Raw genomic sequence first — 41,281 nt, forward strand, 5'->3', positions numbered from 1 at the left:
TCGCCGTCCCGGCCCACCGGCCGGATGTCGTCCGCTTCGCCGTCCCGGCCCACCGAACCGGCGTCACCGCCGGACCGCCCCGGCCCATCGGCCCGCGACACTACTTCGCCGCGTCGGCCGCCTTCACCAGGGCGTCCTTGGTGACCGCACCCGCGTACACGGTGCCGTCGTCGGTGAAGAGGACGTTGATCAGCCGGGTCTTGAAGACCGTACCCGAGCCGAACTCGCCCTTGACCTGGTCGCCGAGGGAGTTCAGGAAGCCGTCGACCCGGGCGTCGCCGGACGAGTCGCCGCCACCGGTGGGCATACCGGCCTCGGACCCGCCGTCGAACACGGCGATGGTGCTCCAGCCCTTGCCGATGGTCTTCAGCCCGTCGAGCCCGCTCGCGAACTCCGCCTCGGAGCCCTTGCCGTCCTTGGCCTCACGGCCCTTGAACCCACCGTCCTTGAACTCACCGTTCTTGCCGGGCCCCTCGAACACGGAGTCGCCGGACCCGGACGCGTGGCCGCCCGACTTCTCGACCTCGTCGGCCTCGGTGACCTTCGCGCCCTTCGGCGGGGTGAAGTCGAACGTCGACGCGCTCGGCTTGCCGAAGTCGACCTTCGTGAAGCCCGCGTCCACGACGGCCGCGCCGCCGCTCGCCGGGGTGAGCGTGAACTTCAGCGGCAGGCCCGTCTTCGCGTCGACGGCGATGGAGATCGCCCCGACCGTGGAACCGGACTGCTTGGGCTTGACGACCAGCTTGTACGCGTCGCGCCCGGCGACCTGCGCGGTCCCGTCGACGGCCACGGACGTGGTGTCGTCGACGGCCTTCAGGGCCTCCTCGGCGAGCTGCTGGGGCGTGGCGGGCACGTCCTCGGCGGTGTCCGGGGCGCCCTTGTCACCCTTGCCGCCCTTGGCGTCCTTGTCCGCGCCTTCCTTCCCCTCGCCCTCCGGGCCGGCGCCGGTCGCGTGGTACACCTCGTTCGAGGCGCTGTCGTACGCCCACAGGTCGTCGCCGTTGTGGATGACGCTGTACTCGGCGGCCTCGTCCAGCAGCGACAGCTTCTGCTTGTCGGGGCCGTCGGCGGCGATCCGCAACGTGTGGGTGCCGGAGGCGAGTTCGAGAAGCTTGGAGGAGGGGTCCGCGGAGGAGCCGCCGTCGCCGCCGGGCGCGGCCTGCGCCCCCAGGCTGTCCGCCAGGCCGCCCAGGTCGGGCAGGCCGAGATCCGTGGTGATCTTCACCGTCCCGGACACCTGCTGCACGTCCGAAGCGGCGATCTTCTCGATGAGTTCCTGCGCGCTGATCTTCGGCAGATCGGGGTCACCGGAGCCGGCGAAGGCCGGGACGAGCCCGATGGTCGCGGCCGCCACGCCCAGCACGGTGACCGGGACGACGTACCGCGCGGCCTTGCGTCGCCGTGCCGAGCGCGCCTCCTCGGCCGCGAGCGCGGCCGTGTCGCCGGACCGGGCGCTGTCGTCGGTTTCGTACGGTGCCATGTGTGCCTTACCTCCGTCGTCGGCGGCGGCGTCTACTCTCAGCCGCCATTCTCACCCGAATCGGTGAGGAGTGGTGATACCCATCTGACCAAATCGGCCGGAGGGAATCGTCAGACTCGGGACTCAACTCCACGTACTGCTACGGGATGACATGGCGACCCGTCAGGGATGACATGACGGGGCGGCACCTCCCCACAGCCCATGGAGGCGACGCCGACGGGCGGGATCGCGCCCCCTAGGGGACGCCGACGCTCACTCCTGGAGGGCGGCGGGGTCCGGGGCTCGCGTCAGAGGGCCGGCCTCAGAGGGCTGACCTAAGGGGGCCGGCCTAAGCGGGGCTCGACTCAGGGGGCACCCGGCGCCGGGTGATCAACCGGCGCGGTGCACCACGGCGTCGCACAGCTCCACCAGCGCCGCCTTCGCGTCGCACTCGGGGAGGGGGGCCAGCACGGCGCGGGCCTCCTCCGCGTACCGGATGGTGTCGCGGCGGGCCTGCTCCAGGGCGGGGTGGACGCGGAGCCGGGCCAGGGCCTCGGCGTGGCGGGCGTCGTCGGTGAGGTCGGAGTCGAGCAGCTCGCACAGGGCGATGTCGTCCGCCAGCCCCAGCCGGCCCGCCCGCTCGCGCAGCCGCAGCACCGGCATGGTCGGCACGCCCTCGCGGAGGTCCGTGCCGGGGGTCTTGCCCGACTCGTGCGAGTCGGAGGCGATGTCGAGGACGTCGTCGGCGAGTTGGAAGGCGACACCGAGCCGCTCCCCGTACTGGGTCAGCACGTCGACCACGGTCTCGTCGGCCCCGGCCATCAGTGCGCCGAGCCGTCCGGCGACCGCGACCAGCGACCCGGTCTTGCCGCCCAGCACGTCGAGGTAGTGCTCGATGGGGTCGCGTCCGTCGCGCGGCCCGGCGGTCTCCAGGATCTGTCCGGTGACCAGCCGTTCGAAGGCCTCGGCCTGGATGCGGACGGCGTCGGGGCCGAGGTCGGCGAGGACGTGGGAGGCGCGGGCGAAGAGGAAGTCGCCGGTGAGGACGGCGAGCGAGTTGTCCCAGCGGGCGTTGGCACTCGGCACGCCCCGGCGCACCTCGGCCTCGTCCATCACGTCGTCGTGGTACAGCGTGGCCAGATGGGTCAGCTCGACCACGACCGCCGAGGGCACGACACCCGGCGCGTACGGGTCCCCGAACTGCGCCGCGAGCATCACCAGCAGCGGACGGAACCGCTTCCCGCCCGCGCGCAGCAGATGCTGGGCGGCCTCCTGGATGAAGGGGACCTCGCTCTTGGTCGCCTCCAGCAGACCCTCTTCGACGGCCGCCATTCCGGCCTGGACATCGGCTTCGAGAGCCTGGTCCCGCGCGCTCAGCCCAAATGGCTCGACGACGGTCACGAGGGTTCTCCTGTCTGCTGACGTCTACTGACGGTCACACGGTCACACGGTCGGTCTGGGTCGCTCTCACGGTCGATGACACAGTTTGTCGATCTGTCGCTGCCATCACCCGAGTCAGCGTATCCGGTCACCTTTCGATCACCACGAGCGCCCACGGGTCGACGCGCGTACGGCACCCGCGCGAGACCCGCCCCGGGTCCCCGCTCCGCCGCCGGAGAAGCCGGAGACCCCCGGAGGTCCCCGGTACACCACCGAAGGCGTCCCTAAACCCCCGGTCCGAGTTGACCGATTTGCCGTAAAGCGAGCACTTCACCCGACTCCTCCCGTGAGTTGAGTCACCCGCCCAGCCTGGGGCAACCTTCCGGCGCCGGGCGGACTTTCCCTTTGCGGTAGGCAAGTTGACCCAGGAACACGCATCGGCAATTGCCGCCGAATCACACCAAAGTCAAGGTCAACTAGACCTACCGGCCAAACCGGGACTTGTTCCGATCGTGTGCTCTCGCATACGTTCACACCCCGTCCGGACGGACCGCCGAATCCTGCCGCCGCCCGGACCCCCACCCATTGACCACTCATCCACGCACGGCAGGAGCGGGGGACCCAGGTAAGCGCCGGTCCGGCATTTCCCCCATCGGACCGGCTCGGGGTGAAGCCACGCGCAGTACGCCCGGCGGACGCGGCACGCACAGCGACCGCCCGGGCGACGCACGTGGCCGGGCATCTCCAGCCCGAACCCGACAGCTCACCTCGCAGGCGACGGAGAGGAACTTGCCATGCCCGCACGAGGCAAACACCGCCGTCCCAGAAGCAACGCGTTCACCCGTGGCGTGCTCGCCGCCGGAACGGGCGGGGCCGCCCTGGCCCTCCCGCTCACGGTCGCCACGACCGCGAGCGCCGCCACCCCGGCCCAGGCCGCCGGCTCCGTCCAGTCGGCCGCGCAGTCCGCGCCGGCGGCCGCGCAGACCAAGTCCACGACCTACACCGTGGTCTCCGGCGACACGCTCTCCTCCATCGCCCGGGAGCACCGCACCAAGGGCGGCTGGCAACGGCTCTACAAGGACAACCGCGCGGCCGTCGGCGACAACCCGGCCCTGATCCGTCCGGGCCTGAAGCTGAAGGTGAACGGGACGAAGGCGGCCACGGCGAAGAAGTCGTCGACGGCCTCGCAGACCTCCACGGCCACGCAGGCGTCGGTCAAGACGTACGCGAACAACCTCGACGGCTGGATCCGCGAGTCGCTGGACATCATGGCGCAAAAGGGAATCCCCGGGACATACAACGGGATCCACCGCAACATCATGCGTGAGTCCTCGGGCAACCCGCTGGCGATCAACAACTGGGACTCCAACGCGGCAGCGGGCACCCCGTCGAAGGGCCTCCTCCAGGTCATCGACCCGACCTTCGCCGCGTACCACGTGTCCGGCACCCCGTACGACCCGTACGACCCGGTCGCGAACATCACGGCGGCCTGCAACTACGCCGCCGACCGGTACGGCTCGATCGACAACGTGTTCGGCGCCTACTGAGCCCCACCCACTCCGCACTCGTTCCCCTGGGCCGGCGGGCCCAGGGGAACGTTTGTTCAGTGGAACAGCCGGTCCAGCACGACCGCGATCCCGTCGTCCTCGTTGGAGAGGGTCACCTCGTCGGCCACGGCCTTGAGTTCGGGGTGGGCGTTGGCCATGGCGACGCCGTGCGCGGCCCAGTCGAACATCGGGATGTCGTTGGGCATGTCACCGAAGGCGATGGTCTCGTCCGGGGACAGACCGAGATGGTCGGCGGCCAGCGCGAGACCCGTCGCCTTGGTGATGCCGCATGGCTGGAGTTCGACGGTGCCGGGCCCCGACATGGTGACCGTCGCCAGCGAACCGACCGCCATCCGCGCCGCCGAGGCCAACTCGTCGTCCGACAGATAGGGATGGCGCAGCAGCACCTTGCTGATCGGCTCGCACCACAGGTCGTCCCGGCGCGGCACCCGCACCGCGGGCAGCGTGGGGTGCGGCATGAGGTAGCCGGGCTCGATCAGGGTGAGGCCGTCGACGCCGTCCTGGTCGACCGCCGCGTACACCTGACCGACCTCCGCCTCGATCTTGCCGAGCGCGGTCTCGGCGAGTTCCCTGTCCAGGGTGACCGACCAGAGCAGCCGGTCCGCGCCGGGGTCGTACAACTGCGCGCCCTGTCCGCACACCGCGAGCCCCCTGCTGCCGAGGTCGTCGAAGAGGGGGCGCACTCTCGGTGCCGGCCGTCCCGTCACCACGAGGTGCTGGGCCCCGGCCTCCGTGGCCCGCGCCAGCGCGGCGAGGGACCGGTCGGAGAGCGTGTCGTCACTGCGCAGGAGCGTTCCGTCCAGGTCAGTGGCGATGAGTGAATATGCGGTGGGAGCGGCCATGATCAGAGAATACGGATGCCGCGCCCCATCGGTTCGACTCGAACCGGACGACGTCCGGCGTCCCGACCGCCCCACGGCACCCGTACGTCAACACCCTTTGCCCGAACGCGGGTTCAGCGGGACGAGGGGGCCTGCGCCCCTTGAGCCGACCGCAGGCCGGGAAAGGGGCGCGGGGAACGGCGCGATCAGCCACGACCGACCCGCACCCCGTCACGAAGGACCCGCACCCCGCCACGCACCGCCCCACCCGAGCTCACGCCGGACCCGTCTCACCCATGGGCCGCGGCAAGATGCCGAGCCAACCGAGGCGAGGCGAACTCCGTCCCGCACACGAACCGCATCACCGGCCCGTACGACGCCGCCGCAGGCAACCCCGTGAAGTACAGCCCCGGGATCGACGACCGGAACCCCGCCCCCAGCACCGGCGTCCCCCGGCTCACCGCCAGCTCCGTACGGAGCTCATGGCCGAGGAACCCCATCGACGCGAGGTCCACCCGGTACCCGGTCGCGGCCATGACGTGATCGGCGCCCAACTCCGCCGTACGGCCGTCGTGCTCGCGCACCACCAGCAGGGGGCGTCCGTCGATGACGCCGGCCCGCACCACCCGGTCCACCTCCCGCACCTCCACGCGCCCGTCGAACCGGTCCCGCAGCCACCACGCGCCCAGTGGCCCGAGCACCCGGCGGACCAGGTAGTGCCGGGTGGCCTCGGGCAGATACCGGTACGGCTGCGGGTGGTAACTGAGCGCCCACAGCGACCAGGCCCGCCCGAACGGCGACTCGGGGCGCATCCTCGGCTGCTTCCACGGGGGCGCGCCGAACGCCACGGCCCCCCGCCCGCGCGCGACGACCCGCACCCGCGCCCCCGCCTCGGCCGCCAGCACCGCCGCCTCCAGGGCGGACTGCCCCGCGCCCACGACGATCAGTTCCCGGTCCTTGAACCGGCTCAGGCCGGCGTGCTGGGAGCTGTGCGAGACGGGCCCCATGGGGGTGGGGCCGTCCGCGGCCGCGCCCGCCAGCTCGGCCGGCAGGTGCGCCAGCCCGAACAGCCCGCTCGCCACGACGACGGCCCGAGCCGCGAACAACTCCCCCGAGTCCAGCTTCAGTTCGAAGCCGCCGCTCTTGATCCGGTCGACCGAGACCACCCGGACCCGTTCCAGGTCGGGCACGAGCCGCTGCTGGAACCACTCGCCGTAGGAGATGAAGGTCCCGACGGGGATGATGTCCTCGTCCGTCACCAGCCGTCGGATCCCCGCCGCGTCGCAGTAGTCGGCGAGCGTGTGGCCCTGCTGCGGGGCGTCGATGCTCGACGCCGCCGGTGTCGACTTCAGCAGCATTCCGGCGGGCATGTTGTCCCGCCAGCTCACCATGGGTTCACCGAAGACTCGGACCGCAATGCCGTGCGCCCGCAGGTGCGCGGCGGTGGACAGACCGAACGGCCCGGCACCGATGACTGCTACCGGTTGAATCACGAAGTCCCTCCCCAGGACGCTTCATGCCTACTTCGTGTGGTCACGTGTGCCGGTGCCCTGCGGGCAGGGCTCAGGGGCGCACGTGTGCGTTGCCGAGGCGGTTGGCCCGCCACAGCTGGTAGAGATGCTTCGCGCCCGGTCGCACGAAGCGCGCGAGCATCGTGAGGAACGGCAGCGGGTCGTCACCCGCGAGCCAGGCCAGCTCCGTACCGCTCGCGCGCGGCGGCGCGTGCGGTGTGGTGTAGCCGCTGCGCCGGTAGGCGAGCAGGGCCGGCAGATCGATGTTCTCCACGATGTACCGCCGCCCGGCGAGCTGTTCCCCCTCCGGCACCGGACGCCCGGTCAGATCGAGGTGCATGGCGCGTACGACGTCGATCCCGGCCTCGTTCTCGAACAGCCGGAACTGCGCGCCCATCCGTGGATTGAAGTCCAGCAGCTTGTAACGCCCGTCCCGCCGGTCGAACCGCAGATCGAGGTCGATGATCCCCGTGAACCCGATCTGCTTGATGAAACGGGCGGCGATGTCGGCGAGTTCGGGGTTGTCGACGACGTACGCGTTCGCCGTCATCCCCGCGTGCGGCGGCCACGACCGCACCTTCACCCCGGTGAACATCGCGAGGGGGGTGGAGTCCGCGTCGAAGTAGGCGTGCACGATCCAGTCCTCGGCGTCCTCCCGGGGCAGGTACTCCTGGAGGATCACCCCGGGCCGGTCGCCCCAGCCGCGGGCCAGCCGCAGCAGGCACTGCCGGTCGGCGATGCGGGTCGTCCCGTTCACCGCGGGCTGCCTGCGCCGCTCGAACGCCTCCCGGTTCTTGGCCACCACGGGGAAGCGGGCCCGTTCGGCGAACCGTTCCACGTCCTCGTACGACTGCGGGAACGAGCTGACGGGGCTCGCGATGCCGTGCTCCACGCAGAGTTCGTGCAGCCCCTGCTTGCTGGCGAGGCGGCGCGGGAGCTTCCCGTCGACGCGGGGGAAGAGGAAGCGGGTCGCCAACTCCTCCTGGTGCTCGGCGATGAGGACCGCGGCCTCCTCGTCGGTGGGGATGAGCACGGCGGGCCGCCCTATCCGCCGGCCGATGCGCAGCAGTCCCTCCACCAGCCACGCGGGCTCCTCCGTCCCGGTGGTCGGCCACACGAACGCGCGCCGCAGATAGCGCGAGGCGGCGGCCGGTGTGTAACGGTCCTCCGTGATCGCGTACATCGGCACGCCGAGCCGGCCCAGGCTGCGGATGGCTCCGACGCCGCCGTGGTGCAGCGGATAGTCGCCGAGCTTCACGACGAGCCCCGGAACGCCTCGGTCCGCCTGAATCGGCGCACCCCAAGCACCCATGGCCACGGGTCCCCCCACGTGTCCCCCCTACCGGACCCGGACCCACCCCGTCCGTGCCCCCCAGAGGACGCTAAGCCGGAACCTTTCCTTCCGACCCTCCCCTATCAGGACATTGCGAACTCTTTAGACACTCCCCGATCTTCGCACCGCCCCGTAACGTGAGCCGCGACCAGAGGTACGACGGAACGCACGAGAGCGAGGCAGCACCCGATGCCCCCCTTCGATGTCACCGACGATGTCCCCGAAGGTCACCCCTTCGGCCCGCACAACCTCCCCTACGGCGTCTTCTCCCTCGACGCGTCCGACGCCCCCTCTGCCGGTGCCCGGACCGCCGGCGCCCGTACGGTCGGTGTCCGTCTCGGCGACCACGTCCTCGACGCCGCGGCGGCGGCGCACGCCCTCGGTTCCCCGTACGCCGCGCTGCTGGCGCACCCCACGCTGAACCCCCTGCTGGCGGCGGGGCGCACGGCCTGGTCGGACCTGCGGCGGGCGTTGACGGCGTGGCTCACGGTGCCCTCGCACCGGGAGACGATCGCGCCGCACTTCCACGCACTGTCCTCGGTGACGCTGCACCTGCCGTTCGAGGTGGCCGACTACGTCGACTTCTACGCCTCCGAGAACCACGCCCGGAACGTCGGCAGCATCTTCCGCCCCGACGCGCCGGATCCGCTGACGCCCAACTGGAAGCATCTGCCGATCGGTTACCACGGCCGGTCCGGCACGGTCGTCGTGTCCGGCGAGGACGTGGTGCGGCCGGCCGGGCAGCGCAAGGCGCCGGCCGATCCGGAGCCGGTGTTCGGGCCGTCCGTACGGCTGGACATCGAGGCGGAGGTCGGGTTCGTGGTCGGGGTGCCCTCCGAGCGGGGGCGGCCGGTGGGGCTCGGGGACTTCCGCGACCACGTCTTCGGGGTGTGTCTCCTCAACGACTGGTCGGCGCGCGACCTCCAGGCCTGGGAGTACGTTCCGCTCGGGCCGTTCCTCGGGAAGTCGTTCGCGACGTCGGTCTCGGCCTGGGTCACACCGCTGGAGGCGCTGGAGGAGGCGCGGGTGTCGCCGCCGGAGCGTACGCATCCGCTGCTGCCCTACCTGGACGACTCCGCCCCGGACATCGATCCCGGGGGGTACGACCTGCGGATCAGCGTCGCGGTCAACGGGCATGTCGTCTCGGAGCCGCCCTTCGCCACGATGTACTGGACGGCCGCGCAGCAGTTGGCCCATATGACGGTGAACGGCGCGTCGCTGCGTACGGGCGATCTCTACGGCTCCGGCACGGTCAGCGGGGCCGCCCCCGACCAGCGGGGCTCGCTGCTGGAACTCACCTGGAACGGGCGCGACCCGCTCGACCTCCCCACCGGCAGGCGCACGTTCCTGGAGGACGGCGACGAGGTGACCCTCACGGCATGGGCTCCCGGACCGAGCGGCACGAAGGTGGGGCTGGGCGAGGTCAGGGGGCGGGTGGTGGGGGGCCGGGCGTAGGTCCCCGCGCGTCGGTACCGGCCGCGCCCGGGTCAGATCACACGGAACAGGTCGGCGACCCGTGGGGCACCGACGGCCACACCGAAGACACGGAACCCAGCACGTGTGGCCTCGTGCCAGGAACGCATCCACTCCGGGGTGACACCGCGGGGGTGGTTGATCCGCTCGTTGAGACAACCCAGCGTCTCGCAGCGTCACCACCAGGGTGCGGACCACGTCGGCCCGTTCGTAGAAGCGTTCCGACAGCTCCCCCGTGATCGTCCGCAGCTTCTCCGCCGTGTCCTGCGCGTCCGCTACGCCCAGTCGTCCGGCTCGGGTTCCGGCTCGTCGTCCGGCCAGTCGAAGGCGCCTGCGTCAGCCGAGTCGTCGCCTGCCGGGCCCTTCGCCCCGTCGGAGACGGCGGCCGAAGGTCCGTCCACGGCCCCGCCCGTCGACGCCAGCACCCCCAGCACCCCCTCCCCGTACGTCGCGAGCTTCTTCTCGCCGATCCCGCTGATCGTGCCGAGTTCGGCGACGGAGGCGGGGGCCATGGCCGCGATCTCGCGGAGGGTGGCGTCGTGGAAGATGACGTAGGCGGGGACGCCCTGTTCGCGGGCCTGTTCGGCGCGCCAGGCGCGCAGGGCCTCGAAGACGGGGAGCAGGTCGTCGGGGAGTTCGACGGCCGCCTTCGCCTTGCGTTCGCCCCGGCCGGAGCCCGACGACCCGGAGCCGCCGGACGTCGACCGCGTGGTCGCCGGCTTCTTCGGTTCCTTGCGCAGCGGCACGTCCCGCTCCCGCCGCAGCACCGCCCCGCTCTCCTCGGTGAGCACCAGCGTGCCGTACTCGCCCTCGACCGCGAGGAGCCCTTGGGCGAGCAACTGCCGCACGACGCCCCGCCATTCGCCCTCGGCCAGTTCCTCGCCGATGCCGAAGACGGAGAGCTGGTCGTGGTCGAACTGGATGACCTTCGCGGTCCGCCGCCCCAGCAGGATGTCGACGATCTGCACGGCGCCGAACTTCTGCCCCCGCTCGCGCTGGAGCCGCACCACCGTGGAGAGCACCTTCTGCGCGGCCACGGTGCCGTCCCAGGTCTCCGGTGGGACGAGGCAGGTGTCGCAGTTGCCGCAGCCCTCGGCCTGGGGCTCCTGGCCGAAGTACTGGAGCAGTTGGCCGCGCCGGCACTGGGCCGTCTCGCAGAGCGCCAGCATGGCGTCGAGGTGGGCGGCGGCCCTGCGGCGGAACGCCTCGTCGCCCTCGCTGCCCTGGATCATCTTCCGCTGTTGTATGACGTCGTTCAGGCCGTACGCCATCCAGGCCGTGGACGGCAGTCCGTCGCGGCCGGCGCGGCCGGTCTCCTGGTAGTAGCCCTCGACGGACTTCGGCAGGTCGAGGTGGGCGACGAAGCGTACGTCGGGCTTGTCGATGCCCATGCCGAAGGCGATCGTGGCGACGACGACGAGCCCCTCCTCACGCAGGAACCGTGACTGGTGCGCCGCGCGCGTGCCCGCGTCGAGGCCCGCGTGGTACGGCACCGCCTCGACGCCGTTCTTGCTGAGGAACTCGGCGGTCCGCTCGACGGAGTTGCGCGAGAGGCAGTAGACGATGCCGGCGTCGCCCGCGTGCTCCTGGCGCAGGAAGGACAGCAGCTGCTTCTTCGGGTCGGCCTTGGGCACGATGCGGTACTGGATGTTGGGCCGGTCGAAGCTGGCCTCGAAGTGCCTGGCCCCGGGCATGTCCAGCCGCTCGGTGATCTCGCGGTGCGTGGCACGGGTGGCGGTGGCGGTGAGGGCGATGCGCGGCACGTCCGGCCAACGCCGGCCCAGCAGGGAGAGGGAGAGGTAGTCGGGCCGGAAGTCGTGGCCCCATTGGGAGACGCAGTGCGCCTCGTCGATCGCGAAGACCGAGATCTTGCCGCGCCCCAGCAGATCCAGGGTGGCGTCGAGCCGCAGGCGCTCCGGTGCGAGGTAGAGCAGGTCCAGCTCGCCCGCGAGGAACTCCGCCTCGACCACGCGCCGCTCGTCGAAGTCCTGCGTGGAGTTCATGAACCCGGCGCGCACGCCCAGGGCCCGCAGGGCGTCCACCTGGTCCTGCATCAGCGCGATCAGCGGGGAGACCACGATGCCCGTACCGGGCCTGACCAGGGACGGGATCTGGTAGCACAGGGACTTGCCCCCGCCGGTCGGCATGAGCACGACGGCGTCGCCGCCCGCGACCACATGCTCGATGACGGCTTCCTGCTCGCCCCGGAAGGCGTCGTATCCGAAGACACGGTGGAGCACGGCCAGCGCCTCGCCGTCCCCGCGCGGCCCGGCCGCCGCGCCCTCGTCCGCCCTCACACCCGTCACGTCCGTCACGTCCGTCCCGATCATCGTCCGTCCCCCGCGCCCTTGCGTCCTGTGCCGCCCGTGCTTCCTCCAGCCCTTGCCACGATAGGCGCCCGCACCGACAGCCTCAGAGTTATCCACAGGCTCCACCCGCAGGGGGCGGCCCCGGGGCCCGAAAACCCCGACGGGACCCGGCCTCTTCCGAAGCCGGGTCCCGCCACGTTCGCACACATTTCGAACAATTGAGCGGATCCCTATCGCACGAAGACGCCCGCCTGCCCCGCCAGATCCAGGAAGTACTGCGGCGCGACACCGAGCACCAGGGTGACGACGACCCCGACCGCGATCGCGGTCATGGTCAGCGGTGACGGCACGGCGACCGTCGGCCCCTCGGGGCGCGGCTCGCTGAAGAACATGAGCACGATGACGCGGATGTAGAAGAACGCGGCGATGGCCGAGGAGATCACACCGACCACGACGATCGCGCCCGCGCCGCCTTCCGCCGCCGCCTTGAACACGGCGAACTTCCCCGCGAACCCGGAGGTCAGCGGGATGCCCGCGAAGGCCAGCAGGAAGACCGCGAAGACGGCCGCCACCAGGGGGGACCTGCGGCCGAGCCCGGCCCACTTGGACAGGTGCGTGGCCTCGCCCCCCGCGTCGCGCACCAGCGTCACCACGGCGAACGCGCCGATGGTCACGAAGGAGTAGGCGCCCAGGTAGAACAGCACGGACGAGACACCGTCGGGTGAGGCCGCGATGACACCGGCGAGGATGAAACCGGCGTGGGCGATCGAGGAGTAGGCGAGCAGCCGCTTGATGTCGGTCTGGGTGATGGCGACGATCGCGCCGGCCAGCATGGTGACGATGGCGACGGCCCACATGACCGGCCGCCAGTCCCAGCGCAGGCCGGGCAGGACGACGTACAGGAGCCGGAGCAGCGCGCCGAAGGCCGCCACCTTGGTCGCGGCGGCCATGAAGCCCGTGACGGGCGTGGGCGCCCCCTGGTAGACGTCCGGGGTCCACATGTGGAACGGCACCGCGCCGACCTTGAAGAGCAGGCCCATGACGAGCATGGCGGCGCCGATGAGCAGCAGCGCGTCGTTGCCCATGGTCTCGGCGAGGGCGGGGTTGATGTCGCTGATGGTGCCGTCGACGACCTGGGCGATCGTCGCGTACTTCACCGAGCCCGCGTAGCCGTACAGCAGTGCGATGCCGAAGAGGGTGAAGGCGGAGGCGAAGGCGCCGAGGAGGAAGTACTTGACCGCCGCCTCCTGTGACATGAGCCGCTTGCGGCGGGCCACGGCGCACAGCAGGTAGAGCGGGAGGGAGAAGACCTCCAGCGCGATGAAGAGGGTCAGCAGGTCGTTGGCCGCCGGGAAGATCAGCATGCCGCCGATCGCGAAGAGCAGCAGCGGGAAGACCTCGGTGGTGGTGAACCCCGCCCTGACGGCGGCCTTCTCGCTGTCGCTGCCGGGCACGGAGGCGGCCTGGGCGGCGAAGGAGTCGACCTTGTTGCCGTGCGCCTCGGGGTCGAGGCGGCGTTCGGCGAAGGTGAAGACGCCGAGGATGCCGGCGAGGAGGATCGTCCCCTGGAGGAACAGGGCCGGTCCGTCCACGGCGATGGCGCCCATGGCCGCGATGCCGGCCTTGGTGGTGCCGTATCCGCCCGCCGCGAGCGCGACGACCGCGGCGAAGGAGGCCGCGAGGGCGACGACGGAGACGAACACCTGGACGTGGTAGCGGAACTTGCGCGGGACGAAGGCCTCGACCAGCACTCCGACGATCGCCGCGCCGATGACGATCAGAGTGGGCGACAATTGCCCGTATTCGATCTTCGGCGCCTCGATCTTGGTGATCGGGTCGGCCGCGGTTGTCCACAGGCTGTGGACGGCTGATGCGCTCACTTGGCCGCCTCCACCTCGGGCTGGGGGTCCTTCTTCTGGACGTCGGACATGGTGTGCTCGACCGCCGGGTTGACGATGTCGGTGACCGGCTTCGGGTAGACGCCGAGGAAGATCAACAGCACGACCAGCGGGGCGACCACCACGAGCTCCCGCACCCTCAGGTCGGGCATCCCCTCGACCTCGGCCTTCACCGGGCCCGTCATCGTCCGCTGGTAGAGCACCAGGGTGTAGAGGGCGGCGAGGACGATGCCGACGGTGGCGATGATCCCGACCACCGGATAGCGCGCGAACGTGCCGACCAGGACCAGGAACTCACTGACGAACGGGGCGAGTCCGGGCAGCGACAGCGTCGCGAGGCCACCGATCAGGAAGGTGCCGGCGAGGACCGGCGCGACCTTCTGCACCCCGCCGTAGTCGGCGATGAGCCGGGATCCGCGCCGGGAGATCAGGAATCCGGCGACCAGCATCAGGGCGGCGGTCGAGATGCCGTGGTTGACCATGTAGAGCGTCGCACCGGACTGGCCCTGACTGGTCATCGCGAAGATGCCCAGGATGATGAAGCCGAAGTGCGAGATCGACGCGTACGCCACCAGCCGTTTGATGTCGCGCTGGCCGACGGCGAGCAGCGCCCCGTAGATGATGCTGATCAACGCCAGGACGAGGATCGCGGGCGTCGCCCACTTGCTGGCCTCGGGGAACAGTCCGAGGCAGAAGCGGAGCATCGCGAAGGTGCCGACCTTGTCGACGACGGCCGTGATGAGGACGGCGACCGGGGCGGTGGATTCCTGCATGGCGTTGGGCAGCCAGGTGTGCAGCGGCCACAGCGGGGCCTTCACGGCGAAGGCGAAGAAGAAGCCGAGGAACAGCCACCGCTCGGTGGTCGTCGCCATCTCCAGGGAGCCGTTGGCACGGGCCTCGGCGATCTCCGGGAGCGAGAAGTTCCCGGCGACCACGTACAGGCCGATGACCGCGGCCAGCATGATCAGACCGCCGACGAGGTTGTAGAGGAGGAACTTCACGGCGGCGTACGAGCGTTGCGTGGACGCCGCCTCCTCGCCGTGCTCGTGGGCCCGGTCCCCGAAGCCGCCGATGAGGAAGTACATCGGGATGAGCATGGCTTCGAAGAAGATGTAGAAGAGGAAGACGTCGGTGGCCTCGAAGGAGATGATCACCATCGCCTCGACGGCCAGGATGAGGGCGAAGAAGCCCTGCGTCGGCCGCCAGCGCTTGTTCCCGGTCTCCAGCGGGTCGGCGTCGTGCCAGCCCGCGAGGATGATGAACGGGATCAGCAGGGCGGTGAGCCCGATCAGCGCCACCGCGATGCCGTCGACGCCCAGTTCGTACCGCACGCCGAAGTCCGCGATCCAGGCGTGGGACTCGGTGAGCTGGTAGCGGTCGCCACCGGGGTCGAAGCGGAACGCGATGATCGCGGCGAGCACGAGCGTGCCCAGCGAGACGACCAGCGCCAGCAGTTTCGCGGCGTTGCGCCGCTGGGCGGGGACGGCGGCCGTGGCGATGGCCCCGAGGGCCGGGAGCGCCGCCGTCGCTGTCAGCAGAGGAAAGGACATCGGTATCAGACCGCCCTCATCAGCAGGGTCGCGGCGATGAGGATCGCAGCGCCGCCGAACATCGAGACCGCGTACGAGCGGGCATAGCCGTTCTGGATCCGGCGCAGCCGCCCGGACAGGCCGCCCATCGAGGCCGCCGTGCCGTTGACGACGCCGTCGACCAGGGTGTGGTCGACGTAGACGAGGGAGCGCGTCAGGTGCTCTCCGCCGCGTACGAGGACGACGTGGTTGAAGTCGTCCTGGAGCAGGTCGCGCCGGGCGGCCCGGGTGAGCAGCGATCCGCGCGGGGCGACGACGGGGACGGGCTTGCGCCCGTACTGCAGCCAGGCGAGGCCGACACCGACGACCATCACGGCGACGGTGGCCGAGGTGACCGCCGCGGCGCCGATCGGCGGGTGGCCGTGCGCGTGGTCGGTGACGGGCTCCAGCCAGTGGATGAAGCGGTCGCCGATGCTGAAGAACGCGCCGCCGAAGACCGACCCGACGGCCAGCACGATCATGGGGATCGTCATGACCCTGGGCGACTCGTGGGGGTGCGGTTCCGCGTGCGCGCCGTGGTGCTCGGCGGCGGGCTCCACGTCCGGCTCGGCCGGGGAGGCCGTGGGCTGGTTGCGCCAGCGCTCCTCGCCGAAGAACGTCATCAGCATCACGCGCGTCATGTAGAACGCGGTGATGGCCGCGCCCAGCAGGGCCACGCCGCCGAGGATCCAGCCCTCGGTGCCGCCCTTGGCGAAGGCCGCCTCGATGATCTTGTCCTTGGAGAAGAAGCCGGACAGGCCCGGGAAGCCGATGATGGCGAGGTAGCCGAGGCCGAAGGTGACGAAGGTGACCGGCATGTACTTCCGCAGGCCGCCGTACTTGCGCATGTCGACCTCGTCGTTCATGCCGTGCATGACCGAGCCGGCGCCGAGGAACAGCCCGGCCTTGAAGAAGCCGTGCGTCACCAGGTGCATGATCGCGAAGACGTAGCCGATGGGGCCGAGGCCCGCGGCCAGCACCATGTACCCGATCTGCGACATCGTCGAGCCGGCGAGGGCCTTCTTGATGTCGTCCTTCGCGCAACCGACGATCGCACCGAAGAGGAGCGTGACCGCGCCGACGACGGTGGTGACGAGCTGCGCGTCCGGGGCGCCGTTGAAAATGGCGGCGGAGCGGACGATCAGGTAGACACCGGCGGTGACCATGGTCGCGGCGTGGATCAGGGCGGAGACCGGGGTCGGGCCCTCCATCGCGTCCCCGAGCCAGGACTGCAGCGGCACCTGGGCGGACTTGCCGCAGGCCGCGAGCAGCAGCATCAGGGCGATCGCGGTGAGCGTGCCCTCGCTCGTCTCGCCGACGGCGCCCAGGACCGGCCCGAAGGCGAAGGTCCCGAAGGTGGTGAACATCAGCATGATGGCGATGGACAGGCCCACGTCGCCGACGCGGTTGACCAGGAAGGCCTTCTTCGCGGCGGTGGCGGCGCTGGGCTTGTGCTGCCAGAAGCCGATCAGCAGGTACGAGGCGAGACCGACGCCCTCCCAGCCGACGTACAGCAACAGGTAGTTGTCGGCGAGGACCAGCAGCAGCATCGCCGCGAGGAACAGGTTCAGATAGCCGAAGAAGCGGCGTCGGCGCTCGTCGTGCTCCATGTACCCGATGGAGTACACGTGGATGAGCGAGCCGACTCCGGTGATCAGCAGGACGAACGTCATCGACAACTGGTCGAGCTGGAAGGCGACGTCGGCCTGGAAGCCCTCGACGGGAATCCAGCTGAACAGGTGCTGGCCGATCTCGCGGTGTTCGGCGTCCTTGCCGAGCATGTCGACGAAGAGGACGGCGCCGATGACGAAGGAGGCGGCGGCGAGGGCCGTGCCGATCCAGTGGCCGACGGCGTCCAGGCGACGGCCGCCGCATAGCAGGACGGCCGCTCCGAGCAGGGGCGCCGCGACCAGCAGCGCAATCAGGTTCTCCACGATTCTTCCGACCCCTTACAGCTTCATCAGGCTGGCGTCGTCGACCGAGGCCGAGTGGCGGGACCGGAACAGCGACACGATGATCGCGAGTCCGACCACGACCTCCGCGGCGGCGACGACCATCGTGAAGAAGGCGATGATCTGGCCGTCGAGATTGCCGTGCATCCGGGAGAAGGCGACCAGGGCGAGGTTGCAGGCGTTGAGCATCAGCTCGACACACATGAACACCACGATCGCGTTCCGCCGGATCAGGACGCCGGTGGCGCCGATCGTGAACAGGAGGGCGGCGAGATACAGGTAGTTGACGGGATTCACTTCGATGCCTCCCCGCGCTTGGGGCCGTTCCCGCTGTTGGTGCGCTCCAGGCGGTCCTCGGCGCGCTGCTCCAGGGCCTTGAGGTCGTTCAGCGCCTCGGTCGACACGTCACGGATCTGGCCCCGGTCCCGCAGCGTCTTGCTGACGGTCAGCTCGGACGGCGTGCCGTCGGGCAGCAGGCCCGCGATGTCGACCGCGTTGTGCCGGGCGTAGACGCCGGGGGCCGGCAGCGGCGGCAGGTGCTTGCCCTCGCGTACGCGCTGTTCGGCCAGCTCGCGCTGGGTCTTGGCGCGCTCGGTGCGCTCCCGGTGGGTGAGGACCATGGCGCCTACGGCGGCCGTGATGAGCAGGGCGCCGGTGAGTTCGAAGGCGAACACGTAGTCGGTGAAGATCAGGGCCGCGAGGCCCTCCACGTTGCCGCCCGCGTTCGCCGTGCCCAGGCCGTTGAACTCCGTCAGCGCGGCGTTGCCGATGCCTGCGGTCAGCAGGATGCCGAAGCCGAGGCCGCACAGGAGGGCCAGCCAGCGCTGGCCCTTGATGGTCTCCTTCAGGGAGTCCGCCGCGGTGACGCCGACGAGCATCACCACGAACAGGAACAGCATCATGATCGCGCCGGTGTAGACGACGATCTGCACGACGCCCAGGAAGTAGGCGCCGTTGGCCAGGTAGAACACGGCCAGGATGATCATGGTGCCGGCGAGGCAGAGCGCGCTGTGCACGGCCTTCTTCATGAAGACGGTGCACAGGGCGCCGATGACGGCGATCGTGCCGAGCACCCAGAACTGGAAGGCCTCACCGGTGGACGTGGTGTAGGCGGCGAGTTGCTGCGTCATGGGCGGATCACCTTCTCCGACGCCGGTTCGTCCGCACCGGAGGTGGAGGCGGCCTCCTGGGGCTTCTCGCCCTTGGAGGTGGCGACCTGACGCTCCGTACCGGGCGCTGCCTCGGTGACCAGACCCCGGTAGTAGTCCTGCTCGTCGGCGCCGGGGAAGATCGAGTGGGGCGAGTCGACCATGCCCTCCTCCAGACCGGCGAGCAGCTGCTCCTTGGTGTAGATGAGGTTGGCGCGGCTGGAGTCGGCCAGCTCGAACTCGTTGGTCATGGTGAGCGCGCGCGTGGGGCAGGCCTCGATGCACAGGCCGCACAGGATGCAGCGGGCGTAGTTGATCTGGTAGACGCGGCCGTACCGCTCGCCCGGGGAGTAGCGCTCCTCGTCCGTGTTGTCGGCGCCCTCGACGTAGATGGCGTCGGCGGGGCAGGCCCAGGCGCACAGTTCGCAGCCGACGCACTTCTCCAGGCCGTCCGGATGGCGGTTGAGCTGGTGCCGGCCGTGGAACCGCGGGGCCGTGGTCTTCTCCTGCTCCGGGTACTGCTCGGTCAGCCGCTTCTTGAACATGGCCTTGAAGGTCACGCCGAAGCCGGCGACGGGGTTCTGGAACCCCTGCTTGTTCTCTTTCGGCTCCTCAGCCATCGGACGCCTCCCTCCCATTCGAAGATCCGTCACTGTCAGTATCGGACCCGCCACTGACAATCAGCTCCCGCTCCCGGCGCGGGCGCCTGCGCGGCACCGGCGGGAGGGTCTGTCCGGGCAGGGGCGGCACGGGGAATCCGCCGGCCATCGGGTCGAAGCCGGCCGGTTCGGCGGGCTGGTCCTGCGCCTCGCGCCGGTCGCGGAACATGTCGGCGACGACGGACAGCAGGAAGAGGACGATGACGGCGCCGAGGACGTACAGCGCGATCTCGGCGAAGTCGTAGTTCTCGTTCCTGAGGGTCCGCACGGTCGCGACGAGCATCAGCCAGACCACGGAGACGGGCAGGAGGACCTTCCAGCCGAGCTTCATCAGCTGGTCGTAGCGGACGCGTGGGAGGGTGCCGCGCAGCCAGATGAAGAAGAACAGCAGCAGCTGCACCTTCACCACGAACCAGAGCATCGGCCACCAGCCGTGGTTGGCGCCCTCCCAGAAGGTGCTGATGGGGTAGGGAGCCCGCCAGCCGCCGAGGAACAGCGTCACCGACACGGCGGAGACGGTCACCATGTTGACGTACTCGGCGAGCATGAACATCGCGAACTTGATCGACGAGTACTCGGTGTTGAAGCCGCCGACGAGGTCGCCCTCGGACTCCGGCATGTCGAACGGGGCGCGGTTGGTCTCGCCGACCATGGTCACGATGTAGATGACGAACGAGACCGGCAGCAGCACGATGTACCAGCGGTCCTGCTGCGCCTCGACGATCGCGGACGTCGACATCGACCCGGAGTAGAGGAAGACGGAGGCGAACGCGGCGCCCATGGCGATCTCGTAGGAGATCATCTGCGCACAGGAGCGCAGGCCGCCCAGGAGCGGATAGGTGGAGCCGGAGCTCCACCCCGCGAGGACGATGCCGTAGATGCCGACCGAGGCGACGGCGAGGATGTAGAGCATCGCGATCGGCAGGTCGGTGAGCTGCATCGTGGTGCGCTGGCCGAAGATCGAGATCTCGTTGCCGGCGGGCCCGAAGGGGATCACCGCGATCGCCATGAAGGCCGGGATGGCCGCGACGATCGGCGCGAGGACGTAGACGACCTTGTCCGCGCGTTTGACGATGACGTCTTCCTTGAGCATCAGCTTGATGCCGTCGGCGAGCGACTGGAGCATGCCCCAGGGGCCGTGCCGGTTGGGGCCGATGCGCAGCTGCATCCAGGCGACGACCTTGCGCTCCCACACGATGGAGAACAGCACGGTGATCATCAGGAAGGCGAAGCAGAACACCGCCTTGACGACGACCAGCCACCAGGGGTCGCGGCCGAACATCGAGAGGTCCTCAGCGGCGATGAAGTACGCGCTCATGCCTCCACCTCCTCGGGGGCCTCGGCTGCGAGCGTCGCGGGGCCGATACGGACGAGTGCGCCGGGCAGCGCCCCCGTGTCGGAGGCGACGCCCGAACCGGTGGAGTTCAGCGGCAGCCAGACGACGCGGTCGGGCATCTCGCTGATCAGCAACGGCAGTTCGACGACCCCGGCGGGGCCGCTGACCGCGAGGGCGTCGCCGTTCTTGACGCCGACCTCGGCGGCCGTGGCGGCGGACACGCGCGCGTGGGCGGCGTGCCGGGTCCCGGCGAGCGCCTCGTCGCCGTCCTGGAGACGGCCCTGGTCGAGCAGCAACCGGTGTCCGGCGAGGACGGCCTCCCCGGCGGCCGCGCGCGGCGCTCCGGCCGCGACCTCCACCGGCTCGTTGGCCCTCGCCCCGTCCCACGCCCCGAGGCGGTCCAGCTCCGCGCGCGTGGTGCGCAGGTCCGGCAGCCCCAGGTGGACGTCCATGGCGTCGGCCAGCATCTGCAGGACGCGGCCGTCGGTGGGGGCCACCGGGCGGGTCATCTGGTCGGGCTTCAGCGCGGCCTCGAACATCCGCACGCGGCCTTCCCAGTTGACGAAGGTGCCCGCCTTCTCGGCGACGGCGGCGACCGGGAGGACGACGTCCGCCCGGTCGGTGACCTCGCTGGGCCGCAGTTCCAGCGACACCAGGAAGCCCACCGCGGACAGTGCCTCACGCGCGCGTGCCGGGTCGGGCAGATCGCCGACTTCCACACCCGCCACCACCAGGGCCCCGAGCTCTCCGGTGGCGGCGGCCTCGACGATCTGCCCGGTGTCCCGGCCGTAGCGCGCGGGGAGTTCGCCGACGCCCCAGGCGGCGGCGACCTCCGCGCGTGCGCGCGGGTCGGTGGCCGGGCGTCCGCCCGGCAGCACGGACGGCAGCGCGCCCGCCTCGACGGCGGCGCGCTCGCCTGCCCTGCGCGGGATCCACACCAGCTTCGCGCCGGTCAGCGACGCGGCCCGGACGGCGGCGGTGAGCCCACCCGCGACAGCGGCGAGGCGCTCACCCACGACGATCACGGCGCCCTCGGTGCGCAGCGCCTCGGCGGCCCTGGTGCCGTCGTCGTCGAGGCCGAAGCCACTCGCGAGGGCGTCCAGCCACTCGGTCTCGGTGCCGGGCGCGGCGGGCAGCAGAGTGCCGCCGGCCTTCGTGAGGCCCCGGGTGGCGTGCGTCGCCAGCGAGAACACCCGCTGCTTGTGCTTGCGCCAGGCCTTGCGCAGCCTCAGGAAGACGCCGGGCGCCTCCTCCTCGGCCTCGAACCCGACCAGCAGGACGGCGGGCGCCTTCTCCAGCGAGGTGTAGGTGACGCCCGTACCGTCGAGGTCGCGGCCGCGTCCGGCGACGCGGGCGGCCAGGAAGTCGGCCTCCTCGCCGCTGTGCACGCGCGCGCGGAAGTCGATGTCGTTGGTGTCGAGGGCCACCCGCGCGAACTTGCTGTACGCGTAGGCGTCCTCGACGGTGAGCCGGCCGCCGGTCAGGACGGCGGCCCGGCCACGCGCCGCGAGGAGCCCCCGGGCGGCGACCTCCAGGGCCTCCGGCCAGGAAGCGGGCTCCAGGACGCCCTCGGCGTTGCGGACGAGCGGAGTGGTCAGCCGGTCCGGGCGCTGCGCGTAGCGGAACGCGAAGCGGCCCTTGTCGCAGATCCACTCCTCGTTGACCTCGGGGTCGTCGGCCGCGAGGCGTCGCATGACCTTGCCGCGCCGGTGGTCGGTGCGGGTGGCGCAGCCGCCGGAGCAGTGCTCGCAGACGGACGGCGAGGAGACCAGGTCGAAGGGGCGGGAGCGGAATCGGTACGCCGCCGAGGTCAGCGCGCCGACGGGGCAGATCTGGATGGTGTTGCCGGAGAAGTACGACTCGAAGGGGTCGCCCTCGCCGGTGCCGACCTGCTGCAGGGCGCCCCGCTCGATCAGTTCGATCATCGGGTCGCCGGCGACCTGGTTGGAGAACCGGGTGCAGCGGGCGCACAGCACGCACCGCTCGCGGTCGAGGAGCACCTGCGTGGAGATCGCCACGGGCTTCTCGTACGTCCGCTTCCTGCCCTCGAAGCGGGACTCGGAGTGGCCGTGCGACATGGCCTGGTTCTGCAGCGGGCACTCGCCGCCCTTGTCGCAGACGGGGCAGTCCAGCGGGTGGTTGATGAGCAGGAGCTCCATCACACCCTTCTGGGCCTTCTCCGCGACCGGGGAGGTGAGGTGCGTCTTGACGACCATCCCGTCCGTACAGGTGATCGTGCAGGACGCCATGGGCTTGCGCTGGCCCTCGACCTCGACGATGCACTGGCGGCACGCGCCGGCGGGGTCGAGGAGGGGGTGGTCGCAGAAGCGGGGGATCTCGACGCCGAGCTGTTCGGCGGCCCGGATGACCAGGGTGCCCTTGGGCACGCTGATCTCGATGCCGTCGATGGTCAGCGAGACGAGATCTTCCGGCGGGACCGCCGCCTCCCCGCCCCCGGAGGGAGCGCTGGTGGTCACGGTCATGCGTTCACCTCCGCGTGCTTGTCCTTGTCGGCCCAGGCGGTCGATTTGGCCGGGTCGAACGGGCAGCCCCGGCCCGTGATGTGGTCCTCGTACTCCGCGCGGAAGTACTTGAGGGAGGAGAAGATCGGCGAGGCGGCGCCGTCGCCGAGGGCGCAGAAGGACTTGCCGTTGATGTTGTCGGCGATGTCGTTCAGCTTGTCGAGGTCGCTCATGACGCCCTTGCCGGCCTCGATGTCGCGCAGCAACTGGACCAGCCAGTAGGTGCCTTCGCGGCACGGGGTGCACTTGCCGCAGGACTCGTGGGCGTAGAACTCGGTCCAGCGGGTGACGGCCCGGACGACGCAGGTCGTCTCGTCGAAGCACTGGAGGGCTTTGGTGCCGAGCATGGAACCGGCGGCGCCCACTCCCTCGTAGTCGAGAGGGACGTCGAGGTGCTCGTCGGTGAACATCGGGGTCGAGGAGCCGCCCGGCGTCCAGAACTTGAGGCGATGGCCGGGCCGCATGCCGCCGCTCATCTCCAGCAGCTGGCGCAGGGTGATGCCGAGCGGGGCCTCGTACTGGCCGGGGGAGGCGACATGGCCGCTGAGGGAGTAGAGCGTGAAGCCGGGGGACTTCTCGCTTCCCATCGACCGGAACCATTCCTTGCCCTTGTGCAGGATGGCGGGAACCGAGGCGATCGACTCGACGTTGTTCACCACAGTGGGACAGGCGTAGAGGCCTTCCACAGCGGGGAAAGGGGGACGCAGTCGGGGTTGACCACGGCGGCCTTCGAGCGAGTCGAGCAGTGCGGTCTCCTCACCACAGATGTACGCGCCGGCGCCGGCGTGCACGGTGATGTCGAGGTCGAGTCCGCTGCCCAGGATGTTCTCGCCGAGGAAGCCCCCCTCGTAGGCCTCGCGGACGGCCTCGTGCAGCCGCCGCAGGACGGGGACGACCTCACCACGCAGGTAGATGAAGGCATGCGAGGACCGAATGGCGTAGCACGCGATGATCATGCCCTCGATGAGGCTGTGCGGGTTCGCGAAGAGGAGCGGAATGTCCTTGCACGTTCCGGGCTCCGACTCGTCGGCGTTGACAACGAGATAGTGCGGTTTTCCATCACCCTGGGGAATGAACTGCCATTTCATTCCGGTCGGGAATCCCGCGCCGCCACGGCCGCGCAGCCCCGACTCCTTGACGTACGCGATGACGTCGTCCGGTGACATGGCCAGCGCCTTGCGCAGTCCCTCGTACCCGTCGTGCCTGCGGTAGACGTCGAGCGACCACGGCCTGTCCTCGTCCCAGAAGGCCGACAGCACGGGTGCGAGCAGTTTCTCCGGGCTGCTGCCCTTGATCTCGGGTGCCAACGTCATCACTCCCCCTCCTCGGCGGTGGGCCCGGCCGGGTGGGCAGGGTCGGAGGCCGATGTCTCCTGCGGCGCGTCGTGCGAGCTGAGGTGCTCCCCGGGTGACGGCTCGTGCACCCTGTCCTGCGGCTCGTCGTGCGGGCCGCCGTCCCGTGGGTGGACCACGCGCGCGGGTCCGGCCTCTCCCCTGGCCAGGCGGAGGCCGACCAGCGAGGCGGGTCCCGCGCCGCCGCTCGCCTCGACGGCGCCGGGCCGCTCGTCGGGGAAGCCGGCGAGGATCCGCGCGGTGTCCTTGAAGGTGCACAGCGGCGCCCCGCGCGTGGGCCGGACCTCGGTTCCCTCGCGCAGGTCGTCGACGAGTCGCTTGGCGCTGTCGACGGTCTGGTTGTCGAAGAACTCCCAGTTGACCATCACGACCGGCGCGAAGTCGCAGGCCGCGTTGCACTCGATGTGTTCCAGGGTGACCTTGCCGTCGCCGGTGGTCTCGCCGTTGCCGACGCCGAGGTGGTCCTGGAGCGCCTCGAAGATCGCGTCGCCGCCCATCACCGCGCACAGGGTGTTGGTGCAGACGCCCACCTGGTAGTCGCCGGAGGGCTTGCGGCGGTACATGGAGTAGAAGGTGGCGACCGCGGTGACCTCGGCCGTGGTCAGGCCGAGCACCTCGGCGCAGAACCGCATGCCGGTGCGGGTGACATGGCCCTCCTCCGACTGCACGAGATGCAGCAACGGCAGGAGGGCGGACCGGGAGTCCGGGTAGCGGGCGACGACCTGGGCCGCGTCCCGCTCCAGCCGGGCTCGAACGTCGTCCGGGTAGTCGGGCGCGGGCAGTTGCGGCATGCCCAGGCTGACGCCCTCGGGGGTGGTGGTCACCGGTCGACGCCTCCCATCACGGGGTCGATGGACGCGACGGCGACGATGACGTCGGCGACCTGGCCGCCCTCGCACATCGCCGCCATGGCCTGCAGGTTGGTGAAGGACGGGTCGCGGAAGTGGACCCGGAAGGGGCGGGTGCCTCCGTCGGACACGGCGTGCACCCCGAGTTCGCCCTTGGGCGACTCGACCGCCGCGTACGTCTGTCCCGGCGGGACGCGGAATCCCTCGGTCACCAGCTTGAAGTGGTGGATCAGGGCCTCCATGGAGGTGCCCATGATCTTCTTGATGTGGTCCAGGGAATTGCCGAGTCCGTCCGGTCCCAGGGCGAGCTGGGCGGGCCAGGCGATCTTCTTGTCGCCGACCATGACCGGGCCCGGCTGCAGCCGGTCCAGGCACTGCTCGACGATCCGCAGGGACTGGCGCATCTCTTCGAGGCGGATCAGGAAGCGGCCGTAGGAGTCGCAGGTGTCGGCGGTCGGGACGTCGAAGTCGTACGTCTCGTAGCCGCAGTACGGCTGGGCCTTGCGCAGGTCGTGCGGGAGGCCGGCGGAGCGGAGGATCGGGCCGGTGGCGCCGAGGGCCATGCAGCCGGACAGGTCCAGGTAGCCGACGTCCTGCATACGGGCCTTGAAGATGGGGTTCCCGGTGGCGAGCTTGTCGTACTCGGGAAGGTTCTTCTGCATCTTCTTCACGAACTCGCGGATCTGGTCCACCGCGCCGGGCGGCAGGTCCTGGGCGAGTCCGCCGGGCCGGATGTACGCGTGGTTCATGCGCAGGCCGGTGATCAGCTCGTAGATGTCGAGAATCAGTTCACGATCACGGAAGCCGTAGATCATGATCGTGGTCGCGCCCAGCTCCATGCCGCCGGTGGCGATGCACACCAGGTGGGAGGAGAGCCGGTTCAGCTCCATCAGGAGCACCCGGATGATCGTGGCGCGGTCCGGGATCTCGTCCTCGATGCCGAGGAGCTTCTCCACGGCGAGGCAGTACGCCGTCTCGTTGAAGAACGGCGTCAGGTAGTCCATGCGCGTCACGAACGTGGTGCCCTGGGTCCACGTCCGGTATTCGAGGTTCTTCTCGATGCCGGTGTGGAGGTAGCCGATGCCGCAGCGGGCCTCGGTGACGGTCTCGCCGTCGATCTCCAGGATCAGCCGGAGCACACCGTGGGTGGACGGGTGCTGGGGCCCCATGTTGACGATGATGCGCTCGTCGTCGGAACGGGCGGCGGTCTCGGCGACCTCGTCCCAGTCGCCGCCGGTGACCGTGTAGACGGTGCCCTCGGTGGTCTCGCGCGCCGAAGCGGCGGATGCGTGTGACGTGCTCATGAGTACGACCTCCGCTGGTCCGGAGCCGGGATCTGGGCGCCCTTGTACTCGACGGGGATGCCGCCGAGGGGATAGTCCTTGCGCTGCGGGAAGCCCTGCCAGTCGTCCGGCATCATGATCCGCGTCAGCGCGGGGTGGCCGTCGAAGACGATGCCGAAGAAGTCGTACGTCTCGCGCTCGTGCCAGTCGTTGGTCGGATAGACGGGGACGAGCGACGGGATGTGCGGGTCGGCGTCGGGGGCGGAGACCTCCAGGCGGATCAGCCGGTTGTGGGTGATCGAGCGCAGGTGGTAGACGGCGTGCAGCTCGCGGCCCTTGTCGCCGGGGTAGTGGACGCCGGAGACACCGGTGCACAGCTCGAAGCGGAGGGCCGGGTCGTCGCGGAGGGTGCGGGCGACGGTCGGCAGGTGTTCGCGCTCGATGTGGAAGGTGAGCTCGCCGCGGTCGACGACGGTCCTGTCGATGACGTTCTCGGGGACGAGGCCCTGTTCCTCCAGGGCGCCCTCCAGTTCGTCGGCGACCTCGTCGAACCAGCCGCCGTAGGGGCGGACGGCCTCTCCGGGGAGCCGGATGGAGCGGACCAGACCGCCGTAGCCGGAGGTGTCGCCGCCGTTGTTCGCGCCGAACATGCCGCGCTGGACGCGGATCTCCTCGCCGCCGTCGCCGCGCTGGCCGGGGAGGTTGGAGGCCGCGAGGTCCTTCTCGGGGTTCACCCCGTTCGAGCCGTTCGCACCGTTCTTGCCGTTCGCGTCGCTCATCGCAGCAGCCCCTTCATCTCGATGGTGGGGAGTGCCTTGAGCGCGGCTTCCTCGGCCTCGCGGGCCGCTTCCTCCGCGTTCACGCCGAGCTTGGACGTCTGGATCTTCTGGTGGAGCTTGAGGATCGCGTCCATCAGCATCTCGGGCCGTGGCGGGCAGCCCGGGAGGTAGATGTCGACCGGGACGATGTGGTCGACGCCCTGGACGATCGCGTAGTTGTTGAACATGCCGCCGGACGACGCGCAGACCCCCATGGAGATCACCCACTTGGGATTCGGCATCTGGTCGTAGACCTGCCGCAGCACCGGCGCCATCTTCTGGCTGACCCGGCCGGCCACGATCATCAGGTCCGCCTGACGCGGCGAGCCGCGGAAGACCTCCATGCCGAAGCGCGCCAGGTCGTAGCGCCCCGCGCCGGTGGTCATCATCTCGATGGCACAACACGCGAGGCCGAAGGTGGCGGGGAAGACGGATGCCTTGCGTACCCAGCCCGCGGCCTGCTCGACGGTGGTCAGCAGGAAACCGCTCGGCAGTTTTTCTTCGAGTCCCATGGCTTAAAGGCCCCTCAGTCCCATTCCAGGCCGCCGCGGCGCCAGACGTACGCGTAGGCGACGAAGACGGTGAGCACGAAGAGCAGCATCTCCACGAGCCCGAAAACACCCAGGGCGTCGAAGGTGACGGCCCACGGGTAGAGGAAGACGATCTCGATGTCGAAGACGATGAAGAGCATCGCCGTCAGGTAGTACTTGATGGGGAATCGCCCGCCGCCGGCCGGCGTGGGGGTGGGCTCGATCCCGCACTCGTAGGCCTCGAGCTTGGCCCGGTTGTAGCGCTTCGGGCCGATCAGCGTGGCCATGATCACGGAGAAGATCGCAAAGCCTGCCCCGAGGGCTCCCAGTACGAGGATGGGCGCATAGGCGTTCACCGCTCCTCGCTCCTCTCAGTCGGCACTGACTGCTGGCGGATTGCGTGGGCCCTGCTCTCCCGCCCCACCTGTCACACGAACCCCGCCTGTCTCGACGAAGATCGCGAACATGTGAAGCAGGTCACAAGCCCAACTGCCCCGCATCCTATGCCTGCCGGTCTGTGATCTGCGACACGGGTGCGGCACCGAGTTTGTGATCTCCACCACCTGACGAAGGATCATGAAGTCGGATGAGCGTCGATCTTCATACACGAAGCGTCAGACTGATCACCAGAAGTGACATATTCATTCGTTACCGCTGGTCACGCAGGGCGTCTCCATATCAAGAGAGTTCCTCTGCATGCAAATTGGTGCTGGACGAGGCCGCTTGATAGAGCACCGCGTTCACACCTCGCGAGGAGGTTCGATGACCGATGTGGACGCGTGCACGCATTCACGAGCGCCGGGAGGCGTCCTTCCGCGCGGGACGCCGTGGGGGCGGGTGACCGTTCCGTGACCTGCGCCACATCGGACCGAGATCAAATCCACCGACCTTGGCCACTCGCTGCGATCGATGGTAAGCGCAGGGCAATTCGGGCGTAATCACGAAAGCGCATGATCAAAGGCCTGTTCGACCGTGTCCGCTATGCCCGTTACGGCGTCAATAAAGAGTGACGCTCGGGGAATTTACGGCTTCCGTTGAACAACTGTGGCGCAGCACACGTTTCTTGAAGGTATGGAGGAGTCGCTGGTACCGCTTGTACCCATGTCCCACACCGCTCACATACGCAGCCACCGGAAACCCCGCCGCAACGCGTCCTCGATCGCGATGCGCGCCGGAGTCGCCGGTGGCGTTCTCAGCACCGTGGCAGTGGCCGGCGCGTCCACGTCTGCCTTCGCGGCGGAGCCGGTGACGCAGACGCTCGAACTGTCCACCCTCACGGCCGACCTGGCCACGCAGGCCGCGCAGTCCGCGGACGCCACGCAGGCGATGGCGGCCGACTACCAGCTGCAGGCCGAGCGTGACGCGGCCGCCGAAGAGGCGGCGAAGCAGGCCGAAAAGGACCTCGCCAAGGCGAAGAAGGAAGAGGCCCGGAAGAAGGCCGCCGAGGAGGCCGAGCGCAAGGCCGCCGCCGAGCGCGCCTCGCGTGACACCGAGCGGACCACCCTCACGACCAACTCGTCGACGGCGACGACGACCACGACGGCGCCCGCCACGGGCAGCGTCGGCACGGTCATCGGCTTCCTGAAGGCGCAGCTCGGCGACGCCTACGTCATGGGTGCCACGGGCCCGAACGCGTGGGACTGCTCCTCGCTCGTGCAGGCCGCGTTCAAGCAGGTCGGCGTGGACCTCCCCCGGGTCTCGCAGGACCAGTCGATGCAGGGCACCGAGGTCTCGCTGTCGAACCTCCAGGTCGGCGACATCCTGTACTGGGGCGCCAAGGGTTCGGCGTACCACGTGGGTGTCTACATCGGGAACGGCCAGTACCTCGACGCGGCGAACCCCTCCAAGGGTGTCGTGATCCAGGACCTCTCCGGCTACCCGGCGACGGGCGCGGTGCGCGTGCTCTGACCCACGCGGTCGCCCAGGGCGTTTTCGAAGGGCCGCTCTCCCCTGAGGGGACAGCGGCCCTCGGGCTGCCCGCAGAAAGGCCACAGGTGCCCCACAGGGCTCCTGTCGTCACACTCCCAAGGTGTTACGCGATCCGGGATGGCAGCGAGCCCCTCAGGGGCGTACAGCGGCTCCGGTCAGGGGCGTACAGCGGCTCCGGCTTCGGAGAGCGTGGCGGCCTCGGCGCGCACGAGGGCACGCACCGGCCGTGGCGAGCTCCACGGCCGGCCATGTGCACAACGCACACAGATCGCCCACATCGCGCGGATCACCCGACCTCGCGCGGGTCGCCCGACCTCGCGCGCGGGTCAGGCGCCGGTCACGCCTTCGGGGCCACCTTGCTCAGGCCGTTGATGATGCGGTCCATCGCGTCGCCACCGGTGGGGTCGGTGAGGTTGGCCAGCATCTTCAGGGTGAACTTCATCAGGAGCGGGTGGGTCAGGCCCCGCTGCGTGGCGAGCTTCATGATCTTCGGGTTGCCGATGAGCTTCACGAAGGCGCGGCCCATCGTGTAGTAGCCGCCGAAGGTGTCCTTGAGGACCTGCGGATAACGCTGGAGGGCGAGTTCACGCTGCCCGGGCGTGGCGCGGGCGTGGGCCTGGACGATGACGTCGGCGGCGATCTGGCCGGATTCCATCGCGTAGGCGATGCCCTCGCCGTTGAAGGGGTTCACCATGCCGCCGGCGTCGCCGACCAGCAGCAGGCCCTTGGTGTAGTGGGGTTGGCGGTTGAAGGCCATCGGGAGGGCGGCGCCGCGGATGGGACCGGTCATGTTCTCGGGGGTGTAGCCCCACTCTTCCGGCATGGACGCGCACCAGGCCTTCAGGACGTCGCGCCAGTCCAGTTCCTTGAAGGCGGCGGAGGTGTTGAGGACGCCCAGTCCGACGTTGGACGTGCCGTCGCCCATGCCGAAGATCCAGCCGTAGCCGGGGAGCAGGCGGTCCTCGCCGGGGCCGCGCTTGTCCCACAGCTCCAGCCAGGACTCCAGGTAGTCGTCGTCGTGGCGCGGGGAGGTGAAGTACGTGCGGACCGCGACGCCCATCGGGCGGTCCTCGCGGCGGTGCAGGCCCATCGCGAGGGAGAGCCGGGTGGAGTTGCCGTCGGCCGCCACCACCAGCGGGGCGTGGAAGGTGACTTCACGCTTCTCGTCGCCGAGCTTGGCGTGCACCCCGGTGATGCGGCCCGTGCGGTCGTCGATGATCGGCGCGCCCACGTTGCAGCGCTCGTACAGCCGGGCGCCCGCCTTCTGGGCCTGGCGGGCGAGCTGCTCGTCGAAGTCGTCGCGCTTGCGGACGAGTCCGTAGTTCGGATAGGCGGCGAGATCCGGCCAGTCGAGCTGGAGGCGGACGCCCCCGCCGATGATCCGGAGCCCCTTGTTGCGGAGCCAGCCGGCCTCCTCGGAGATGTCGATGCCCATCGCCACGAGCTGCTTGGTGGCGCGCGGGGTGAGGCCGTCGCCGCAGACCTTCTCCCTGGGGAAGCTGGTCTTCTCCAGGAGCAGCACGTCGAGTCCGGCCTTCGCCAGGTAGTACGCGGTGGTGGAACCGGCTGGCCCGGCCCCGACGACGATCACATCGGCGGTGTGTTCGGTAAGGGGCTGGGGCTCGGTCACGACGGGTTCTCCCCAAGAAGTAGAAGGATCGGAGCAAAGCCTGCTGGATGTCCGGGAAACCGGACGGCCAGAAAACATGTGCCGACAGGCGTCGGACATGGGCAGTCTATTCAGCGGTACCGATCACCGGCTGAAGGGCTGCCCCTGTGAACCGAGCTCTGCCCGACGTACGGCTGCGTGTCCCCACCGACGAGGACGCCTTCGCCTGGCACCGGATCTTCGACGATCCCGACGTCATGGAGTTCCACGGCGGCCGGTCCGCCGAGCTGTCCGTCTACGAGGAGCTCACCGCGCGGCAGCGCCGCCACGACGCCGAGCACGGGTTCTGCCTGTGGACCCTGCTCGACGAGGAGGGCCGGGCCATCGGCTTCACCGGTGCCCAGCCGTGGCCCCGCGAGTGGGGCCCGACCGGCGAGATCGAGATCGGCTGGCGGCTCGCCCGCGACCACTGGGGCAAGGGGTACGTGACCGCCGCCGCGACGCAGACCCTGGAGCGGGTGCGGGCGGCCGGCGTCGGCCGTGTCGTCGCCATGGTCGACGCCCGCAACGAGCGGTCCATCGCCGTCACACGGCGGCTGGGCATGGAGCTGGCGGAGACGTTCACGACGCCCGTCTCGCAACAGGTGGGGCACTGTTACCGACTGACGCTCTGACGCTCCGGCTGTTCGGGATTTCGGCAACTCGTCACCCAGCGTAGCGATATGGCGCGGATTGCCACGCAGTGCTTCCGGGTGGGGCACTCGGCGGTTACCCTGCCGGTACCGCTGGGGGTGAACGTCTGTGCGCATAACACCCAAGTCATCCGAAGTGCGTGTGCCACGGTTCGTCGGTCTGATGGCCGTGGACGCGCGCGAGGCGGCCGAGGCGGGCGGGGTGCTCCTCGTCGCGCCCGACCGGCCCGACTTCGCCCGCACCGTCGTGGACTACGTCGTACGGCAGTACCCGGCGCCGGGGGTGGAGGTGCCGCGCGGGGCCGCCGTGACCGTGTGGTTCGAGTTGGGGGACGACGGCGGGGGCGTGCGGGAACCACGGCGCGGCGGGCCGCCGCCCGGGTTGCGCAGGGCGTTGGACGAGCCGGGGGACCCGTTCGCGGTTCTTCGCTAGGTCCGGTCGTCGCCTTCCCGTCGGTGCCGGAGGGCGGCCCTTCGCGTGTCCTGTCTCCTGTGCCCTGTCTCCTATTTCTGCCAGAGCAGGATCGCCGCCGTCCCTCCCCCGCCGATCACGAAGGCCCCCACGACGGTGAGGGTCCAGATCAGCGTGCGGCTACGGGACTTGGGCGGCTCGGCGGGCGGTAGATGGTGGTGGCCGAGCTCCACGAGCGGAGGCTCGTAGGGGGCCGGTGCCGGGGCGGCGGCCTGCCGCGGGAGCCCGTGGGCCGCTGTCGGGCCGCTGCTCGGCATCGCCGGGACCGGCGGTGCGATCACCGCCGTACGCGCTCCCGTCATCTGCACCAGATAGGGCGCGAGGAAGGCCGCGGCGAAGATCCACAGGAGACCGAAGAGCAGCACCTCGGGGAGGTCGAGGCCCACGTCCACCTGGCCCGCGGCCGAGAACCCGGCGCCGATGTCGGCCGTGGCCGATCCTGATGCCTCCAGGCCGAGGCCGCTGACACCGGCGAGGAGGAGGAAGAGCACGAAGAAGACGCCCGCGGCGAGGAGTTGCTCGCCACGGCCCGAGGAACGGCGGGCGGCGAGGACCCCGAAGGCCAGCGCGCAGACGGCGCCGAGCGTCAACGCGCCCACCACCGCCCAGGAGTTGACGGCGTCGCCCAGTTCGGAGAGTCCGAACGACTCACGCTCGTAGCCGCCGTACGGGCCTGACTCCACGAGGCCGTAGTCGCCGGAGGAGTCGTACGACGTGTCGTCCCCGTACCGGGTACGGCCCGCCTCGCCCTGGACGGACACGCCCCAGGAGAGGCCGAGGAGGGCGACGGCGAGGTTGGGCAGGACGAACAGCACGAGGAGGAGCGGGTTCAGGTCCTCCTCCCACTCGGCGTGCCACTCGTCGTTCGCCGCGAGGACGACGAAGGTGACGAGCGAGCAGAGGGCGAGGACGATCGCCATGGCCCGGACGGCCGTTCCCGTCGCCCGGAACAGGATCCGGGGCCCGGGACGGACGGCGAGCCAGGCGGCCAGGTCGTCGCGTTGCAGCAGGCCGGCCGAGACGGCGGCGGTGAGCAGCAGCGCGCCCAGCGCCGCACGCCAGGGGGAGGTCGAGACCTCCACGCGCGCGATGTCGGGCTGCGCGCACAGCCCCAGCACCAGGACGGCGGCCGTCACCAGCAATGTGACCCGCACTGCGGCTTCGAGCCCGGTGGTACGGCCGCCGACGGGCCCCGCCCCGGGCGTTCCGGCAGCGGCACCGGTGTACGCGGCGCGGGTGGCCAGGCGGGTGCGGAGTTGCCGTACGCCGAGGAAGAGCGCCCCGACGAACAGGACGGTCACCGTGAGCGGGACCAGGGTCAGGGTGAGGGCGCCCTCGGCGGACTCGTAGCCGCCGGAGAAGTCGCCGCCACCGCTCTCGGTGATCTTGAAGCCGCCGCCGAGGCCCTGGAGGAGCGCGGCGAGGGCGAGGCCCAGGCGGTCGCCGAAGCCGACGAAGTCGTCCTCGTCCGCGGTGCCCTGGTCGTACGAGGGGACGGCCAGGGCGAGGGCGGCGGCGAGGAGCAGCCCGACCGGCCAGAGCGCGGCCGCGGCGGAGCCGCCCCAGTCACCCCGCAGAGCGCGGCCGAGGAAGGCGCCGACGGGCGAGGGGCGGGCGGGGACGGGAGCGTACGGGGGAGGTGGCGGCGGCCCGACGGGGGGCGCGCCCGGCGGGGCCGGTGGTGGAGGTGCCGAAGGCGCCGAGACCATCGAGGAGGGCGGGGGTGGCGAGACCGTCGGGGGGACCGGGGGCATCCCGGGTGGCGCGGTCGGGGGGCCCGGCACGCGTTCGCGTCCGCACGTCATGCAGAAGCGCGCCTCGTCAGGGCCTGGTGTCCCGCAGTGCGGGCAGTAGGACGTCATGGAACCCCCGTCGTCAGATGTCACCGGTGCGTACCGATGTCTCAACGGACGGTAGTTTCTATTGACCGGTTCCCGTCAACAGGATTCCCCGGCGGACATCCCTCGTGCGGGTGAACTCCGCTCCCTGGGGCCGGACTTCACCCTCGCGCGGCCCCTACGCCTGCGCCTTGAACCCCCGGTGCAGCGCCACGATCCCGCCCGACAGATTCCGCCACGCGACCTTGTCCCAGCCGGCCTTCCGGAGGCGCTCGGCGAGCCCCGACTGGTCGGGCCAGGCGCGGATGGACTCGGCGAGGTAGACGTACGCGTCGGGGTTGGACGACACCGCACGGGCGACCGGCGGCAGCGCCCGCATCAGGTACTCGGTGTAGGCGGTGCGCAGCGGCGCCCACGTGGGGTGGGAGAACTCGCAGATCACGACACGGCCGCCGGGCCTCGTCACCCGGTACAGCTCGCGCAGCGCGGTGTCGGTGTCCTGCACGTTGCGCAGGCCGAAGGAGATGGTGACCGCGTCGAAGGTGTCGTCCTTGAACGGCAGCCTGGTGGCGTCTCCGGCGGTGAACGGCAGCCAGGGGGTGCGTTCCTTGCCGACCCGGAGCATGCCGAGGGAGAAGTCGCACGGCACGACGTACGCACCGGTCTGCGCGAAGGGCAGGGAGGAGGTGCCCGTGCCGGCGGCCAGGTCCAGGATCTTCTGCGCGGGGCGGGCGTCGACCGCGCGTGCCACCTCCTTGCGCCAGCGCCGGTCCTGTCCGAGGGACAGCACGTCGTTGGTCAGGTCGTACCGTTTCGCCACTCGGTCGAACATCGAGGCGACTTCGTGCGGCTGCTTGTCCAAGGATGCGCGGGTCACGGGCCCATTGTGGCAGTACGGGCCGGACGCCGGTGCGGCGCCCGGCCCGTGGCGCGTCACGGCAGCAGCTTCGGCTTCCTCTTCGCGGCCACGTCCTCGACCCAGCCGCAGAGCAGGACGAACACACCGAGCAGGAGCCGGCCGACGCCGAACGGGACGGCGAGGATCAGCGGGGCGAGTGACGAATGGGTCGACTGCGGTGGGGTCGCCCAGGAGGACAGGGCGTTAGGCAAGGCGTTTTCCGGATGAGGAAAGGCTTTCCCTCTTGGATCAGGAGCGGCGGTGCCCTCAGCGGCGGCGGTGGACCAGGCGCCCCGCGCACACCGTGGCGACGCAGACGTCGGCCTCGTCGAAGACCGCCAGGTCCGCTCGGCCCGATTCGCTGATCGCCGTGGGGCGTGGACGTGGCAGCACCGCCACATGGTTGCGCTCGGCGGCCGTACGGAGTTCCGGGGTGGTGGCGTGCTGTTCCAGAACCGCGACCGCGCCCGCCTTCAGCACCGCGTGGACACGTTCGCGGGGTGACGGGGCGTCCGGGAGCGGGCCCTCGTGCAGCCGGCCGGGCCCGAGGACGCCGGGCCACTGCCGCACCCGGGCGCCCGGGAACCGCCGGCGCACTTCCTCCGACGGCCCCACGGCATGGACCCGGGTGCCGTCCACCACGACGGCGCCGTCCTTGATCGGCTCCGGGTCGTCCCAGGTGCGCCGCACCTCGTCGGCGGCGTGGATCGTCAGCACATGGGCCCTAGTTGGCGTTCAGCAGCTTCAGCTCGGGGTGGGCCGTGCCGCCCTCGATGGCCGTGGACGAGATGTGGGACATGACACGCTCGTCGACGGGGTCGTCGGCCGGGTCGTCGTGGACGACGATGTGCTCGTAGGTGGTGGTCCGCTGGGCGGGGACGCGGCCGGCCTTCCTGATCAGGTCGATGATCTCCATGCGGTTGGAGCGGTGCTTGGCCCCCGCGCTGGAGACGACGTTCTCCTCCAGCATGATCGAGCCGAGGTCGTCCGCGCCGTAGTGCAGGGAGAGCTGGCCGACCTCCTTGCCGGTGGTGAGCCAGGAGCCCTGGATGTGGGCGATGTTGTCCATGAAGAGCCGGGCGATGGCGATCATCCGCAGGTACTCGAAGAGCGTGGCCTGCGTACGGCCCTTGAGGTGGTTGTTCTCGGGCTGGTAGGTGTACGGGATGAAGGCCCGGAAGCCGCCCGTCCGGTCCTGTACGTCCCGGATCATCCGCAGGTGCTCGATGCGCTCGGCGTTGGTCTCGCCGGTCCCCATGAGCATCGTGGACGTGGACTCCACGCCCAGGTTGTGCGCGGCCTCCATGATCTCCAGCCAGCGCTCGCCGGACTCCTTGAGCGGCGCGATGGCCTTGCGGGGCCGGGCCGGGAGCAGTTCGGCGCCGGCCCCGGCGAAGGAGTCGAGACCGGCGGCGTGGATGCGCTGGATGGCCTCCTCGACGCTCACCTTGGAGATCCGGGCCATGTGCTCCACCTCGGACGCGCCGAGGGAGTGGATGACCAGCTGCGGGAAGGCCTTCTTGATCGCGGCGAAGTGCGTCTCGTAGTACTCCACCCCGTAGTCCGGGTGGTGCCCGCCCTGGAACATGATCTGCGTACCGCCCAGCTCGACGGTCTCCGCGCAGCGGCGCAGGATGTCGTCGAGGTCGCGCGTCCAGCCCTTGTCCTTGGCCTTCGGCGGGGCGTAGAACGCGCAGAACTTGCACGCCGTGACGCACACGTTCGTGTAGTTGATGTTCCGCTCGATGATGTACGTCGCGATGTGCTCCGTGCCCGCGTACCGGCGCCTGCGTACCGCGTCGGCCGCGGCGCCGAGCGCGTGCAGCGGGGCGTCGCGGTAGAGGTCGAGTGCCTCCTCCGGCGTGATCCGCCCACCCTCTGCGGCACGGTCGAGAACGGACTGAAGGTCGGCCTTCTCGGTCACCGGGAGCGTCCCTTTCGTCAGGAATCCAGAGGGGCGCGAAGCGCCTTCGTCATAAGGGTGGTGGTGGGCGACGGGTGGACCAGGCCAGCCTACGCCAGGGGTTCGGATCGGCCGACGTCAGGCCGTCTGCCTGTGGACAACTCCATCCAGCGGGAGGTGGGCCTCAGGCGGCGTACGCCTCCAGCAGGAGGCCGACGTACGCTCCCGCGAGCATGAACGGGCCCAGGGCCACCAGTTGTCGGCGTACGGCGCGGCCCCTGGCCAGCGCCACCACGGTGTACGCGCTGCCGATGAGGGCGCCGGCGAACGTGCCGAGATACAGCGCGCCCCAGCCGTACCAGCCGAGGACGGCCCCGAGGCCGAGGGCCAGCTTCACGTCGCCGAAGCCGAGGGCCATGGGTCTGATGAGGAAGAAGAGGAAGTACAGGCCGCCGAGGACGAGGGCGCCGTACAGCGCCGTGCGCCACTGGCCTGCGTGCTCGGGCACGTACGCGACCGCGCCCAGGAGGGTGAGGGCCAGGCCCGCGAAGGGGAGGGTCAGGGGGTCCGGGAGGCGTTGGGCGCTGAGATCCACGAGGGTGAGGAGCACGCCGAGCGGGGCGAGGAGCAGCCATACGGCGAGTTCGGGACGGGTGCCGGTGGTCAGGGCGAGGGCGGCGCAGATCAGCGCGGTGGCGGCGGCGACGGCGGGGGTGCTGGGGCCGTAGGAGCAGGCGGGGGGCCGGGGGCTCGTTGTGGAGCGTGCGGCGCAACGGGCGGGGCCGAGCCAGCCGTTGGCCGGGCCGGTGATGTGGTGGCCGGCGGGGCACTCGCGTTGCCAGGGGTGGTCCTCGTCGACCGTGAAGCGGTAGGCGGGACGCGGGAGGAGTGCGCCTGTGGCTGCGCCCCAGAGTGCGGCGGCCACGGTCAGTGCGATCAGCCAGGGGTCGAGAGCCACGGGGGCAGCCTATGAGGTGGGGCGGCTGCGGGGTACCGGGATGGTCTCGCCCCCGCCGCCCCTACCGGTCCCTCCCCCAGGGGCTGCGCCCCTTCGCCCCCTCCGCGGGTCCGGTGGGGGATGGTCGCGCAGTTCCCCGCGCCCCTGAGAAGCAGGGGCTGCGCCCTACTTCACCTTGGCCAGACGGGCCGTCGGGTCGCCCGCGTCCGCGTTGTCCGCGGTGTACTGGAGTTCGTCACCGACGGGGGTGAGGGTGACCTCGTGGGTGTTGCTGGTGCAGGTCTTGGGGTTGTTCTTCGCGTCGGCGATGCTGGTGACGAGGATGTGGTCCGCGGTGACCTTCTTGAGCACGAACGTGTCGTCGCAGGCCCCGCCCAGCGCGTCGACGGAGCGGAAGGTGCCCAACCTGTCGCCCACGGACCCCTGTTCGAGGGTGACGGTGAAGGTGCCGGCGGGGAGGTTGCCCCCGAGGGCGTAGCCGTCGCCCTCCCAGGTGCCGACGTATTTCGCGGGCAGGTCGCCCGCCCCGTCGTGCGGTCCCGAGTCCTCGTTCCCGTCGCTCGGGCGGCTGCTCGCGGACGGGGCCTTTCCGGCCGCGTCGCCCGTCTTGTCGTCACCGTTCAGCATCCCCGGCCCGAACACGGCGCCCACGCCCACCACCGCGAACGCGCCCGCGACCGCCAGGGCGATCGAGCAACTCACCCGCCGACCGCGCCCGTTCGCCGTGGTCGTGGACGCCGCCGCCACGCTCAGCGACAGCTTGCCCGGTGGTGGGGCCGTGTCCGTCGGCGCGGAGTCGGCCCGCTGTCCCGGCACGTGTGTCACGGGCGGCGGTGTCTGCGGCGACATCACCGGAGGCGGCCCGAACACCCCGCTCGTCACCGGGACTTCGACCCTCGCGCCGCCGGAGGGGGCCGCGGGGCCCGTCGGGTCCACGCCCACCGACGGACTGCTGAACCCCACCGGTCCGGAGGGGACTTCCGCCGCCGCCTCCAGGTTCAGCAGGTGCACCGCGCTGCGGCCGACCTGTTCCACCAGGGGGCCGGGCAGCCAGCCCGCCGTCACCAGGCGGGCCGCGCCCCGGGGGGCCAGGGTGCGGGCGACCTCGTCGGGGGCCGGGCGGGCGGAGGGATCCTTGGACAGGCACTGCTCCACCAGGGCTCGCAGGTCGCCCTCCAGACCGTCGAGCCGGGGCTCCTCGTGGACGACCTTGTAGAGGAGGGCGGCGGAGGAGTCACCGGGGAACGGGGACTGGCCGGTCGCGGCGTACGCGAGGACCGCGCCGAGGGAGAAGACGTCCGCCGCGCCGGTGATGCCCTTGCCGAGGATCTGCTCGGGGGACATGTAGCCGGGGGAGCCGATCGAGACGCCCGTCGAGGTGAGGGACGCCGTGCCGTCCGTGGCGCGGGCGATGCCGAAGTCGATGAGGAGGGGACCGTCGACGGTGAGCAGTACGTTCGACGGCTTCACGTCCCGGTGGACCAGGTCCAGCGCGTGCACCGCCGACAGGGCTTCCGCCAGGCCCGCGCCCAGGACCCGGACGGAGTGGGGAGGCAGGGGGCCGCCGTCCGCCACCGCCGCCGCCAGGGATGGGCCGGCCGCGTAGCCCGTCGCCACCCAGGGGACCGATGCCTCCGGGTCCGCGTCCAGCACGGGAGCGGTCCAGGAACCGCCCACGCGGCGGGCGGCGTCGACCTCCCGCCGGAAGCGGGCGCGGAACTCCTCGTCGAGGGCGAAGTGCGGGTGCACCACCTTGACGGCGACGGTACGGCCGCCCGCGCTGCGCCCCAGATAGACGCGGCCCATCCCGCCCGACCCCAGCCGGCCGAGCAGCCGGTAGGGCCCCACGACCGTGGGTTCGCCGACATCGAGCGGTTGCATGGACGACACCTCCCCCGTACCTCCAGCGTAGTGCCGCACGCGCGAATGGAAATGCGAGCGTCGACGACGGGTCCGCAGATCGGCCGCGGGTCGGTCCGCAGTTCCAATCCCACAGAACGCCTAATGCGTCAACCGCGATTTGGGAAAGTTCACCAGGATTTCGCGGGAAAGGGTTCAGGAAAGCAGGTCGACCTTCACGTCCGCCGGAAATCCGGTGGTCGGGCCGACCCGACGCGCGAACTCGGCGACCGCGGACAGCTGGGGCTCGCCGAAGCGGAAGTCGAGGGTCGTGAAGTACCGCTCCAGGACCCGCTCGTCGAAGGCCTCCCAGCGGGCGGCCTGCTCGGCGACCTTGTCCACCTCGGTCAGGGACAGGTCGCGGGAGGCGAGGAACGCCTCGTGCACCTTGCGGGTGACCTCGGGCTCCCGCTCCAGGTACTCCCGCCGCGCCGCCCACACCGCGAAGACGAACGGCAGCCCCGTCCACGCCTTCCACATGGCGCCCAGGTCGTGCACCTCCAGGCCGAAGTTCGGCCCGTCGAGCAGGTTCGCGCGCAGCGCCGCGTCGCCGATGAGCACGGCCGCCTCCGCCTCCTGCATCATCAGCGAGAGATCGGGCGGGCAGGTGTAGTACGACGGCTGTACGCCGACGCTCTCGGCCAGCAGCAGCTGCGCGAGGCGTACGGAGGTGCGCGAGGTGGAGCCCAGCGCGACGCGTGCGCCGTCCAGGCGTTCGAGGGGTACCTGGGAGACGATCACGCACGACATCACCGGGCCGTCGCAGCCGACGGCGATGTCGGGGAAGGCGACCAGGTCGTCCGCGTTGCGCAGGAACTCGACGAGGGTGATGGGCCCGATGTCGAGGTCCCCGCGCACCAGCTGCTCGCTGAGCTTCTCGGGGGTGTCCTTGGTGAGCTCGAAGTCGAGGAGCGTGCCCGTTCTCGCGAGCCCCCAGTAGAGGGGCAGGCAGTTCAGGAACTGGATGTGGCCGACGCGCGGCCGGTTGCGAGAATTGTCCACATCGCGAGGCTAGCCCTCATGGGGTACGGTGCGGGCTCCGGGGGCCGGGAGGTGCTCCCGAAACCGGATGTGCACCCTTTGTCAATACTCTCGACGGCGTGTCGTCGGTGGGACAGACGGGGAAGTAGAGGCGATCCGTCAAGCCGAGACCCGAGCGGTTCAAACATCCGGGTGACGTGATCTAGCTGTTCTGTCCACGGAGGTTGGTGACGGCGATCACTGGAGAGTGATCTTGAACGAGTGAGGGCCTTCCGGGTTCGGTGTGGATTGCGACATCTCCACCGAACGACGAAAGGCCCTCGTGCCCCACCGT

The 41,281-nt window shown here is 70.4% G+C and carries 34 protein-coding genes and 1 riboswitch; of the genes, 5 read left to right on the forward strand and 29 right to left on the reverse strand.

The genetic code is table 11. From position 1 onward, the window contains the following. Positions 1–100: 100 nt before the first annotated feature. Both RM704_RS42435 and RM704_RS42440 read right to left on the reverse strand, forming a co-directional pair. Entirely contained in the window at positions 101–1,480 is a 1,380-nt protein-coding gene (locus RM704_RS42435; protein WP_033528271.1) for a LolA family protein, read from the reverse strand. Positions 1,481–1,849: 369 nt separating this feature from the next. Then, the gene (locus RM704_RS42440; protein WP_033528270.1) at positions 1,850–2,860 is read right to left on the reverse strand and encodes a polyprenyl synthetase family protein; all 1,011 of its coding nucleotides are present in this window, start codon (positions 2,858–2,860) and stop codon (positions 1,850–1,852) included. Positions 2,861–3,419: 559 nt separating this feature from the next. Then, positions 3,420–3,631: riboswitch (cyclic di-AMP (ydaO/yuaA leader) on the forward strand. A 2-nt stretch (positions 3,632–3,633) separates the two neighbouring features. Here RM704_RS42440 and RM704_RS42445 point away from each other — a divergent pair. After that, on the forward strand, positions 3,634–4,386 hold the full coding sequence (locus RM704_RS42445) for a LysM peptidoglycan-binding domain-containing protein (RefSeq protein ID WP_033528269.1): 753 nt from the start codon (positions 3,634–3,636) through the stop codon (positions 4,384–4,386). A gap of 56 nt (positions 4,387–4,442) precedes the next feature. On the opposite strand, the gene RM704_RS42450 is transcribed toward RM704_RS42445, so the two are convergent. The 3 genes from RM704_RS42450 to RM704_RS42460 all read right to left on the reverse strand — a co-directional run bounded on the left by RM704_RS42450 (position 4,443) and on the right by RM704_RS42460 (position 8,051). Next, positions 4,443–5,249, reverse strand: coding sequence for a Cof-type HAD-IIB family hydrolase (locus RM704_RS42450; RefSeq protein ID WP_033528268.1), 807 nt, complete (start codon positions 5,247–5,249; stop codon positions 4,443–4,445). A gap of 269 nt (positions 5,250–5,518) precedes the next feature. Then, positions 5,519–6,721, reverse strand: coding sequence for an NAD(P)-binding domain-containing protein (locus RM704_RS42455; RefSeq protein WP_033528267.1), 1,203 nt, complete (start codon positions 6,719–6,721; stop codon positions 5,519–5,521). Positions 6,722–6,791: 70 nt separating this feature from the next. After that, a complete protein-coding gene (locus tag RM704_RS42460; protein ID WP_033528266.1) occupies positions 6,792–8,051 on the reverse strand; it encodes a carboxylate--amine ligase in 1,260 nt (419 codons plus the stop codon). 210 nt (positions 8,052–8,261) lie between these two features. Between RM704_RS42460 and fahA the strand changes: the two genes are divergently transcribed. Beyond that, positions 8,262–9,527, forward strand: coding sequence for a fumarylacetoacetase (fahA, locus tag RM704_RS42465; protein ID WP_033528265.1), 1,266 nt, complete (start codon positions 8,262–8,264; stop codon positions 9,525–9,527). A gap of 293 nt (positions 9,528–9,820) precedes the next feature. Here the strand turns inward: fahA and recQ are convergent, their stop codons facing one another. From recQ to RM704_RS42540, 15 genes are all read right to left on the reverse strand, one after another. Further along, entirely contained in the window at positions 9,821–11,875 is a 2,055-nt protein-coding gene (gene recQ / locus RM704_RS42470) for a DNA helicase RecQ (protein ID WP_033528264.1), read from the reverse strand. 209 nt (positions 11,876–12,084) lie between these two features. Beyond that, positions 12,085–13,734, reverse strand: a complete 1,650-nt coding sequence (gene nuoN, locus RM704_RS42475) for an NADH-quinone oxidoreductase subunit NuoN (RefSeq protein WP_033528263.1) — start codon at positions 13,732–13,734, stop codon at positions 12,085–12,087. Then, entirely contained in the window at positions 13,731–15,302 is a 1,572-nt protein-coding gene (locus RM704_RS42480; protein WP_033528262.1) for an NADH-quinone oxidoreductase subunit M, read from the reverse strand. The genes nuoN and RM704_RS42480 overlap by 4 nt, the downstream gene beginning before the upstream one ends. A gap of 5 nt (positions 15,303–15,307) precedes the next feature. Next, positions 15,308–17,254: an NADH-quinone oxidoreductase subunit L gene (nuoL, locus tag RM704_RS42485; RefSeq protein ID WP_033528261.1), complete on the reverse strand. Its 1,947-nt coding sequence runs from the start codon at positions 17,252–17,254 to the stop codon at positions 15,308–15,310. A gap of 15 nt (positions 17,255–17,269) precedes the next feature. After that, positions 17,270–17,569: an NADH-quinone oxidoreductase subunit NuoK gene (gene nuoK, locus RM704_RS42490; protein ID WP_009310327.1), complete on the reverse strand. Its 300-nt coding sequence runs from the start codon at positions 17,567–17,569 to the stop codon at positions 17,270–17,272. After that, positions 17,566–18,402 (reverse strand): NADH-quinone oxidoreductase subunit J, encoded by an 837-nt coding sequence (locus RM704_RS42495; protein WP_033528260.1) that lies wholly within the window; start codon positions 18,400–18,402, stop codon positions 17,566–17,568. The genes nuoK and RM704_RS42495 overlap by 4 nt, the downstream gene beginning before the upstream one ends. Continuing rightward, entirely contained in the window at positions 18,399–19,040 is a 642-nt protein-coding gene (gene nuoI / locus RM704_RS42500) for an NADH-quinone oxidoreductase subunit NuoI (protein WP_033528259.1), read from the reverse strand. Before nuoI ends, RM704_RS42495 begins: the two co-directional genes overlap by 4 nt. Beyond that, on the reverse strand, positions 19,033–20,397 hold the full coding sequence (nuoH, locus tag RM704_RS42505) for an NADH-quinone oxidoreductase subunit NuoH (protein WP_033528258.1): 1,365 nt from the start codon (positions 20,395–20,397) through the stop codon (positions 19,033–19,035). Before nuoH ends, nuoI begins: the two co-directional genes overlap by 8 nt. Further along, entirely contained in the window at positions 20,394–22,898 is a 2,505-nt protein-coding gene (locus RM704_RS42510; protein WP_033528257.1) for an NADH-quinone oxidoreductase subunit G, read from the reverse strand. Before RM704_RS42510 ends, nuoH begins: the two co-directional genes overlap by 4 nt. Then, positions 22,895–24,250 (reverse strand): NADH-quinone oxidoreductase subunit NuoF, encoded by a 1,356-nt coding sequence (gene nuoF / locus RM704_RS42515; protein WP_033528256.1) that lies wholly within the window; start codon positions 24,248–24,250, stop codon positions 22,895–22,897. Before nuoF ends, RM704_RS42510 begins: the two co-directional genes overlap by 4 nt. Continuing rightward, positions 24,250–25,080 carry an NADH-quinone oxidoreductase subunit NuoE gene (gene nuoE, locus RM704_RS42520; protein ID WP_052146129.1) on the reverse strand — a complete coding sequence of 277 codons (831 nt, stop codon included), beginning with the start codon at positions 25,078–25,080 and terminating at the stop codon, positions 24,250–24,252. The genes nuoF and nuoE overlap by 1 nt, the downstream gene beginning before the upstream one ends. Before the next feature lie 29 nt (positions 25,081–25,109). Continuing rightward, complete coding sequence (locus RM704_RS42525) at positions 25,110–26,441, reverse strand: NADH-quinone oxidoreductase subunit D (protein ID WP_033528254.1); 1,332 nt, start codon at positions 26,439–26,441, stop codon at positions 25,110–25,112. Continuing rightward, positions 26,438–27,199, reverse strand: coding sequence for an NADH-quinone oxidoreductase subunit C (locus RM704_RS42530; protein WP_033528253.1), 762 nt, complete (start codon positions 27,197–27,199; stop codon positions 26,438–26,440). The genes RM704_RS42525 and RM704_RS42530 overlap by 4 nt, the downstream gene beginning before the upstream one ends. Continuing rightward, a complete protein-coding gene (locus RM704_RS42535) occupies positions 27,196–27,750 on the reverse strand; it encodes a NuoB/complex I 20 kDa subunit family protein (protein WP_003998928.1) in 555 nt (184 codons plus the stop codon). The genes RM704_RS42530 and RM704_RS42535 overlap by 4 nt, the downstream gene beginning before the upstream one ends. Positions 27,751–27,764: 14 nt before the next feature. Then, entirely contained in the window at positions 27,765–28,124 is a 360-nt protein-coding gene (locus RM704_RS42540) for an NADH-quinone oxidoreductase subunit A (protein ID WP_009310323.1), read from the reverse strand. A gap of 715 nt (positions 28,125–28,839) precedes the next feature. On the opposite strand from RM704_RS42540, the gene RM704_RS42545 reads away from it, so the two are divergent. Beyond that, positions 28,840–29,676, forward strand: a complete 837-nt coding sequence (locus RM704_RS42545; protein ID WP_033528252.1) for a C40 family peptidase — start codon at positions 28,840–28,842, stop codon at positions 29,674–29,676. Positions 29,677–30,034: 358 nt separating this feature from the next. On the opposite strand, the gene RM704_RS42550 is transcribed toward RM704_RS42545, so the two are convergent. After that, positions 30,035–31,327: a geranylgeranyl reductase family protein gene (locus RM704_RS42550; RefSeq protein ID WP_033528251.1), complete on the reverse strand. Its 1,293-nt coding sequence runs from the start codon at positions 31,325–31,327 to the stop codon at positions 30,035–30,037. 146 nt (positions 31,328–31,473) lie between these two features. Between RM704_RS42550 and RM704_RS42555 the strand changes: the two genes are divergently transcribed. Both RM704_RS42555 and RM704_RS42560 read left to right on the forward strand, forming a co-directional pair. After that, on the forward strand, positions 31,474–31,980 hold the full coding sequence (locus RM704_RS42555) for a GNAT family N-acetyltransferase (RefSeq protein WP_033528250.1): 507 nt from the start codon (positions 31,474–31,476) through the stop codon (positions 31,978–31,980). A 127-nt stretch (positions 31,981–32,107) separates the two neighbouring features. Then, positions 32,108–32,431, forward strand: coding sequence for a PASTA domain-containing protein (locus RM704_RS42560; protein WP_078937191.1), 324 nt, complete (start codon positions 32,108–32,110; stop codon positions 32,429–32,431). A gap of 71 nt (positions 32,432–32,502) precedes the next feature. Here the strand turns inward: RM704_RS42560 and RM704_RS42565 are convergent, their stop codons facing one another. The 8 genes from RM704_RS42565 to RM704_RS42600 all read right to left on the reverse strand — a co-directional run bounded on the left by RM704_RS42565 (position 32,503) and on the right by RM704_RS42600 (position 40,968). Further along, on the reverse strand, positions 32,503–34,332 hold the full coding sequence (locus tag RM704_RS42565) for a zinc ribbon domain-containing protein (RefSeq protein ID WP_033528248.1): 1,830 nt from the start codon (positions 34,330–34,332) through the stop codon (positions 32,503–32,505). Between the two features lie 154 nt (positions 34,333–34,486). Beyond that, positions 34,487–35,185, reverse strand: a complete 699-nt coding sequence (locus RM704_RS42570) for a demethylmenaquinone methyltransferase (RefSeq protein ID WP_033528380.1) — start codon at positions 35,183–35,185, stop codon at positions 34,487–34,489. Positions 35,186–35,241: 56 nt separating this feature from the next. Then, complete coding sequence (locus RM704_RS42575) at positions 35,242–35,418, reverse strand: hypothetical protein (RefSeq protein WP_157856709.1); 177 nt, start codon at positions 35,416–35,418, stop codon at positions 35,242–35,244. Positions 35,419–35,473: 55 nt separating this feature from the next. After that, on the reverse strand, positions 35,474–35,923 hold the full coding sequence (locus tag RM704_RS42580) for an imidazolonepropionase-like domain-containing protein (protein WP_033528247.1): 450 nt from the start codon (positions 35,921–35,923) through the stop codon (positions 35,474–35,476). 7 nt (positions 35,924–35,930) lie between these two features. Then, on the reverse strand, positions 35,931–37,130 hold the full coding sequence (mqnC, locus tag RM704_RS42585; protein WP_033528246.1) for a cyclic dehypoxanthinyl futalosine synthase: 1,200 nt from the start codon (positions 37,128–37,130) through the stop codon (positions 35,931–35,933). 163 nt (positions 37,131–37,293) lie between these two features. Beyond that, the gene (locus RM704_RS42590) at positions 37,294–38,067 is read right to left on the reverse strand and encodes a prepilin peptidase (protein WP_033528245.1); all 774 of its coding nucleotides are present in this window, start codon (positions 38,065–38,067) and stop codon (positions 37,294–37,296) included. Positions 38,068–38,232: 165 nt separating this feature from the next. Continuing rightward, complete coding sequence (locus RM704_RS42595) at positions 38,233–39,948, reverse strand: serine/threonine-protein kinase (RefSeq protein WP_033528244.1); 1,716 nt, start codon at positions 39,946–39,948, stop codon at positions 38,233–38,235. A 174-nt stretch (positions 39,949–40,122) separates the two neighbouring features. Further along, entirely contained in the window at positions 40,123–40,968 is an 846-nt protein-coding gene (locus tag RM704_RS42600) for a menaquinone biosynthetic enzyme MqnA/MqnD family protein (RefSeq protein WP_033528243.1), read from the reverse strand. Between the last annotated feature and the right edge of the window lie 313 nt (positions 40,969–41,281).

Source organism: Streptomyces gottesmaniae (assembly GCF_031845845.1).
GTDB lineage: Bacteria > Actinomycetota > Actinomycetes > Streptomycetales > Streptomycetaceae > Streptomyces > Streptomyces akebiae.

What these genes read in the sequence shown, in the direction of transcription:
- RM704_RS42435 (WP_033528271.1), bottom strand. Translation starts at nt 1,480, where the DNA reads ATGGCACCGTACGAAACCGACGACAGCGCCCGGTCCGGCGACACGGCC.
- RM704_RS42445 (WP_033528269.1), top strand. Translation starts at nt 3,634, where the DNA reads ATGCCCGCACGAGGCAAACACCGCCGTCCCAGAAGCAACGCGTTCACC.
- RM704_RS42450 (WP_033528268.1), bottom strand. Translation starts at nt 5,249, where the DNA reads ATGGCCGCTCCCACCGCATATTCACTCATCGCCACTGACCTGGACGGA.
- RM704_RS42460 (WP_033528266.1), bottom strand. Translation starts at nt 8,051, where the DNA reads ATGGGTGCTTGGGGTGCGCCGATTCAGGCGGACCGAGGCGTTCCGGGG.
- fahA (WP_033528265.1), top strand. Translation starts at nt 8,262, where the DNA reads ATGCCCCCCTTCGATGTCACCGACGATGTCCCCGAAGGTCACCCCTTC.
- recQ (WP_033528264.1), bottom strand. Translation starts at nt 11,875, where the DNA reads ATGATCGGGACGGACGTGACGGACGTGACGGGTGTGAGGGCGGACGAG.
- RM704_RS42480 (WP_033528262.1), bottom strand. Translation starts at nt 15,302, where the DNA reads ATGTCCTTTCCTCTGCTGACAGCGACGGCGGCGCTCCCGGCCCTCGGG.
- RM704_RS42495 (WP_033528260.1), bottom strand. Translation starts at nt 18,402, where the DNA reads ATGACGCAGCAACTCGCCGCCTACACCACGTCCACCGGTGAGGCCTTC.
- nuoI (WP_033528259.1), bottom strand. Translation starts at nt 19,040, where the DNA reads ATGGCTGAGGAGCCGAAAGAGAACAAGCAGGGGTTCCAGAACCCCGTC.
- nuoH (WP_033528258.1), bottom strand. Translation starts at nt 20,397, where the DNA reads ATGAGCGCGTACTTCATCGCCGCTGAGGACCTCTCGATGTTCGGCCGC.
- RM704_RS42510 (WP_033528257.1), bottom strand. Translation starts at nt 22,898, where the DNA reads ATGACCGTGACCACCAGCGCTCCCTCCGGGGGCGGGGAGGCGGCGGTC.
- nuoF (WP_033528256.1), bottom strand. Translation starts at nt 24,250, where the DNA reads ATGACGTTGGCACCCGAGATCAAGGGCAGCAGCCCGGAGAAACTGCTC.
- nuoE (WP_052146129.1), bottom strand. Translation starts at nt 25,080, where the DNA reads ATGCCGCAACTGCCCGCGCCCGACTACCCGGACGACGTTCGAGCCCGG.
- RM704_RS42525 (WP_033528254.1), bottom strand. Translation starts at nt 26,441, where the DNA reads ATGAGCACGTCACACGCATCCGCCGCTTCGGCGCGCGAGACCACCGAG.
- RM704_RS42530 (WP_033528253.1), bottom strand. Translation starts at nt 27,199, where the DNA reads ATGAGCGACGCGAACGGCAAGAACGGTGCGAACGGCTCGAACGGGGTG.
- RM704_RS42535 (WP_003998928.1), bottom strand. Translation starts at nt 27,750, where the DNA reads ATGGGACTCGAAGAAAAACTGCCGAGCGGTTTCCTGCTGACCACCGTC.
- RM704_RS42545 (WP_033528252.1), top strand. Translation starts at nt 28,840, where the DNA reads ATGGAGGAGTCGCTGGTACCGCTTGTACCCATGTCCCACACCGCTCAC.
- RM704_RS42565 (WP_033528248.1), bottom strand. Translation starts at nt 34,332, where the DNA reads ATGACGTCCTACTGCCCGCACTGCGGGACACCAGGCCCTGACGAGGCG.
- RM704_RS42595 (WP_033528244.1), bottom strand. Translation starts at nt 39,948, where the DNA reads ATGCAACCGCTCGATGTCGGCGAACCCACGGTCGTGGGGCCCTACCGG.